The sequence below is a fragment of the Halomonas heilongjiangensis genome (assembly GCF_002879645.1).
GTDB classification, from domain to species: Bacteria; Pseudomonadota; Gammaproteobacteria; order Pseudomonadales; family Halomonadaceae; genus Halomonas; species Halomonas heilongjiangensis.
Genome location: NZ_PNRE01000008.1, coordinates 1 through 57,671 on the forward strand (window position 1 = coordinate 1; position 57,671 = coordinate 57,671).

The following is a 57,671-nucleotide window of genomic DNA, read 5'->3' on the forward strand; positions in this document are numbered from 1 at the left end:
CAGGGTCACCTCACGCAGTTGCTGGCCGCCGGGCCAGTCGAAGCGCAACAGCAGATCGAGCCAGGGCTCGCGAACGGGACGCTCGGTGGTCAGATCCAGCACCAACCGGCCCTCGCGCTGCTCGACGGCCAGCCGCACGCTGGCCGCCAGCGGGGTCCGGACCAGGCCGGCGGCCGAGAAGGCGCGATCATCGGCCACCGACACGTTGAGCAGGCCCGACGACATGCCGCCGGTATCCGACAGGGGGATGCTGGCACGCAATGGGGCATTGAGTGTCGAGCGCACGTCGGCCTCGCCCAGCCCCAGTGCCGACGCCAGGGGGCTGGCAGCAGAGAGCGAAAGCAGCATGGCGAGAGTCAGCTTGCGTTTCATGGTGTTCCCTTGCGTCTCCCGGCATCACCGTCGCTGGGTCGATGGGAAGCCGGCGAAATGATTAGTCCCGTTATGATCTTTATGTATCACAAACCTGCACCGGCGCGCCTGTCAGGGATCATGCTTGATGCCCTGCCTTTCAACGTAAGCCAGGACCAGGCGTTCTCGCGAATCCGGCGCTCGTACAAAAGAAGGGGGCGCCTCCCGAAGGAGACGCCCCCGCCCCGATGCTGTCGCCCGCGATCACTGCTCGCGCAGGATTCTCAGCATCCGCTTGAGGGGTTCGGCGGCCCCCCACAGCAGCTGGTCGCCGGCGCTGAAGGCGGAGAGGTACTCGCCGCCCATGGCCAGCTTGCGCAGCCGGCCCACCGGCACGCTCAGGGTCCCGGTGATGGCCGCCGGCGTCAGGTCGCGGATAGTCGCTTCCTTGTCGTTGGGGATCACCTTGACCCAGTCGTTGTGCTTGGCGATGCGCTCCTCGATCTCGTCGATGGGCACGTCGCGCTTGAGCTTGATGGTGAAGGCCTGGCTGTGGGAGCGCATGGCGCCGATGCGCACGCAGAGCCCATCGATGGGGATCGGGTTGTCCTGGAGGCCGAGGATCTTGTTGGTCTCCACGGTACCCTTCCACTCCTCCTTGCTCTGGCCATTGTCGCGCTTGACGTCGATCCAGGGCAGCAGGCTGCCGGCCAGCGGCGCACCGAAGTTGTCGGTGGGGAAGTCGCCCGACCGCATCGCCGCGGTGACCTTGCGATCGATGTCGAGGATCGCGCTGGAGGGGTCGGCCAGCTCGGCAGCCGCACAGTCACGCAGCGCCCCCATCTGGTTGAGCAGCTCGCGCATGTGCTTGGCGCCGGAGCCGGAGGCCGCCTGGTAGGTCATCGAGGTCATCCACTCGATCAGGTCGGCCTCGAACAGGCCGCCGAGGCCCATCAGCATCAGGCTGACGGTGCAGTTGCCGCCGACGAAGGTCTTCGCTCCCCCGGCCAACTGGGCATCGATGACGTGACGGTTGACCGGATCGAGGATGATGGTCGCCTCGTCCTCCATGCGCAGGGTGCTGGCGGCATCGATCCAGTAGCCTTTCCAGCCGCTGCCGCGGAGGTCGGCGTAGACCTCCTTGGTGTAGTCGCCGCCCTGGCAGGTGATCACCACGTCCAGGGCCTTGAGGGCCTCGAGATCGAAGGCGTCCTTCAGCGGAGGCACGTCGACACCGACGTCGGGGCCGGCCTGACCGACCTGGGAGGTGGTGAAGAAGACCGGCTCGATGCCATTGAAATCCCCGTCTTCCACCATGCGCTGCATGAGCACCGAGCCCACCATGCCGCGCCAACCGACGAAACCGACCTTCAACATGTGAAGTCCTCCCGAAATTGAATGTGGCCCATATTATACAGGAACCGGACCCGCCTCGCAGGCGGGTCCGGGAACGACAAGCAGATCAGGGCATTCCCTACAGCCCCTGGAAGGCCGCCAGCACGGCGTCGCCCATCTCCACGGTGGATACGGTGCGCCGGCCCTCGGAGGCAATATCCGCGGTTCGCAGGCCGTCGTCCAGCACCTTGCCCACCGCCGCCTCGATGCGCTCGGCGAGCGCCGGCTCGTTCAGCGAATAGCGCAGCATCATCGCCACCGAGAGGATGGTCGCCAGGGGGTTGGCGACGTTCTTGCCGGCGATGTCCGGGGCGCTGCCGTGACAGGGCTCGTACATGCCCTGACCGCTCTCGTTGAGCGAGGCCGAGGGCAGCATGCCGATGGACCCGGTCAACATCGCCGCCGCATCGGAGAGGATATCGCCGAACATGTTGCCGGTGACAATCACGTCGAACTGCTTGGGTGCCCGTACCAGCTGCATGGCGGCGTTGTCGACGTACATGTGGGAGAGCTCGACGTCGGGATACTCCGGCGCCAGGCGCTCCATCACCTCGCGCCACAGGATGGTCACCTCGAGCACGTTGGCCTTGTCCACCGAGCAGAGCTTCCCGTGGCGCTTGCGGGCCATCTCGAAGGCCACGCGACCGATACGCTCGATCTCGGACTCGGAGTAGACATAGGTGTTGAAACCCACCCGCTCGCCGTCGCGCTCCTCGATGCCACGGGGCTGGCCGAAGTAGATGCCGCCGGTGAGTTCACGCACGATCATGATGTCGAGCCCCGACACCACCTCGGGCTTGAGGCTCGACGCCTCGGCGAGCTGCGGGTAGAGGATCGCCGGGCGCAGGTTGCCGAACAGGCCGAGATGCTTGCGCAGGCCCAGCAGCCCCTTCTCGGGGCGCTTGGCGAGGTCCTCGAGCCGGTCCCACTTGGGGCCGCCCACGGCACCCAGCAGGATGGCGTCGGCGGCCCGGGCCTTCTCCAGGGTCGCGGCGGGCAGTGGCTCGCCGTGTTCGTCGTAGGCGGCACCGCCCACCAGGGCCTCCTCCACCTCGACGTCGAGGCCTCGGGCCTGGCAGGCGGCCAGCACACGGCTGGCCTGGGCGGTGATCTCGGGACCGATGCCGTCGCCCGGGAGAACGAGAATCTTGCGGCTCATGATGCCTCTCTCTGGTTGTCACGGAACAGCCAGGGGCGCGCCTGGCGGTGCTGCTGCTCGAAGGCGCGGATGGCGTCCTCGTCCTTCAGGGTCAGGCCGATGTCGTCGAGTCCCTCGAGCAGGCAGTGCTTGCGGAAGGCATCGACCTCGAACTCGAGGATCTCGCTGGACGGCGTGATGACCCGCTGGTTCTCGAGGTCCACGTCGAGCCGATACCCCTCGCTGGCCTCGGCCTCCTTGAACAGGCGATCCACCGTCTCCTCGGGGAGGGAGATCAGCAGGATGCCGTTCTTGAAGGCGTTGTTGTAGAAGATGTCGGCGAAGCTCGGGGCGATCACCACCCGGAAGCCGAAGTCCTCCAGCGCCCAGGGCGCGTGCTCCCGCGAGCTGCCGCAACCGAAGTTGCGCCGGGCCAGCAGCACGCTCGCCCCCTGATAGCGCGGCTGGTTGAGCACGAAATCGGGATTCAGCGGGCGCTTCGAGCAATCCTGGCCGGGCTGGCCCTCGTCGAGATAGCGCAGCTCGTCGAACAGGTTGACGCCGAAGCCGGTGCGCTTGATCGACTTCAGGAACTGCTTGGGAATGATCAGGTCGGTGTCGACGTTGGCGCGGTCGAGCGGCGCGACGAGGCCCTCGAGGCGTTCGAACTTCTGCATGGCTCAGGCCTCCTGAACGGACGGTTGAGAGTCGTCGATGCTGCGCACATCGACGAAGTGACCGGCGATCGCCGCCGCCGCCGCCATGGCGGGGCTGACCAGGTGGGTACGCCCACCGTAACCCTGGCGTCCCTCGAAGTTGCGGTTCGAGGTGGAGGCACAGTGCTCGCCGGCGCCGAGCTTGTCGGCGTTCATCGCCAGGCACATGGAACAGCCGGGCTCGCGCCACTCGAACCCCGCCTCGACGAAGATCCGGTCGAGCCCTTCGGCCTCGGCCTGGCGCTTCACCAGGCCGGAACCCGGCACCACCATGGCGAGCTTGATGCTGTCGGCCACCTTCTTGCCCTTGGCCACCTTGGCGGCCTCGCGCAGGTCCTCGATGCGCGAGTTGGTACAGGAGCCGATGAACACCTTGTCGAGCCGGATATCGGTGATCTTCTGCTTCGGCGCGAGCCCCATGTACTCCAGCGCCCGCACATAGCCGCGCTGCACGGTCTCGTCCGCCTGGGCCGCCGGATCGGGCACCTCGCCGGAGATGCCGGTGACCATCTCGGGGCTGGTGCCCCAGCTGACCTGCGGCTCGATCGTGGCGGCGTCGAGCGTCACCACCTTGTCGAAGGCGGCGTCGTCATCGGAGACCAGCTGGCGCCAGTCGGCCACGGCGGCGTCCCACTGCTGGTCGGTCGGGGCGAAGGGGCGTCCGCGCAGGTACTCGATGGTGGTGTCGTCGACGCCGATCAGGCCCACCCGGGCACCGGCTTCGATGGCCATGTTGCACACCGTCATGCGGCCTTCCATGGAGAGATCGCGGATGGCGCTGCCGGCGAACTCGATGGCATAGCCGGTGCCGCCGGCGGTGCCGATGCGACCGATGATCGCCAGCACGATGTCCTTGGCGGTGACGCCGGTACCGAGCTTGCCCTCCACCCGTACCTGCATATTCTTCATCTTCTGGGCCAGCAGGCACTGGGTGGCCAGCACGTGCTCGACCTCGGAGGTGCCGATACCGTGGGCGAGCGCGGCGAAGGCGCCATGGGTGGCGGTGTGGGAGTCGCCACACACCACGGTCATGCCCGGCAGCGTGGCGCCCTGCTCGGGGCCCACCACATGCACGATGCCCTGGCGCGCATCGTTGATGCGAAACTCCTCGATCCCGAAGGCCTCGCAGTTGTCGTCCAGGGTCTGCACCTGAATCAGCGAGACCGGATCCTTGATCCCGGCATTGCCTTCGGCGCGCTCGATCACGGTGGTCGGCACGTTGTGATCAGGGGTCGCCAGGTTGGCGTCGAGCCGCCACGGCTTGCGACCGGCCAGCCGCAGGCCCTCGAAGGCCTGGGGTGAGGTGACCTCGTGCAGCAACTGTCGATCGATGTAGATCAGTGCGGTACCGTCGTCGCGCTCCTTCACCAGGTGCTGCGACCACAGCTTGTCGTAGAGTGTCTGGCCTGCCATGTCGTTCTCCCGGGCTCGGGGCCCTGTTCTCATCTGGTCGGTCATCAAAATGTTGCCCGAAGTCGTGGGGCTGTCCCGGCGCTGGCGCTCCCTATGGGGTCAGACCCCAGCGGTGTCGAATCCGCTCGAAGCGTGCACTACGACAGGCTGCATGACTTGGCCGGGGTCTGACCCCATAGGGGCTGCCTCGGCGCTTGGCGCTGGGTGTTTTCCCCTGTGACCGCAGTCTTGCGCGGCTCGACCATAAAAGCAATTCATGTTATTTATTCATTGGATTCCACAAAGGAATAAGAAGCGAAGCGGTGGATACGCAAAGCCTTCAGGCCTTTCTCGCGGTGGCCGACAGCGGCAGCTTTTCCCGCGCCGCCGAACAGCTCCACCTCACCCAGCCGGCGGTGAGCAAGCGCATCGCCGTGCTCGAGGGCCAGATCGATGCCCGGCTGTTCGACCGTATCGGCCGGCGCGTCACCCTCACCGAGGCCGGCCGGCTCCTGCTGCCCCGGGCGCGGCAGATCCTGGTGATGGTGGACGACAGCCGCCGGGCGCTGGGCAACCTCGCCGGCGACGTGGGCGGCAGCCTGACGCTCGCCACCAGCCACCATATCGGCCTGCACCGCCTGCCGCCACTGCTCAAGGCCTATACCGGCCGCCACCCCGGGGTGCGCCTGGACCTGCACTTCCTGGATTCCGAACAGGCCTACCAGGGCGTGCTGGACGGCGAGCTGGAGATCGCCGTGGTGACCCTGGCCCCCCACCCCGACGAGCATCTGGAGGTGGTGCCGATCTGGATCGACCGGCTCTGCTTCGTCTGTGCCCCCGACCACCCCCTGGTCGACCATGAACGACTGACGCTCCACGAGCTCTGCGAGTTCGATGCGGTACTGCCCGGGGCGCTGACCTTCACCCGCACCCTGATCGAGGCGCGCTTCGCCGCCGCCGGCCTGACCCTGCCCGTGGCGCTCTCCACCAACTACCTCGAGACCCTGAGGATGATGAGCGCCATCGGCCTGGGCTGGAGCCTGCTGCCCGAGGGCCTGGTGACCAGCGAGCTGCGGGTGCTGGCGGTCGACCATCCGCCCATCCACCGCCCCCTGGGCTACCTGGTGCACCGGAGCCGTACCCTCTCCAACGCCGCGCGGGCCATGCTCGACGAGCTGGAGGCCGCCCGCGAACCCGCCGCCAGGGAGTGGCGGGAGACCCGATGAATTGTTTAGTCTGCTCAGAATATCCTCCAGAGCTCCCGTCACCGTGACCGACAGTGCCACCCCGCCCCCGCTCCGCCATGCCCTCGCCGGCCACCTGATCCTCGCCGGCCTGGTGCTGCAGGTGCTGCGCTTCGCCGGGGTGCCGCTCCTGCCGCACCTGGTGAGCTACGGATTCTGGCTGGCGGTACTGCTGCTGTGGCCCGAGCTGCCCCGGCGCACCCGCCGCCAGGCCGGCGCCCTGGCCGGCCTCGGGCTGGGGCTGCTGGTCGTGGCGCAGTGGCGATATGGCGCGGACGTCGCCTGGCCGCGCATGCTCGACGGCAACAGCTACGTGGTGGCGATGCTGGTGGGGGTGAGCTTCATCGGACTGATCGGCAACCGCCGCGGCGACGCCCGCCCACTGGGCCACCCGGTGACCGGCAGGCGCGGCATCGCCGGCACCTGGCTGGGGGTGCACCTGCTCGGGGCGATCCTCAACCTCTCCACCGTCTTCATGATCGGCGACCGGCTGCAGCGCAACGGCCCGCTGACCATGCCCCAGTTGCTCGCCCTCAACCGGGGACTGTCGAGCGCGGCGCTCTGGTCGCCGTTCTTCGCCTCCATGGGGGTGGTGATGACCCTGGCGCCCGAGATGCGCTTCTCGACCGTGGTCGCCATCGGACTGCCCCTGGCGCTCTGCGCCGGACTGCTCAGCCTGGCGGACCTGTCGCGCCGCTTCGATCTCACGGAAACCCCAGGCTTCTCGCTGTCGCCGCCGAGCCTGCTGATGCCCGCGTCGCTGGCCGCGCTGGTGATGCTCTTCCACTACGGGCTGACGCCGGGCCTGAGCATCGTCAGCATCATCACCTTCCTGCTGCCGGCCGTAGCGCTCGCCTCCAACCTGCCGCGGGGGCCTCGCTGGACGCTGCGACGGGTACGCCTGCACACCCTGGGCCGGCTGCCGGCGATGCGCGGCGAGATCTCGCTGTTCCTCTGTGCCGGACTGCTGACCCAGGGGCTCTCGATCTGCATCGCCGCCGCCACCGGCAGCGAGTGGACGCTCTTCGCCCGCTTCGGCCCCCTCGAGGCGGTGGCGAGCTTCCTGGCCATCGTCGCCAGCGCGGTCCTCGGCCTGCACCCCATCATCGGCGTCTCGGTACTCGCCTCGATACTGGAACTCGACGCCGGCCGTCAGACCCTGTTCGCCTTCGTGGCCCTGGCCTCCTGGGCGGTGGGTACCAGCGTGGGGCCCCTGTCGGGCATCAACCTCTCCCTGCAGGGACGCTACGGGGTCAGCGGGACGCGGATGATGCGCCAGAACCTCGGCTATGCGGCGGTGATGACCGCCCTCGTGGTCGTCGCCATCCTGGGGCTGGATGCCTGGCTGTAGGCCGGCGCGGGATCACTCCAGCGGCGCACGCGCGAAATAGCGGTGCCCGCACTGGTGGCAGGGCTCGATGCGTGCCACCCCCTCCAGGGTGACCACCGCACCACAGTGTACGCAGGCCATGCGTCCGGGGGCCGCCATCTCGCCTACGCAGTAGTCGGCGCGGGCGGCCTCCAGGTTTTCCTCGAACTGCTCGCGCTCGACGACGCTGCGGTCGGCGATGGAGAGCAGCGACTCCACCACCTTGCGCGACAGCATGGAGAGATCGATGCCGAGCCAGGTCGCCACGCTCTCGCCACCGGCCCCCAGGTAGCGGCGCATCTCCTTGAGGTCGCGCTCGACCCAGGCACGCAGCAGCGACAGCTCGTCCTTGGTGAACTCCTCCAGCTCGGCTTCGAACTCCACCGCGTCGTCGAGCTCCTGCTGCAGGTTCTCCCAGGTCAGCTCGTGGGCGCCCTCCTTGAGGCGGTCCAGCATGCGCTCGTAGCCTTCGCGCAGGCGGCGGTCGTGACGGGGATCCTTCTGCTCGCTCATGATCTGCTCCTTCCGTTCTCGAGGCGACGGGCCCGGGCATAGCCGGGCGCTGCCGTGCTGGGGTATCCTTGCCTACCATTTAGACGACATCCTGCCGGCAGTTCAATGTCTTGACGCATCCTGGCGCCGAGCCCATGACACCGGACAATGCCCATTGACCCGCGCAGCGCCCGCGAGCGGTGCGCCTGACTTGCAAGGTACCCGTAGACAGCGATGGATGCACAGTACAAGCCCTTCGAGATCGAGCGCGACGCCCAGCAGTTCTGGGACCGGAACCAGTGCTTCAAGGCGGTGGAGGATGCCCGCCGCGAGAAGTTCTACTGCCTGTCGATGTTCCCCTACCCCAGCGGCAAGCTGCACATGGGGCACGTGCGCAACTACACCATCGGTGACGTGATCTCGCGCTTCCAGCGCATGCAAGGCAGGAACGTCATGCAGCCCATGGGCTGGGATGCCTTCGGCATGCCCGCCGAGAACGCCGCGATCCAGAACCGGGTGCCGCCGGCCAAGTGGACCTACGACAACATCGACTACATGCGCCGCCAGCTGAAGGCGCTGGGCTTCGCCTACGACTGGAGCCGCGAGTTCGCGACCTGCGACAGCGACTACTACCGCTGGGAACAGTGGTTCTTCACCAAGCTGCTCGAGAAGGGCCTGGTCTACAAGAAGATGTCCACCGTCAACTGGGACCCGGTCGACCAGACCGTGCTGGCCAACGAACAGGTGATCGACGGCTGTGGCTGGCGTTCCGGGGCCCCGGTGGAGCGCAAGGAGATCCCGCTGTGGTTCCTCAAGATCACCGACTACGCCGAGGAGCTGCTGGCCGATCTCGACGAGGTGGAGTGGCCCGAGCAGGTCAAGACCATGCAGCGCAACTGGATCGGCAAGTCGCGCGGCGTCGAGCTCACGTTTGATATCAAGACCGCTGAAGCTTTTGATATCAAGACCGCTGAAGGCTCCGAGTTCAAGGGCGGCGCCGCCGAGCCGCTCTCGGTCTACACCACCCGCCCCGACACCCTGCTGGGGGTGACCTACGTGGCCGTGGCCGCCGGCCACCCGCTGGCGAAGGCGGCCGCCGAGGGCAACGCCGAGCTCGCGGCCTTCCTCGAGGAGTGCTCCCACGGCGGCACCTCGGAAGCCGAGCTCGCCACCATGGAGAAGAAGGGCATGCCCACCGGCCATGTGGCGGTGCATCCCCTCACCGGCCGCGAGGTGCCGATCTTCGTGGCCAACTTCGTGCTCATGGAGTACGGCACCGGTGCGGTGATGGCGGTGCCCGGCCATGACCAGCGCGACTGGGAATTCGCCACCCGCTACGGCCTGCCCATCGAGGCGGTGATCGCCGACGAGAGCGGCCAGGCGCCGGACCTCTCCGAGGGCGCCTACGTGGACTACGGCCCGCTGATCAACTCCGGCGAGTTCGACGGCCTCGACTTCCAGGCCGCCTTCGAGGCCATCGCCGCCAAGCTCGAGTCGCTCGGTCGTGGCGAGGTGAAGACCAACTTTCGCCTGCGCGACTGGGGCGTGGCGCGCCAGCGCTACTGGGGCGCGCCGATCCCGGTCAAGTACGGCCCGGAAGGCCAGACCGTGCCGCTCACCGACGACGAATTGCCCGTCGCGCTGCCCATGGAGGTCACCGTCGACGCCTCCGGTTCGCCGCTCAAGAAGATGCCGGAATTCTCGGAGCTTGGTGACGGCTGGGTGCGCGAGACCGATACCTTCGACACCTTCATGGAGTCCTCCTGGTACTACGCGCGCTTCTGCTGCGCCGACAACCCGGAGGCGATGCTCGACGAGCGCGCCAACTACTGGCTGCCGGTGGACCTCTACATCGGCGGCATCGAGCACGCCATCCTCCACCTGCTCTACGCGCGTTTCTTCCACAAGCTGATGCGCGATTTCGGCCTGGTCGATTCCGACGAGCCCTTCCAGCAACTGCTGACCCAGGGCATGGTGATCGCCGAGACCTTCTACCGCACCTCCGAGAACGGCGCCAAGGAGTGGTTCAACCCCGCCGACGTCGAGGTCCGGCGCGACGACAAGGGCCGCCCGATCAGCGCCGTCCTGGTCGCCGACGGCCAGCCGGTGGAGATGGGCGGCATCGAGAAGATGTCCAAGTCGAAGAACAACGGGGTCGATCCCCAGGCGATGATCGACCGCTTCGGCGCCGACACCGTGCGCCTGTTCATGATGTTCGCCGCCCCGCCCGAACAGTCGCTCGAGTGGTCCGACTCCGGCGTCGAGGGCGCCAACCGCTTCCTCAAGCGGCTGTGGCGCCTGGTCGGCGAACACCTCGACGCCGGCAACCCCGGCGCGCTCGATGTCAATGCCCTGAGCGACGTCCAGCGCGAACTGCGGCGCAAGACCCACGAGACCATCAGGAAGGCGAGCGACGACATCGGCCGGCGGACCACCTTCAATACCGCCATCGCCGCGGTGATGGAGCTCACCAACGCCCTGGCGCGCTTCGACGACACCGGCCCCCAGGGCCTGGCCGTGGCCCGCGAGGCCGTGGAGGCCTGCGTGCTGCTGCTGGCGCCGATCACCCCCCACGCCTGCCACGCCCTGTGGCGCGAGCTCGGCCATGACGAGCCGGCCATCGACGCCGCCTGGCCGGTGCTCGACGAGTCGGCCCTGGCCCGCGACAGCATCGAGCTGGTGGTGCAGGTCAACGGCAAGCTGCGCGCCCGCATCGAGGTGGCCGCGAACGCCGACAAGGCCGCCATCGAGGCCCTGGCACTGGCCGCCGAGAACGTGCAGCGCCATACCGAGGGCAAGACGATCCGCAAGGTGATCGTGGTGCCCGGCAAGCTGGTCAATATCGTCGTCGGCTGATGCCCATCACGGCAAGGAGAGCTCGCATGCAGCGCCGAACCCTTCTACACCTCGGACTGGCCGTCGGTGCCTCCCTGGCGCTGGCCGGTTGCGGCTTTCGCCTGCGCGGCCTGGGCACCCCCGAGGCTGTGCTCCCCGAGCTCGCGCTCGCCGGGCCCGAGAGCGACTTCTCGCGGCTGACCGCCGAACGCCTCGCGTCCGCCGGCACGCGGGTCCACACCGGCGCCCCCCTGGTCCTCAGCCTGGGCGACGAGGCCTTCCGTGAGCGGCGCCTGAGCGTGCTCGAGAGTGGTCCCCGCGAGGTGGAGCTGGAGCTGTCGGTGCCCTTCTCGGTGCAGCGCCGCAGCGACGGCGCCTATCTGCTCGACCAGCAACGGCTCGAGGTCAGTACCCGCGTCACGGTAAGCGACGACGATCTGCTGTCCCAGGATGACATCCGCGAGGAGACCCGCGAGCAGCTTCGCCGGGAGGCGGCCGACCGTCTCCTCGACCGGCTCCGGGCGCTGGCCGACGCATGACGGGACGGATCCAGGAGCGCTCGTGAAGATCTATGCCGACAAGCTGCCCGAGGCGCTGACGAAGAAGTTGCCACCAGTGGTGATCGTCGCCGGCGACGAACCCCTGCAGCACATGGAAGCGTGCGACACCGTTCGACAGGCGGCCCGGCAGGCGGGCATCGAGGAGCGCGAGATCCTGCCCGTGGAGGCCAACTTCGCCTGGGGACGATTGCGGGAAGCCTCCGCCAGCCTGTCGCTGTTCGCCTCGCGCAAGCTGATCGAACTTCGCCTGGCCGGCAACAACCTCGGGCAGGAGGGCAGCAAGGCGCTGAAGGAGTACGCCGACGACCTCGGACACAGCGACAACGTGTTGTTGATCGCCATGGGCAAGCTCGATTTCCGCCAGCAGAAGAGCGCCTGGTTCCAGGCCCTCGACAAGGCGGGCCTGTTCGTGCCGGTATGGCCGGTGGATGCCTCCAGGTTGGGGTTCTGGCTGCGCGACCGGGCAGAACGCCATGGGCTCACCCTCGAGCTGGATGCCGCCCGGCTGCTCGGCGAGCGTACCGAAGGCAACCTGCTGGCCGCCGACCAGGAGCTGCAGAAGCTGGCCCTGCTGGCCCCCCCCGGCGCGCGCATCACGCCCCGGGAGATCGCCGGCGGGGTGGAGGACAGCGCCCGCTACGACGTCTTCACCCTGGTCGATGCCTGCCTCAAGGGCGAGAGAGCGAGGGTCTCCCGCATCATGGCCGGCCTGCGCGGCGAGGGGGTGGAGGCCCCCATCGTGCTCTGGGCCCTGACCCGCGAGCTGCGCACCCTGCTCTCCCTGCACCAGCATCTGGACCAGGGACAGAGCTTCGAGCACGCCTGCAAGTCGCAGAAACCGGCGATCTTCGACAAGCGTCGGCCGGCCTACCAGCAGGCCTTGGGCCGGCTGCCGAGAAAGCGCCTGCACAAGCTGCTGCTGTTCGCCCAGCGCCTCGACCTCGCCATCAAGGGCGCCTCGCCACTGCCGGTCCAGGACGGCCTGCACGACCTCGCCCTGACCCTCGCCGGAGGGCGTGGGCTGCTCGCCGAACTGCCCTCCTCCTACCGTATCGCCTGACGATTGACATGGCGGCTCATGCCCGCCCGCTGCCTTCACGCTCCCCCGTTGATGCCAAGGGCATGAAACTTCAGGCCATTTTTGCCTATACTGGTAGCGCATCGCTGAAGCACGTCTCGACCGCTGCCTCGCCTGGACGCGACGCGTGGATCATCAAGGAGCCGGAAGCCAAACCCAAGAAGAAGGAACACCACGATGATGAAGAAGATCTGCCGTTTCCTCAGCCCCCTGCTCATCGCCGCCCTGGTGCTGGGCAGCCTCCCTGTCGCCGCGGCCCCTCACGCCACGCCGGGCAGTGACCTGATCACCACCGAGGCGGCCCTGAATGCCGAACGAGGCCAGACCGACCGCGAGCGAATCCACGAGATCCTCGCCCGTGACGACGTCCAGCAACAGCTCGTCGCCCAGGGCGTGGATCTCGCGGAAGTGGAAGCCCGCGTCGCCGCCCTGTCCGACGAGGAGGCCGCCCAGATGGCCGACCAGCTCGACCAGCTCCCCGCCGGCGCCAATATCGTCGGTGCGCTGGTGCTGATCTTCCTCGTGCTGCTGGTCACCGATATCCTCGGCCTGACCAACGTCTTCCCCTTCACGCGCTGACCGGGGAGCCCCATGACACTACGCCGTTCACGGCAGCACACTCATGGCACCCCATGGAACGCCCGCTCAGCGGGCGTTCTCGCGTTGTTGCTGCTGATGCTCACGCTGGCCGGCTGTGCCACCACGCCACATCTGGCCGAGTCCACCCACCAACGCCTGCCCCGCCAGGCACTGATCGAGGACGTTCCCTTCCATGCCCAGCGCGACTACCAGTGCGGTCCCGCCTCCCTGGCCATGGTCCTCAACGCCGAGGGCGTCGACGTCGAGGTCGACACCCTGATTCCCCAGGTCTTCCTGCCCGGGCGAGAGGGCAGCGTCCAGCCCGAGATGCTCGCCACCGTACGCCGTCACGGCCGCATCCCCTTCGTCATCGACAGCCGCCTCGATGCGCTGCTGACCGAGATCGATGCCGGCCATCCGGTGGTGGTGATGCAGAACCTCGCGCTGCCGACCTGGCCGATGTGGCACTATGCCGTGGCCATCGGCTACGACCTGGACGACAACGAGCTGATCCTGCACAGTGGCGAGGAGCCCGAACGGATCGAGTCCTTCCGGCGCTTCGATGCCACCTGGGCCCGCAGTGATCGCTGGGCCTTCGTCGCCCTGCCACCCGGTGCGCTCCCCGAGGGGATCGCCGAAGACCGCGCCGTGGCGGCGATCTCCGCCTACGAGCGGGTACAGGGTGCAGCGGCCACCCTGCCCGCCTGGGAGGCCCTGGTGGAGCGCTTTCCCCGGGCGGCCATGGGCCACTTCGCCCTGGGCAATGCGCGACATGCCACGGGTGATGCCCTGGGGGCCATCCAGGCCTTCGAAGGCGCCGTGTCGGTCCAGCCGGAACTCGCCGTGGCCTGGCTCAACCTGGGCCTGGTACTGCGCCATCAGGGGGATCTGCCCGCCGCACGCCGGGCCCTGGAGCGGGCCGCCGACCTGCCCGGCCACTGGCAACCCCAGGCCCGCGAGGCGCTGGCCGGCCTGCAGGAGGAGATCCGGTCATGAGTTACGATATCGTCCTCAAGCGCATCTACCGCCCCGCCGCGTCCGAGGACGGCGCCAGGGTCCTGGTCGATCGCCTCTGGCCGCGAGGCAAGCGGCGCGAGAGCCTGGCGCTGACCGACTGGTATCGTGACGCCTCCCCCTCACCGGCGCTGCGCCGCCAGTACCACCGGCAGGAGATCAGCTTCGCCGTGTTCGCCGCTCGCTATCGCGGCGAACTGCGCGACGATCCTGACAGCCTGCTGCCGTTGATGCGCCATGCCCGCCAGGGTCGGCTGACCCTGCTATCGGCTGCCCGCGAGCTCGACGACTCCCACCTGCCGCTCCTGCGCGAGGCGCTGCTCGCCGCCCTGCACGCCGAGGATACCGCAGATCGCGAACCCGCCTCGTCGCCCTGCTTCGGGCGTCGGCTGGATGAGGAAATGTAACACCCATACCACCGTGCCATCCCCCTCCTGCAAGCCCCCCGGTCAGCTGGCAAGCCCTGCCAGTTGACCGGGGGCAGCATCCGCAGGGCATTACCATCCGGACCTCCCGGAATGATTTCACTCCTGCCTTCCAGTTGCCAATCCCCGTCATGACAATGTCATGAAAACCATCTTGGTCCGCCAACCGCTCTCCCCTAAGCTCAAATACGTTTCTAGACAAAACTTCACGCAGCCTCACGAAGCACCTCTCCAGAACCGCGGTGCTTCCGAGTTTATTTGGCCCGTCGGGAGCATGGGCCGAGCACGAGAGAACGAGGGCCTCGAACGCCAGGACGAGCGGAACAACTATCGACGGGATGCTGCGCCAGCCTGAACACAGTGCTAGCGGGTAGGCCACCAAAGGACGACTCATGGAACAGCTTCTTGCCAAGGTCTTTCGCCTGCACAGGAGGGTGAAGCGGTGCATCGAGCTGCTGGTCGACACCCTACTGCTTTCGACGAGTTTCTGTCTGGCCCTGGTCCTCAAGCAAGACAGCCTGGCCGCGCTGCTGGCGCCCGAGACCTGGAGCGCCCTGCTGCTGGGGATTCCCGTCTCGCTCTTCGTGCTCGTGCAGTTGGGCTTCTACCGTACGGTGATTCGCTACAGCTACCTGAACATGGGTTCGCTCAAGGCGCTGCTGCTGGGCGTGGCCAGCTCGGTGCTGGTGTTCCATGTCGTCTCGCTGTTCACCGGCCTGAGTCTCTCGTCCACGACGCTGCTCATCTATGGCATCCTGGCGATGCTCACGGTGGGCGGGGTCCGCTACCTGTTGCGCACGCTCTATCACCTTCAGGCGACCGGCCGCAGGACCCGCGTGGCGATCTACGGCGCCGGCGCCTGCGGCTCACAATTGGCTGCCCTGCTCCGCCAGAGTGGCGAATACCTGCCGGTCGCCTTCGTGGACGACTGGCGCGGGATGCATGGCACCCAGGTGGAAGGGCTACAAGTGTACCCCTCGCAGGAGCTGCACCACCTGATCAACCATTACAGCGTCGAACGCATCCTGCTGGCCATTCCCAGCACCACTCGCGCTCGACGGCGGGAGATCCTCGAGACGCTGGCACCACTCTGCGTGCCGATCCAGACGGTGCCAGGCATGGAGGACGTGGTAAGCGGACGAGCGCTTATCCAGGACATCAGGGACGTCGCCGTCGAAGATCTGCTCGGCCGCGACCCGGTGCCGCCCATGATGGAGCTGCTGGATGCCAATATCCGCGCGAAGGTGGTCATGGTCACCGGCGCCGGAGGCTCCATTGGCTCGGAACTGTGCCGACAGATTCTGCGCCTGCGGCCCCGACGCCTGGTGCTGCTCGATAACTGCGAGTATTCCCTCTATGCCATCGAGGCGGAACTGAGGCAGATCGCCTGCCTGGAGGACCTGCCCGATATCATCGAGCCACTGTTGGGTTCGGTACAACAGCGCAGCAGGCTGGAGGGCATGATGCGTGCTTTTCAGGTACAGACGGTCTATCACGCTGCCGCCTACAAGCATGTGCCCATCGTGGAGTTCAACGTCATCGAGGGAGTGCGCAACAACGTCTTCGGCACCCTGGAAACCGCACGTGCCGCCATCTCGGCGCGGGTCGAGACCTTTGTCCTGATTTCCACCGACAAGGCGGTCCGCCCCACCAATGTCATGGGCACGACAAAGCGCCTGGCAGAGCTGATCTGCCAGGCGCTGTCGATGGAACAGAGCACGACCCGATTCTGCATGGTCCGCTTCGGCAATGTGCTCGGCTCGTCCGGCTCGGTGATCCCGCTCTTTCGCAGCCAGATTGCCAGGGGCGGGCCGATCACCGTCACCCACCGGGCGATCACCCGTTACTTCATGACCATTCCCGAAGCCGCCATGCTGGTGCTTCAGGCCGGCGCCATGGGCAAGGGAGGCGATGTCTTCGTGCTCGACATGGGCAGCCCCGTCGAGATTGCCGAGCTGGCGAGGAGAATGGTCTACCTCTCCGGTCTGGAGGTGAAGGATGACAGCCACCCCGGTGGCGACATCGAGATCCAGTACACCGGCTTGCGCCCAGGGGAAAAACTCTATGAAGAGCTACTCGTCGGCACCGATGTCACCCCCACCCGCCACCCCCGCATTCTCAGTGCTCGCGAAACCTGCTGGAAATGGATGCAGCTGGACGCCCTGCTCATCCAGCTACAGCTCTCTGTCGAGAGAGGGGATATCGAACAGATTCGTCAGCTACTGCTCGACTCCCCCACCTCCTATCAGCCGCAGGGACCGATCGTCGACCTGATATGGCAGGCGCACAGTCCTCGGGGCGGCCTGGAGACTCTCACAGCGATCACGCCCCCCTCATCGGAAAGCGAGTCTACCGCCTCGTCAGCCGCTGAACGCGACCTCGCCAACATTGCGTTGTTGAAGGGATATCAGTGACCGAAACGAGAAGCCGGAGGGCATTGCAGCCACTCGCTCAGAGACGCCAATGGCTTACGCCCCACCCTCATCTCTCCCATGGTGCACGCCTGAAGAAAAGAAGCGAAAGCGCAACCTTTGCAATAACACCTCTTAACACATGAGGAACACCACCCTTCCCATCATTGAAATTCAAGAACCGAGGAGAAATGAGAACAAGATAAGGGAGCTTCAGGATCGACCGCCACCTTGATAATGTCACGGTATTACTAACCGAGGAAAATCGACGAATGACCTCCACCTCCTGCTCTCCCGAAAAGTGATAGTACCAGGGATAAAAAAAGCTTATCGGAGGGATATCCCTGTACGACCTGAACCTTTCCTTTCTTGTCGCATCAAACTGCTCAATATAATCCCTCTCCAACGACTCCATTAGTTCCTTTCTAGCCACATAGGGGGCATGAGCCATTCTGTAAAGGGTATTGAAGCACCATTTCTCTCTAATCAAGTTTGCGGCATTCACCCCGGCCGAAACATAACTATCATGCTTATATCTATCAACATCACCCGCCTGGATTGGCTGCTTTTTCATTGCCCAGCTTTTCAACCTTCCATCTTCCATGACAAAATACCCACGGGGTGTTTTTCTACAAACAAACATATCGTCATTGAAATAAATAAAAATATCTGAAAGGCCATGGATTTTATGTAGACAGGCCTCTATTGCCCTGGAATTGAAGACAGGAAGGACCTCGTTATCTGGAAAAATATCGGCATGAGGCACCATGAAAATCCTTGGATGGGTTTCATCAAGCCATGAAGGCTTCTGGGAGTCGGTTACAATATATATATTATTCACCCACCTCATGTTCTTGTGAATAGATCTTAACGCATACTTGAGCTCATCTTTATTATCCCACCTGGACTTATCGATGGCCTTTTCGCTCAACCGCCCCGCTTCCCGCAGGGCATTGTCTTTTTTCTTTATCCATTCGGGATCGCTACCATCCACCCAAGTAAAGACAACATCTATCTTCATGTTTACATACCATCCAGTGAAGAGCGAAAAAGACGCATGTCGCAATCATGGCGCAAAACAAGAAGCCGGCTCGGGTATTTCATTGACTAAGACGTGCCCCTCCGTGTCATGATGCCTGAAGCCACCGCGCGCTCGACCGCTGCCTGCCGATCTCGGCGGCCTTGCAAGCAAGGCGCCTCTGGTACTCCCTCAGTAGCGTCGAATCGGCGGCCCCCAGGTCCCTGTAGCATTGATGGATCGCCGACAGCTCCGCCGCCAGGTCGAGCTGGTCGACAAGCCTGTCCAGCGAAGTCGCACCGCCATGGAAGGCACGTGACAGGATCACCCACTCGGAACCAAGCCGTACATGTTCGCTGATGATCCAGTCTGCGGGCACATCGCCCATGCCAATGCGTCCGACACCTCCAATGCCGAAAGGCACACCTGCGTCACGACAGAGCGCAGCCGGACCGTCCAGCAGTCGCCCCCCTAGGACCTCGAAGAGAAAGTCGAGGCCCATGTCGATACAGAGGTCATTCAAGCCGAAGTGTACCCGGTCACCGACCTGCAGGAGCGGCAGGATCACGGGTAGCCTGGCCAAGCCCGAGGCGGTTTCCACCAGCAGGGTCACCGGCACCCGGCCGGCCACCGCGGACTTGAACTCCGCCACCTCATCGCACGTGCGGAACATCGGCAGCATCAGCCGGCCAGCCCCGGCGGCTATCGCGGCCTCGACCTCCGCGGCCGTACCCTCCCAGGGAGGATTGATGCGAGCCATCAATTCGGCACGCGTCAGGACCCTGGCGATGCGCGAAATGTCATTCGTCGTGTGCTCGCTCTTTTGCGTATCCAGGTGTCCCTGTCGCTCCGACTTACCGCGAATCTCCATATCGATGAAAATGGTATCGACCCCACAGGCCTCGGCATGCCGCGCCACCTCCGGCATCGCCGTGATCATTTTGAAATGCAGGTGTTTCATTCCGAATCCCTCGCATGTCGTGTGCGTAATTCTTCACGATATTCCCGCCAATTCTTCCCACTCCCACCGTAGATTCCCTTGAAGGCGATGACGACATAAGCAGTCATCATGATCAGCCTTAGGTCGAGAAAAAAACTCGCCCTATCGACGTAATTTGCATCGAACTCAAGCTGTTCCATCCAGCCAAGGCTGCGCCGGCCCTGCACCTGTGCCAGCCCGGTGAGTCCCGGACGAACGGAAAACCTTTTCCTATATATTTCGGGAACCACCTCGACCTGCTCCCGAAGAATCGGGCGCGGACCCACGAGACTCATGTCGCCTTTCATGATGTTGAACAGCTGGGGGAGTTCATCGAGACTCATTGCCCTGAGCATCCGCCCCACACGGGTAATTCGAGGATCCTGACCCGAGCAGATCACCCCTTCGGAGAATTGATCGATCGACTCGGGATCGCGATCCAGCATGGTGCGAAACTTGAAGATCCGAAATTCTCGCAGGTCCCGTCCGACTCGCTTCTGGGCAAAAAGCACCGGCCCCGAACTATCCAGCCTGATCAGCAGGGAGATCAGCAACATCAAGGGTGCCAGGAGCACGATTGCCCCCCCCGAGACGACCACGTCAAAGCCGCGTTTCACGGTCGCCTTCATGAGATGCTCTCCAGGTATTCTTCCATGCCACCTACTCGCCCATGACCAACGACACCAGGGACCGAATCTCCATTGACGGGCAGATCCCGGGAGGTAGTCGATCGGAATAGCGCGACTCATTAACGCGCGCGGATCTCACAGTCGCTCCATGAACGCCTACCGGCGTCTTGACGAAACAGTGTCAAGTTCCATCGATCATGGTGATTGGAGATTGCGGCTCTGACATACGCAGCCCTGAGCGGGAGGCGTCTACACTTCGGGGTTGAGAGCTTCCGAAGTGGCAGGATCGACGACGGTGGAGTCGGCCGCCGTGAGTTGGCGTGCCGCCGCCATATCGTCGATATACCAACGGTGGGCCGCCAGATAATAGTTCTCGGTGATATCGGCCCTGGTCATGGGCCAGCCAAGCGTGTCGGCATGGTGATCCGCAGGGCGGATCGTGCCGGGCGGCCGGGGCGTCGCAGCGGTTGCCGGCCCGGGGGTCAGGATGCGTATGACTCGCCCGAACGGCCACGTCAGAATCGTGAAGGGCGCGCGCGCGGCAGCAATGCCGGTTCCGTCGCCGGTGACGATGAGGGCATGACCGTACAGTCCCGCCTTGATGCACCTTCCCACACTCCGAAGGCTGTCCAGCCGGTTAGCGTCGGGACGCCCGGCGAGATGCTGCGTCGCGACCCCCAGCCCTTGCAGCACCTCCTCGAGGAGGGATGTGACCTGGTCGCCCTGCACCCCGCTCACTTGGAACAGCACCGGTGCCACCGGTCGCTTCAGCAGGATCCTGCGCCGCCGTCCCATGACCATACGGCGGCGGCGGCGCACCATGAGCGGCAAGCCGCTATGGCGCAGGGAGGCCCGTGCCGCTGCCAGCACAAAGGCGAGTCGACACTGGCGTGTGATGACCCGCCCGTTCAGGATCGCCCGGACGTCCTGGGTCAGCCGCTTGCCGAATGTCAGCTCCAGGTCACTCAGCCACGCCTCCCGCGTCTCGCCAGGGGCTGCCAGCCAGTGCGCTCTCGCCTCGGCGATCCGTGCCCTGTCAGGTGCCTTGCCTCGCAGGAGCTTGCGCAGGAGGAGGTCAGACACGGCTGCCACGCCGGCAAGCACTGGGCCATCAGGGCCCTGCCGGGTGGTGATCAATGACTCACGACAGGTGAGTGCTCCGCCGACCTTGAGATCGCCGAAAGTGATGTCCACCAGCTGACCACCGAACTGCGCCGTCATCACGAGCACGACATGTCGCAGCCAGCGCGGGTCGGATTCCAGCGAAATGATGCTCACCGCCCGGGGCGACAGGGCCCTGGCGAATGCCTTGATCTCCTCGCTGTGTACCCACAGGTCCACATCCTTGACGGAGGCGGACTCCAGCCATGCTGCGAGTCCGACCTCGCCGCCTCGCAGTGCCCAGTGAATGCCGCCAGGCGCCGAGTCCCGCAACAGCTTCAGCAGGGAATGTTTCGGGTTCATGGCCCTCGTGCCCCCTCCCGGCATCTTCGTACGCTGCACCGCTTCATGCGCCTGGTGGCCACATGCGGTGCATCGCCCCCCCTCATGTCGAGCTCTGCAACGGTTCCAGGGCGTGCGCGATCGACATTTCGCACAGCATCTGCTGGTTGACGAGGTGGATGGAGAACTTCTGCTCTGCCATCTTGCGGCCGTTGTGGCCCATTTCCCTGACCAGCCCCGGGTCGTTGAGGAACGTTTCCATCCTCGCCGCGATGGACTCGGCATCCCTGGGTGGCACTAGCCATCCGTTGACGCCTTCCTGGACGGTCTCGCGACAGCCAGGGGAGTCGCAGGTGATCACGGGACGCCCGGTGCTGAGTGCTTCCAGCAGGCTGCGCGGTATTCCCTCTCGGTAGTAGGAGGGCAGTACCATCACCGAAGCGCTCTTCAGGTAGCGATGCACATCCCTCACCTTGCCCGGCAACCGGACAATGCCCTCTTCATGCCACGCCTCGATCTGCGCTGTGCTGATGGAGTTGACCAAGGCCCCATCGGCATCACCCAAGGCAACGAACTCGGCCGCCGGATACCGGCGAGACAGGCGTCTTGCCGCCTCGACAAAGTCATCGATGCCCTTCTCCTTCAAGAACCGCCCCATGAACAGGAAGGTGATCGGCTCAGTCGGTGCCTCGGCATAGGGATAGTCGTCGAGATCCACGCCCGAGCCGTTCACGACCACACTGCGGGCAAGGTGACGAAACAGGAGATTCTGCTGAAGCTCGGCGCGGTCATCGGGGTTCTGGAAGAAGAATGCCTTGCTCAAGCCGCCCGCCAGGGCATAGCAGTAAGTCACCAGCGCGCGAATGATCCGGGTTCGTCGATCGTGGGTGCCGTAGAGGTAGCCAAGCCCGGTGGCCAGGCAGTACGTCTCCCGAACCCCGGCCAGCCTCGCCGCCGGGATTCCCAGGATGATCGGCTTGACGGCATAGGCGAAGACCGCGCGGGGAGCGATCTCCCGGATCAACTTGCGCAGGTGCAGGAATCTGGACAGCTCCCCCCTCAAGCCCATGCTGTGTCGCTCGAGGTGGTAGCGCCATGTCGTGATGCCCAGCTCATGAACGTCCTGCAGAAAGTCATCGTCCGGCACCAGGGCGCCGACGCTCAGGCCTCGGTCCTGCAACGCCCGGACCAGGGAGCCACGATTGACCGCGAGTGAGCGCGTATTGGCCGCGATGAACAGGACATCGATCTCGTCGGATGGATCGTCACGATAAGACATCAATAGCCTCTCTCGGGGAAGACTTCGGTTATCAGGGGGGCACCGGACAGGTAGGCGGACATGTTGTCCCGGAGCACGGCCAGCCCTAGCTCATGGCCGGCGCCGAATCGACCCGAGACATGCGGCGTGATGAGGAGGTTCGGTACGTCCCATAATGGGGAATCGGGTGGCAATGGCTCGTCCCTGAAGGCATCCAGCGCCGCCCCGGCAAGTTGTCCGGATGCCAGCGCGTCGATCAACGCCTGGTCATCCACCATCTCGCCACGCGCGATATTGACGAAGATGGCACCAGGCCTCATGGCCTGGATGACTTCACGGCTGAAGACGCCACGGGTCGCGGTGGTCAAGGGAAGGGCGCAGAACACATAGTCGAATTCGCCGACGATCCCGGGCAGTGTCGCCAGGCCATGGATCCGGTTGAAAGGAGCACGTGGTCCGGGTGTTCTGGCAATCGCCTCGGCCTCGACGCCAACGGCCGCCAGGACCTCGCCTACGCGCCGTCCTATCCCCCCTGCACCGCAGACGAGCAGGCGTTTTCCGGCGAGCTGTCCCAACGATGAACGCGACCAGCGCTTCTGCGCCTTGCACTCGCCAAAGAAGCCAAGCCGTTTCTCGAAGTACAGCAGGACCGCCAGCAAGTATTCGGCCATCGCCTCGGCATGAATGCCTCGTACGTTGGTGATGCGAAACGGGACGGGGGCATTGCCGATGACGCCGAGTGTGCGGTCGAGACCAGCACTCATGATCTGGACCCACTTCAGCCGGGTCGGAGGGCCTTGCAGACAGGCGATGAGTGCCTCGCTCTCGTGCCCGACGATCACCTCGGGTGCATGACGGTCGAACGCTTCCCGGGTACTGCAATCAACGGTGACGAGATCAGGAACGAGATCACACAGCGTTGAGGTGATCCGCTCTTGCCAGTACGCATACTGGCCCGGATCGAATGCCAGCCCCAGTTTCATGTTTCCCCCGGTTGCGAGCGTGGCTTCACGGCGCCGTAGGCAGGCCAGCCGCCCCCTCATTCACCGCAGCTCCTGGCTTGCCCTCGTCAAGCCCCAACTCGACGGCGAGAGACGACAGCCTGTCGGGCGCCATCTCGGCGGCATCATTGCGGAAGGTCACGATACGCAGCCGCCCCTCGGCTTCAAGCGACAGGAGTTCAGCAAGGATCTCCTGAACGATGTGTGCCGACCGCTGGCTGGCTGCCTCCTGCTCGTGCCCGCTTCTGTCCATGACGCTCTGCCCATCAGTGCGCTCGGCCTGCCGCCGTCGTATCACGGCAGGCGCGGCCACGACATGTAATACGACGATCGGGCGCGACGGCATCAATGACAGCGAGAACTCGATCCATTCCCGCATCGGAAAGCCCCTGCCAGCCGGTGGCTCGGCACGAAAGCGCAGCGACCAGACCGCCTGGAAGATGCCCTGGCAGAGCAGAATCGGGGCTCTCTTGCGGTGCAAGTGCTGGATCATGGCCAGCAACTGCACCCAGTTCGCCAGCGCCCGAACCGCGCCGGCGGCACTCATCCAGGGTGTGCGCCGAACGAGTGACACCAGACCGTCGGCTCGTGACAGGAGGCTTGGCAGGTAGCGCAAGCTGAGGCACAGCTTCCTCGTCACCCTGCCAACCCTCCGGCTACCCGCCAGCGGGAAGGCTTCGGTCAGGACGGGCGCCTGCCGCAGCAACGGCGACATCACGAGCCGATGAGTGACATAGGACTTCCCCACCGCTGGGCTGCCGAAGGCCTCGATATAGGGGGCCGAGGTCGTCACAGGCCCCCCAGCCGCCCTTCGAGCGTCGTCAACACCTCCTGCAAAGTGCCATTGTTCCCGATTCGCTCGACTCGATGGGCGATGGGATGGAAGTCGATGTTCTCGCGATACCGCCGCACGATGTCCTCGGTGCTCTCCTTGCCGGCCTTGACCCGCTCGGCATTGCGCTGGATGGCTACCTGTTCATCCACGATGAGATAGAAGGCGATATCCGCTGGCTCCATGCGCCGGTAGATCGCCATCTCCCACCCGGCCAGCACCCGCAGCACGGCACCGGTCAGGCCCGGTAGATCCGTGGCGATCTTCGGCCCGTCCATCTTGCCATGCTCCAGGGTTGGCCAACGATCGGAGACCACCGTGACCCCGGAACGCGCCAGCGCACGGGCCCGGCGAGAGACCTTCAGGCGCAGCAGTGCCAGCACCAGACTCGGCAGCGCATCGCGAAGTATGCGCGCCCGGTGCCGTGGCCGGCGGTCGCCTCCGTTCGTGCCGCCACCGTCGCTGTTGCGCAGCCAACTGCGAAGGGCCTCGAGCCTCCCCCCCTGGGGCTTGCCGGCGCTGACTCGTTCAACTCGCCGCGTCGCCTCCAGCATCGACAGAAGGTTGTCCACGACGGTGGATTTCCCGGCCCCGTCGACGCCCGAGATGACCAGAACCTGTCCCTCCCGGGGCAACGCGCTATCGTCACATCTGGTATTCATGTTTCCCCCATGGAAACAGCATGAATCGGTAACGCCAGGAGTGTTCAAGACGTCCTTCATGACGGGTCACTCTCATGAGTGATCAATCTTCGAGGCATGGCTATGATCGAGATGAGCGAGGGATCCACGTCGGTCAGCCGTTGCGCTACGCCTTCTGGCATCAGCCTTGCTTGCCAGTTGCATCGATGTCCAATAGACAATGACGAGAAAGACCCAGAACAGCGTAAACCTTAGCCCTTGGTGTGTCAGAGAGTAGAGGGCTGGTGCGAGTAATATGAAAAAATGGGGAGCACGCCCCTTGATGAAGCTCAACCATAACACGGCGAGGAATAGCATGAGCCCCACCACGCCATAGGAAAACAGCATCGTGGCAAAACTCGAGTGAATTTCCTGTCGGTAGCCAAACCGGTCCCTCCCACGTTCACCTGCGCCCAGGATCACATGTTCAGGGTACTCCAGTATCCGATTGTAACCACGACTATCGCCAACATTTTCGATTTTCCTTTCGATCAGGTCCACTCTTCCGAAGAGCATGCGATGTATTTCATTGCCGAAACTGGTTGACAAGACAGCATAAAAGAAAGGAACCAGGAGCAGAGCGATGACCAGTAGTCTCGTCGTCGTCCTGGAGAACGATGTCTTCAACTTCAACAGAAGGCCCAGGGCCACCATGAAGAACGCCGCCAAGGCAGTCAGTGAAGCGGCGGACATCAAGTAAAGCGTAAGCACCCCCAGGACGATCGTATTACCGGTAGAGGCCAGCCTCTCCACCTTGGTCAGCAGTATCAGCATGCCGGCCATGAGCAGAGAAAAATACGCCAACTGGTTAGGGTTATTGAATGGCCCGATTGCTCTCCTTGAACTCAGCATCACATCGTAAGACCAGTATAACAACACGACCAGAACAGCGCACACAATAGAAGTGATAAGTACCTTCCTGTATCGCTCGCCATGCCGACCAAGGAATGTCAACAGGCAAACCGCGACCAGTATATTATAGACATAGTATATGGCCGGGAGAAAGATCCCCCCATCGTTATAATAGATAGCATTCACGATAGATACGAAGACGACCCAGGCACCCAAGCATACGAGAACGAAAGAAAAGGCATCCTTCTTGAATTGTGCAACAAGATGCCCAGGGGAGAGCAAAAGCATTGACATCACGAACATGGCCCAGGCCATGTCAGTGGGTTGAGGATTGCCACTTGAAAATATATATATAGGAGAGAGGCAAATTGCCACAAACGCGAAGAAAAGTTGCAGCCTCGACACAGGAATCGCCATGACAACCTCGAACGCACGGGTGATGAGCCATTACTCCAGATCTTGCTTCAGCATCTGCAATACTTCGAACGCCTTAATCAAGTCTTCATGGGGAATGGACAGGAAATTCTTCAACGACTTCTTGAGTTCCGTGGTGGAAATATCCTTCGTTCTCTCCAGATAGACGACCCTGCAAATATCGGAAAGGAAATCGAACTGACCTTTCCAGTCATCACCAATGGCAAAGACATCAACTCCGTACTTGTTAATATCGCTTCGCTTCTGCGCCCAGCTTTCTTCAGGAATGACAAAATCAACATTCTTTATCGACCCGACGATGGCTGCCCGCTGCTCATAAGGCATCAGGTTCCTCTTGCCCTTTTCTCGATTGAACTCATCCGTGGAAACAGCAACGATCAAGCGACCACCGAGTTCGCTCAATCTGTTGATCAGATTAAGATGCCCAATATGAAACATATCAAAGGTTCCATATGTGATGACGGTAACATCTTTCTTGCTGTCCATTAAGCACCCCCTGGCTAGATGTTCTCCTTGATGTCTCTCACGATCCTCGAGCAGGCCTCCATGGCACTGCCCCTTTCGTGAAGCGACTGAAAATATGCTGCCTTGCTGGTCGCATTCACAATCCATTGCTCGTCGAGCACGTCATCCAGGCAATCGATCTTCAGCGCGGGCTCGGACTCTCCATAGGGAGCGTAAAGTCCCGTGTCCTCGGCAATATATTCTTCGAGGTCCGGCGCGTAAAGAAATACGGGGCGCCCCAATATGCAAAAATCATATATTATGCTAGAATAATCCGTTATCAAGATATCTACATCATGCAGAGCAGAGTTGATGTCTTCCAGCTGTTTGCATGTGAGTTCAAGGAACCCCATTCCCTTCAATTGATGAGCAGCGTCACTTTCCAGATCGACAATCAAGGAGGGGTGGGGGCGCAAGATGACAAAGTATCCGTTCAGGTTAGCGTTCGAAACGAACGCCGCGAAGTCGGATCCGATTCTTAGCCTGAATTTGCTACTGGCTCGGCGTGTCGGGGCATACATGATGATCTTGTCATAGTCGTCGCCTCGCCTTAAATTAGCCTCCTTCCCGATGACTTGCCACAGAACGTTTCGGTTCTCGAGAATTCCTTTCCAGCGTGGATATCCCGAGTTTATCACGACCGTCTTCCCTCCTGCATAGGCACTCTCGAAACGCTGCTTGGACAACTCGGAAGAAACAAAAGCGATCAGGGGTGACCGCCGCTGTGGCGTTCTTTCCCTTATGTTTCTGTAGAAGAAACTCGACACTCCGCTCCGGCGGGAAGCATTGCTATCGACACCCATTCTTTTCATGGGCGTTCCATGGGTTATCTTGAAGACCTTTGCACGGTAGCTCGCATAGGGGTTGACATCATCGGCAGAATGACTGACCACTGCCACGCTGGCACGCAACGAATAGAATATTCCCTTTGGCGAAATCCAGTAATATGCCCGAAACCCATCATCATTGATTGCCTTGACGACGCTTCTCGATTTCGAAATCCATATGGGCTGGATGCCACTACCTTCCGAAGCTATCGTTTCAAACAGATATCTGGGATTGTCCGCATACTGATGGCCATGCCAGGCACCAAAGACCCATATGGATTGATTCTTTGCGACAAGATAGGACATCAGAACCAATGGAGATAAGGCCATGGTAGTCAAGGACTTGGTGAGTGAACTAAGCGGCTTCATGAGCCCACGACTCCGGTCATAGTGGTTGCTTGACCATTGCCCTGCATAAGACAAGGATATTGGTCGGCAACAAACTCATCAAGTAATGGACTGACTATTCTTGCGAGAGTACTGACGAATGGATATTGATGGCATTATCAAACTCCCAATGCGGGTGATCCCGCGGCTATAATGACTGATCTTCAGGGAAGCTAGCACCTTGCGCAAGACATAACCATCCACTTCCATCAAGCTTTCAAAGAGAAGACTTCAATCTCTTTGCGGCATTCTTGACGGAAAAATAAAAAAAAGTCCCTCCCCTGACAGCGTGAAGAACCAGCGGGGGAAAGTCATGAATACAAAAGAACAGCGGCAACCCCGTGTAGCCAAACCACCTCGACCAATACAGATTCTCTTTGTCTCGCAACTGGGGATAATCCCCTTCGAAACCCTCGGGTGCCGAGTACCAAGCAAAATTACCAACCAGTGTATCCGAGGGAGTATCGGCCTTCTGAAGAAACTCGAAATCAATTGCTTTCAAACCCTTCTCCGAGTCAAAAAGCACATTATGAGGATTGAAATCCACATATTCGTACCCGCGCGACCTGTAATGCACTATGATATTCTTCATTTTCTGAATCGCCCAGATCGGAAGATAATTGTTTTTATGAAACAGTGGGCGAAGCTTGGAGACCCTGTCAATTGAGCCGCCACAAAACTCTATAACGATATAGTTATCTCCAACCTCCAGAATACTGGAAATTTCATTCACACCTCTCCCGATGTCTCTGGCAGTGACTTCACGCTGAAGATAGCGTTCTCTACCCTCTTTGAATGTCTTGCAGATGGCTTTCATTCCGTGAAAACTGATCAACTCGACCTTGGCTCTGCGGGCATGCTTGCTGAGGTCTTCGATGACCTCGTACGGCGTGAGAAATGCTATATGCTTCCTTCTTGCTTCTTCCTGAACATAGCTAATACAATCAGGATTTATCAACTCCAAGTATTCAAGAGCCTGGGCCGCATGGTCCGTAGAGTGTATGATATTACAGCGCTCCTCGGGCGCCCTGTCATTATTGTACACTGCTCTTATTGTTCGCTTTGCCAAGGGTATCCTGTCATTATCCAGGCCAACATGTTCTTGTATCGTTTCACCACTCGGCACGATTGGTTTTACATCAATGGTCACGAAATAATAGACAGGCAGACCGCCACTTACAGCCCAGGGGCCCTTCCCCCAGTTCCCACCACGTATGTTTTCTGCAATAGTGTGAACTCGATCGGCGCAGATCTCTCCCTCCAGAATATGGTCAAACCCAATAACAAAAAGCTTTTCCTTTATTCTGGAAAGATAGTCAACGCCCTTCTCTCTGACGAGAAACACAGTCAGCCCCTTCAAATAAGCGGGCAGCTCAGTCGATGTCGACAAAAGAGCATCCCTAACCCACTGGTTTTTCTGTGATATCTTTTCCAGTGTATCAGTAGCAGGCCTCCAACCCATTTTCTCCAGGACGCCATCGATGCCTTCAAGTGTCATTTCAAAGCCATCGAACCTGAAGCTGGAGTTTTCGTACAACCTCTCGATCACTCCTGCATAATCGTGATCCCTGGGGGAAATGACTTTCTTGTTCAACTCATGGTCACTCGAAGGCAGCCCTGACATGTACCCCTTGTGATACACGGCATGATAACACATTGACAAGAAGTGCTCGTCAGGGGCAGGGGCTCTAACCAAGTCGCTCCACCATATGGCATTATTCAAGATCTGCCTGGCACTAGCCACGGGGTAGTATGCCATGCCATGTGAGCTTGTTCCCGGCAAGCCGCTGACGCTATATATGTCACAAGGGATATCTTGGCGTTTCTCATCAACACCGACATAAGATGTCATTCTTTCAGCATCTTCATCCGCGACCAGAATATCAATATCTTCCCCAGGCGACACTTCGGGAAGTTCTTCAAACCAGCGCAGCACCACATAATTCACGTCATTTTCTTTCAATACCTTCAAGAAACCAGTCACGCCAAGAGAGTGATCAATGAAACGACGATGAGTGGCGGGTCGCCCGAGAAGACTTGCAAAACGGCGCTTCAGTAACTTCTTGACTCTCATTGCATGTCTACCTCTTGTGTTCACCGGTAGATATCTGACGGCCTGAACAAGGGAAAACGGGTGTTCCGTGCTTGATACAGCATCTCTCTTGGACAGCAATCGACATCAGCTTCGCTTATTATTCTTTTCATGTTTTCGGGTATCATGCCCAATTGATTGATGATTTCCTTTCGCATTGTATGAAAAAAATCTTCCTGCCCCTTCATTTCGGCCACAGCCAGCCTCTTGTTTCTTTTCAGATGTCGCTCGAGGGCCACCTCGGGATCGACATCAAGAAAGATGACAAAGTTGGACTGCGATGCCTCCCAAACCCCATCAAAGCACGTATCATTATCATACTGCTTTATGAGCGCAAGAGTGGCCACCATCCTTTGGAACAATCCCTCGTCAAGAAAGACAAAATCGTCCTCGCTGATGTATGATGTTAAATAAATCATATCGGCCAGCACCTGTATCCGCTGATCATATATTTCCTGACTTATTTCCTTGACTTTATCCATTTGCTTCAAGAAAGCAGCATGGGCGGCAAGGTTATAATGGCCGCTGACCATCTCCTTGAAAATGCTCTGCCTTATCGCCCTCTCCATCCTTGCATAATCACATAATCCATATCTATTTTTCATCTTGAAAAACAAGTTTACAAGCCTTATCAAGCGCGAACTCTTCCCCTTGCCTCTTGCCCCATGATCAATCAGAAAATCGATACTCCTGGCATGCAAGTCTTCCCTGATCACCAGGTGATCGGCTTCCTCCATATTCTTTTTTGCCATGCGCGCCAATGTGGTTTTTCCAGCTCCCGGCAGGCCTACCAATTCAACTATCATAATCTGGCATCCTCGATTGGCACCTAATATAGTGAAGCAGCTCGCGAGATGAATCCCCAAGGATCGCGCCTGCGGGCAGCGGCGGATATCGCCCGGCAAAGCCATCGGCATCCTTCATCAAACTCTGCTCGGCTTTTCAATCCTCAACTCCAATTTCGAAAACAGATAGATTGCATAAACCTTTAGATAATAATAAACCAGGAAGGCAACCGCTATCTCTCGAGCGTTCAAGCTCTTGTTTTCCATCAATTCCGGCAGGGTTTTCACCGGTGGAAACAACCCTCTCCATAGTCGGCTCTTGTCGAATCCATTAATGCTATGCATCCCCCCTGTCACTCTTTTCTTCTTGCCTACCAGCTCGTCAACCGTGCATCTTGCGGGATGGTAGACGGCGCAGTCTTCTCCAAAGGCGATTGTTTTTCCCATTGCTGTAGCGCGTCGATTCCATTCAATGTCTCCCCCGGACATCAAGTGATCATCAAAATGACCGACCTCGTCCATGACAACTCGCCATGTAAATAAATTCGCCGTCACCGAAACCCCCTTGGCAGCATTTTTTTTCTGGCGAAAAGCAAATGCCTTTTCATAAACCTCGGCCCATGACAGCCTGTCACCCTTGAAAAAAAGCTCGACGCGTCCCGCCACACGATCTACGCCTCTCTTTAAATGATTCGTCCCATTCAACAACCAGTCCGAGCCAGGGATGCAGTCTGAATCCGTAAAAGCTAATATCGTCCCTTGCGCAACCTTCAAAGCCGCGTTTCTAGCCGCATAGGATCCTGGGTTGCTCTCGTCTATCATCAGGAAGCCTTTCGGCAAGAAAAAGTCCTCGGGGGGAGTGTCCAGCGGATCATTGTTGACGACAATGACTTCATAGCTTGGCGTAGACGCATCCTGTTTTTCAATGGCCTCTAGACATGTCTTTAGCCTCGCCCAGTCACGAAAAGTCGGTATGATGACTGATATCTCAACTTTTTTCTTTTCCATTAATTCCACCTGTACGCCAGGAAGAAAAACTCGTTGCTCCCGACCAAGGATACATGGTGCTCTCGTTCGGGATGCCGGGCGATGGCCAGCAACAGAAGAAAGAAAATACTTCGTCAGGAAGTGACGAGATCGACGACATGGATGACTGGACTTTCATTTATTCGACATCCGAGGCAATCACCGTGGTCAATCACTGCAGCTGGTGGCACGAAAACCATTATCTTTTCTGAGCCTTCCCCCCTCCCATGATCAGGGCTGTCTTGCTCTTGTGCCGGCCGCTCTTTTCCGAAAACAAGAAGAACACAGGCACGGCCAGAGCCGCATAACATGCAATAGACATCAAGGCTCTCCACTCCCAACCGAGTCCATTGAGCTCCAACCACCACGGCAACAACATTGCACACGATCCCGCTGAGGCCGGAAGCAATGCAAACATGATGTCATGCTCCCTTACACTTATTTCACGGCGCATCGCAGCATGGTGGGCAATCCTCGATGCCGTGTAATGCAGTACGACGCCCCAGGCCGCCCCCTGAAGGCCGAACCACAGCGTTCCCAGCCATATGGCCGGCAAGGCAACAAAAGTCGTATTGAGAAAGGAGATTCTAAAGGCTACCTGCGGTTTCCCGAGCCCCTTCAGCACCTCAGCCGGCGCCCCCGACATCGAAAAGATCATGCTGGCTAGGGCCAGAATCTGTACTGGGGCGATCGCCTCGCTCCATGTTTCGGTGAATAGTGAAGGAATCAGCAGGTCGGCGTAGAGAATCAACAGCATCGCGAAAGGAAAGGTGGCCAGCGTAGTATAACGGACCACAGCCATATAATAGGGCTTGATGGCACTGGGATCATCCTGCAAGCGACTGTACACTGGAAACAGCACCTTGTTAACAACGGCATAGATCTGTAGCCTCATGACTTCTGTGAGAGTAAAGGCCAGTGTGTAAAAGCCAAGGGCCGATGCGCCCAGTAGCTTGCCTACAAGAATCACGTCCATATGTTTACGAAGGAAGAATAGCGTGCTGTTCGCTAGCGTGTAGACGCTGAACCCTCTCACGTCGTACAGGACAGCAAGGTTGAAACGCCATCTCGGTCGCCACGCGGCAAATCGCCACAGCAGCATGAGGGTCACAAGGCTGGCGACCAGCGTCTTTGCGACCAGGCTCCATACCCCGGCACCTGCCAGAGCGAGGCCGATGGCCGCGATGGAGGCCGTCATCACTCCGACCATTTCAGCCAGTACCAGCAACCGGAACTGCATTACACGCGTCAGTCGTACCTGTGGGATCGTGGATAATGCCTTTGCCCAGATGCTGAAACTCAAGGCCATCGCGATGGGAGCCAGGAGGGGCTCTTGGTAGAACCAGACCAGAAACGGAACGCCAACCACCCACATGAAGGCGACCATCAAGCCGCCGGTAATGGTCAGGAACCAGAAGGCGCTGTCGTAACGCAGCAGGGATCCTTTGTCACGTTTGCGCTGGATCAGTGCTTTCTGGATGCCGAGATCGGCGAATATAGAGAGAAACCCGGACCCCACCAGCACCATCGAAACGAGCCCGAACTGCTCGGGAAGCAGCAGCCGAGCCAGGACGAGCTTGACGAACAGGCTCAATCCCTTGTTGACGACCAGGTTGACTCCCGTCCACACCATCCCCTTCGATATTCTTTTTCGCATGAGTTGTCTTGTCCGGAATCGCCATGAACACCACGCAGGTTTTCGATCGGTGCGGCACTCGCATGGTCGCTTTCGACGCTAGCCGCTTCCTTCAGGGCGAGACCGAGGGCCTAGCGATACTGGTAGAAGTAATATCCGCCATACTGCCCGGCAGCCGAGGAGGCCCTGCGCTCCATGGCATTGAGAATCACTCCCTGGACTTCCAGTCCATTGCTTTCCAGGCGACGCTTGGCGGCCAGGATCTCGTTTACCGAGTTGGTTTCGAAGCGCGCCACGAGCAGGGTGGTGTCACAATGGTTACCGACCACGCTGGCGTCTGTCACGGCCAGCACCGGCGGGGTATCGATGATGACCAGGTCGAATCGCTCCCCGAGTTGCTGCATGGTCTCGGCGAAGCGCGGATGCATCAGCAGTTCCGAGGGGTTCGGCGGCGCAGTGCCCCGCGTGATCAGCCAGTAGTCGTCGATGCCGGTGGGTTGGATGATGTCATCCAGCGAGACCTGCCCCGCGAGATAATCGGCGAGCCCATCCGCGCTCTGCTTGCCGAACGCATGGTGAATCTGCCCCTTGCGCAGATCCGCATCGATGAGCAGCACTCTCATGCCAGCCTTGGCAGCCACGGCACTGAGGTTGATGCATACGAAGCTCTTGCCAACACCGGGACTGGGGCCGGTGATCATCAGTCGGTTGTTGCGGCCCTCGAGCATGACGAAATGCAAGCTTGTGCGCAGGCCTCGAATCGCCTCCACTGCCACATCGGTTGGATCCCGGTCGGCCAGTACGCCGGCCATGATCTCTTTGGGCGAATGACTGCCCCGTTTCTTGACCCGCCGCTCCAGGCTCTGCTGATGGTTCGAGAACGGGATGGCGGCATACACCGGGAGACCCGCCGCCTCGATCTGGTCGGGGCTCTCCACTCCCTGGCGAAGCAGGGAACGCAGCATCACGCTGCCGATGGCGATCATCAACCCCAACAGGGTAGCCAGGATGACGATCAGTCGTTTTCTCGGGGCAATCAAGCCGCTGAGCTGTGCCCGGTCGATGATTCTCACGTTGCCGATGGTGCCCGCCTTGGCGACCTCGAGCTCCTGTACCTTGTTGAGGACGTTGACGTAGATCGCCTGTGTTACCTCCACGTCACGCGTCATGCGCACCACCTCCTGTTGAGCGGCGGGTAGTTCGTTCACCCGGGCGTTCAACTCGGCGCGCTCGCCCTCCAGATGTCGCTTCTGTCTGAGCAAGGTCTGATAGCTGGGATGGCTGGAGGTATAGCGCTGTGCCAGCTCCGCTTCCTGGAATTCCAGCTCGTTGAGGCGGCCTTCGATATCGATATAGCGCTGGATGGCGGCCTGAGCCTCACTGGAGAGATCCACGCTATCGAGTTCCGCTCGATAGCCGTTCAGTTTCTGCTCGGCCTGGGTGAGTTGGCTGCGCAGTTCGGGGACCTGCTCTCCCAGAAAGGCCAGGCTCTGTTCGGCCTGGGCCGACTGCCGCTCGACATTCTGTGTCAGAAAGGTCTCGGCAACGGCATCCAACGAGCGCAATATCTCCTCTGGATCGGGGCCGGTCATGGTAAGACGCAGCATCCCGGTCGATGAGCTTCGCCCACCCACTTCGGCGACCTCCAGCCGGCCTCCGATGGAACCTATGGCCGAGGCGCGATGGCGCCGGTTCAGAGTGAACTGCACGCCCGGGGGGGCATCGAAGGCATCGATGCGCAGCAAGAGCTGGTTATCGAGGAAGGTGCTGACCTCTCTCAGGGCGCCGCTCCCGACGGGTTGACCATTGATCAGCACCTGGTACCGAGTGCCGATATCGCGTTCCACGGTGATATCCTGACCGTGCCACTGCTCGGCCAACTCGAAGCGCCCCACCTCGATGCTCTCCCCGCCCCATACATAGGGCAATCGCTTCATGAAATCCGGCTGTGGAATACCGCTTCTCAGTACATAGTCGCCGATATACGGAATGGCGAGAGGAAATTCCGGCCGCTTGATTCCGCGACGCACTATGTACTCACCGATGATCGGAACCGTGACAGGCTGTATGGTCGTATCCTGCCCCAGTCGATCGACGACCTGCCCCAGCACCATGCGCGACAGTAGAATCTGCACTTCAGCCGAGGTGTTCGTTTCATTGCTTTCACCAAGGACGTTTCTCAGATCACCCAGTGGACTCACGGTAGACCTTCGCTCGACCTGTACTAGCGCATCGCCTTGGTAAATGGGAGTCGCCATCATTCCATAGGTGATACCACATAGCGTGAAGAACAACGTTACGGATACAATCAGCCACTTGTGATCAATCAGGATGCCGAAGATTCGACCAAGATCGATCACCTCTTCCCTTGAGTCACGCTGAATTGAATTGGACATGGTCATTACCACTTTTCGCTAGGGACAAGGCCTTTCACATCGAAAAGCCCTGGTATTGGGCGTGACCCGGTTCATGAACAAGCCGGGAGGGTGCGAAGCCAGCTCGTCATCGACGCCACCGGCCCGGGCCAGGGCCTCGGTCAGAGGATGCGCTCATTGCCAGCGCAGGGCAGCCGGGGGCTGGGTAGCTGTCCCGCCGCGGCGGGGGATAGGCGGAAGCATCACTGGTCCTTCCAGCCATCATGGTTGAACGGCATGTCATGCCGTGTGACGGCCAGGTTCCCCCAATTTTCTCATCATATGGAACCAGTTTATTTCGTATATCCCGAGATTAACCGCACCTTTCGTCATGTCGTATGCATTAGATAGGTCATATAGTGCAGTCCTGGACACGCTACAGATAGGTCATATAGTGCAGTCCTGGACACGCTACCGCCCGGGAGTCTTCACGTGGCATTCTCCGAAGCCGTCATGCGCAGATATATGATATGGACCAGCGGGCCATTTTTTCCATGAAAGTGGCACATGAAACGAAACATCGACCTTTAGCTACATAAGATTACATAGAGTGAGGAGGAACTGCATTCCTTATTTTCCTCATACTTTTTCTTCACATATCTCATTATTAAACTCGAGAAACTGACACTAGTTGAGTAATCCCCACACGGGGCAGCGAGACACACAGCAGCCCTCGCCTTTCCGCCAAGGGTGCGACGACTCCCCCTGCCCGCCTGGATACCAGCGCAGTCGTGAACCAGGACAGCTGGACAGCAATGTCCGACGCACCAGCGGCACGATTTTCCCCGGGCTTCGATGGATAAATCAGGTTAGCATGGCGAGTGTCTCATTCCCCTTCATGATAATTTTGAGACTATAGATGGCATGAACTTCAGCAACTCAACGGCTTGAGTCTTTGTGCTGGAAAAACTATCTTCAAGAATGACAACCTGAACTCACGCGATACCTGCCCACCCTCCCAGGCGAGGACTGCCGCAATGGATAACACTAGTACACACCGTGAAGAGAAGCGTACGTGGATATCCCCCGAGCTTACGAAAATCAGCATCGAGGAAACCTTGGGTGGTGTAATGTCAAACCCCTCTGAAGTGCGGTCGGGCAACCCGAATGCGCCGGGAGATCCCAACTTCGGCATGAGCTGAGCCGCTTGTCCGGCACAGCATCACGTGTCGGCGGGGAAGCACCGGGCGAAACCTCGGACAGCCACCCGGAGCGACTGCGTCGCGCAGCGTGTCCCGGGTGGCTTTTTTGCTGTCCTCTCGTTTATGTTCCCTTACCGATAATGGTGCGCCTGGCGACTGAAAAGTTCGCAGTAGATGCCCTGTTGACCGATCAGCTCGTCATGAGACCCGGTTTCTTTAATCACCCCCTTGTCCAGGACGTATATGACATCCGCCAGGCGCACCGTCGACAGGCGATGGCTGATGATCAGCGCGGCTCGGTGGTCGATGCGCTCACGAAAGTTCTCGAACAGCTCGAACTCTGCTCCAGGGTCCAGTGCACTGGTCGGTTCGTCGAGGATGATAACGCTCGAGTGGTGCATGAAGGCCCTGGCGAGGGCTATCTTCTGCCACTGTCCGATGCTGATCTCCTGGCCCTCGTCGAAGATGCGCGTCAGGCGCGTATCGTAGCCCTGCGCAAGCTCCCGGATGAAGGCATCGGCACCGGCACGCACCGCGGCCTCCTCGACGCGAGACGTCTCGGCAGGCTGTCGAATGTCTCCGAAGCGAATGTTGTCGCGTACCGATGCCGCGTAGTGCGCGTAATCCTGGAAGATCACGCTGAACAGGCGGCGATACTCCACCAGGCCATAATCGCGAATGTCGCTGCCATCCAGGGTGATACGCCCTCTCACGGGGTCATAGAGCCGGCATAGCAACTTGACCAATGAGGTCTTGCCGGAGCCATTGGCACCCACCAGGGCGACGATCTGACCGGGACGGATGGCCAGGTCGATCTCCTTCAGCACCGGGATGTCGCTTCCCGGGTAGCAGAACGTCACCCCTTCCAGGCGAATCCCCTCCCGCAGCGGCTCGGGTATCGGAACGGGATGCTCGGGTTGACTGATCACCGGGCGGATATCGAGAAACTCGAACAGCAGCCCGAGGAACAAGTGGTCCTCGTGGAGCCGGGCCAGTTGCTGCACCAGCTCCTGGCCCATGGACTGGGCGCGCTGAAAGATCAGCAGGAACAGTACCAGGTCGCCAACGCTGTTGTGCCCCTCGGCGGTCTGCCACGCCAGGAAGGCCAGGGCACCGAAGAAGGCCAGGGTCGCGATGCTCGCGACAGCGAGTTCGACCCGTGTCCGTCGCCGGGTGATACGCAGGCGCTCGCGACGGATCACCCCCCGCAGTTCGGTGTACTGCTCCCGAAGGTAGTCGCCCAACTGGTTGAGGCGCAGCTCCTTGGCATTGACATCGGAGGTCATCAACCAGTCGAGATAGCCGGCACGACGCTCCATCTGGGTACGACGACGCTGCCAGGTGTAGAGTTGCCGGGTAAAGCGAATTCGCACCAGCAGTGCCGGCAAGATCGCGACCAGCAGCACCGGCAGCAACAACCAGTCGATGGTCACGATCAGGCCGGTGATGGCGGCCAACATCACGCAGTTCTTGATCAGCATCATCAGGTTTCCGACCACCTGCACCGGACGTTGATTGCCGGCCTCGCGTGCCCGCTGCAGGGTATCGAAGTAGCGTGGGCTCTCGTAGAAGGCGAGGTCGGCTCGCACGGCCCGGACATGGATCTCGTGATCGATATGCTCGGCCATCAGCAGCCCCTGGGCCTCTCTCGCCAGGCTCGCCATGCTCCGCGCCGACAGATACGCGAGGGTGCAGCCGCCCGTCAGGGCCACGGACCATAACACCGTCCGCGTCGCACTCGGCGACGGTTCGCTGCCCAGCATCATGGTGACCACATCGACCAACTGCTTGAGCAGATAGAGCACGGCCAGCCCGAAGAGTATCTCCAGGGCCATCAGCACCGTGCCTGCCAGCGTCCAGTAACGACTGCTCTGCCACAGCATCGGCAAGATGCGACGCAGTGAGAGGAAGGGAGCGAACACCCCGTCGAGCCGGCTCATGGACTGCAACGGCTCCAACCGTTCATGGCCGCCGCCGGCCGGTGGTGATGCGTGAGTATGTCTTCCGGATGGGTCGGCTCAAGCGATAGACCCACTGCCAGCGACGGGGCAGTGGCCACCGGTGGTAATCGGCATAGGTCGGGAGAAGGAATTTCAGGATGCCCTGCATGCGTCCATGCAGCCTGTGTCGCCGGGAGGCCTGCCAGGCAAACGCGAAGTCCTTCGACATCCTCGTCTTCCGCAGCGCCATTTCTTCCTCCCAGCCGCCCTGGAGCGCCGTCAGGCAGGCCCCGAGCAAGTCCCGGCCATTCCGGGAAATGGTGGCTTCATCCCATGGGCCGGGAGTCGAGAGCACCCGATACAGTTCCAGGCTGGCCTCCAGCGTGGTGCCGAGCCGGCGCCGCATCGCACAGGCCTTGACCGCCTCCGGGTCGAAGCTCGCATGCCGCTGGATGGCATCGATGTCCATCAACCAGTGCAAGTGCGACCAATGGTGGCGAGTGTGATGAAGGCACGCATAGACGAACAGCTCCGCGGTGGGCATGACGGCCATCGGGGTACCGTCCAGCGTGTGCTGCTCGGCATCGTCCAGCAGCGCCCCTGTGGCATAGAGCATCCGGGAACCATCGATCTGCTGGTGGATCTCGATCGGCGCCCCCTGGGGGGACAGCAGCGACACGACCCGGTGCACATTCGCCGCAAAGGCCAAGCCACCGGGATCCCGGCCCAGCCCCTTCGGCATATAGGGGGTATAGCCCCTGTCCACTGCAGCCTGGAGAAGGCCGACCAGTTGCTCGGGTGACACCAGCACATCGATATCCCGACAGAATCGTAACCCCGGATCGTCATAGTAGCGCGCCGCCAGGCTAGGCCCCTTGAAGAACAGATGCGGGATGCCGAGGGGAACCAGCAGTTCGTCGCGCAATTGCCGCTGCGCGGCGGACATGAACAGGTTGTGCTGGATGACGGCGAGACAATCGCGCTTCATGTCACGCCACTGGTCCTGGGAGAGCCCTTCCGCCTCGAGCAGCCGCAGGTGTCGATACACCACCGGCAGGATGAAGCGCTGCCTCGCCTCATGGGTCACCCGCGCCCAGTCCGTGATCCGCTGGCAAAGCGCACGTGCTGCCTGGGACTGAGCATCGTCGAGTTCCAGGCGGGCCAGCAACAGCAACAGCTGCAGCACCGGATCGAGTGGCGGATGAAGGCGCGGTGGAGACATGGCAAGCCTGCCCTGGTCGAAGACCCGATCTCGGAACGCTGTTTTCGACATGCCGGGAACTGAACGCAACCGGCGCCCCACTTTGTAACTTTATGTTAGCATAATTACGGAAAGCAGCCACGTCGAACCATGTTTCGGCTTACACTGGTACAGGGCAGCCGGGGCTGCCGTGGGAGCCGGGCACCTGCACCATGCCCGGAGAGTCTGCACTGTGCGGGCCACGGATCGATGCAGCGCCCGCGCGCTCGGAACCGACGCCGTGAAGAGTCTACGCAAGTTCCTCCAGCTCGCTCCCGCCCGCCGAGGGCTCCTCGTGGAAGCGGCCGTGGGGCTGCCACTGGCCTGGCTACTGGTCAGGCTCATGCCGTTCCGGTTCTGGTCCACCTGGCTGGGTGAAGCCGCGCCGGGCGAGGCCGACCCTCCCGCCACGCCCGAGACACAGGCCGCGTATGACGTCGGCTGGGCGGTGAGGACCACCAACCGCACTGTCGGTGGACGCTATACCTGCCTGATGCAGGCCATGGCCGCGCAGTGGATGCTCAGCCGGCGACACGTCCCGACCAGTCTGGTGCTGGGCACTCTGACCGAGCGTGGTGAGGACAACCAGTTGGTGATCAAGGCACATGCCTGGCTGAAGGTGAATGGTCGGACCGTGCTCGGAGACACCGGCGAGCGTTTCACCGCGGTATCGAGCTATGTCCGGCGCCACCCTCAGCCGGTAGAGGATTGAGTCGACATGAGTGCCATCGTCGGCCGTCTCCACTTATCCGAAGCGCCCGTTGATCCACGCATCATCGCCGCCTCGCTCGATGCCCTCGCCGACTATGGCCCGGCAGGCGCGACCCACTGGACCGAGGGCCCCGTCGGCCTGGGTTACCGGCATCTCGAGACCACCCCCGAGTCTCGCCATGAGGCGCAGCCCCTGGCCCAGGACGGCCTGGTGATCGTCTCCGATGCGATCATCGACAACCGGGACACGCTCTGTGATCAGCTTGGTATCGCCAGGTGTGCGCGCTCGTCCACGCCGGACAGCCGGATCGTCCTGGCGGCATTCCAACGGTGGGGGCACGAGTGCTTGTCACGCCTGGCAGGCGACTTCGCCTTCGTGATCTGGGATGCCCGGACCCGAACTCTGTTCGGGGCCCGGGACCACATCGGCGCCCGCCCCCTCTACTTCTGCCACAGCCAAGGCCGGTTTCTCTTTGCCACCGATGTCCGCGGGCTGCTCGCCCATCGTGACCTGGCCTTCGCCATCGACGAACAGCGCGTGGCCTCCTTCCTGATCTGGCCCCTCAATCCCCAGGAGACGTCCTTCTTCGCGAATATCCATCCAGTGATGCCAGGCCACTGGTTCGCGGTGAACCGTAACGGCCTGGAGCAGCGCCCTTACTGGCGACCTAGAGAAGCACCCGATATTCGATACACCAGACGGCAGGAGTACCATGAGCACTTCCGTGAACTTCTCGACACCGCCGTGGCCGCTCGGCTGAGGACACGCTTCCCCGTCGGCGCCCATATCAGCGGTGGACTCGACTCCACCGGCGTGACGATCCTGGCGAGCCGCCTGCTGCAGGCCCAGGGCCGGACACTCGACATGAGCTATACCTGGGCACCGCCGGTGAGCGACCGCTATCCGCTCTCCGAGAACTCCCGGGATGAGCGTCGGATCATCCGCGGGGTCTGCGAACGGGAGCAGATCGCCTGCCACCATGCCATCGCGACGGGGGCCGACTACTGTGTGTTCCTGGCGCGAGACATGGCCGTGGAAGGGCACTGCGACCTGTTCGAGGAGCTCCCGGTCATGACGGCAGCGGCTCGGCGAGGCACCCGGATACTCTTGTCCGGCTGGGGGGGCGATGAAGTCTCGACCTTCGGTACGCGAGGCTACCCGGCTTACCTGCTCAAGAGAGGCCACTGGCTGCGCCTGGTCGCCATGGCGCGCAAGCGCGCCGGTGGCCTGCGCCACTTGCGGCGCCTGGCCCGTTTCCTGTGGTTAGAGGCCTGGCTTCCGCTGATGCCGAACGCCATCTATGCGCACTGGTCGCCCTACGTCCGTACCGATCGACTCTCACTGCTCGCGCGGCGGGAGTTTCTCGAACGCTTCAACCGGGTGCGGTACGAGCGTGGACCGGCCTGGCGCGAGTATGCCGACCCGAGGGACGTCCAGATCGCCTTGCTCGAGAACGGGCATCTGGCGAGCCGCATGTCCAGTTGGTCGAGCTGGTCCGCGCCCCATGGTCTTATCTATCGGTATCCACTCACCGACCGAAGGCTACTGGACTTCACCCTGGGACTACCGCGCGAGCTGCTGTGGCAGAAGGGGGTGACACGCGGCGTCTATCGCCATGCACTGCAGGACGTACTCCCCCCGCAACTCGGCAAGGCGGATCCGGTCAACGAGCGAAAACGGCTGGATCAATTGGTGGCATGCCGACGGTTGCTGGCGTTGCAAGCCCGACATGGCGTGTTCCGGCGCCCCTGTCCCTGGTTGGATACGCATGCCCTCAACGAGCGGCTGCTGGAGAGACCGCACCACAGCGATGGCGAGAACCCGCTGAGTTTCGTCCCCCTGGAATCCGCACTGCGGGTCTGGCACCTGTGGCAGCGTTACGGCGATTCCTCCGGAAAAATGTCCAAACCTGGCTAGACTGCTTTTCAGGGTGCCGTGATCGCGTCGCCGTGATTCATGAGGGTTTCCCCCGTCACGCCACACAGGGCTACCGATATGGACATGCAGACACGGGTATCACGCAAGCCGGAGCCCCTTGCATCACGGGTTGACGACGACCTGGTGATCTTCAGCGCGCGTAACGGGATGTACTACGGGACCCAGAGCGTCGGTCACCACATCTGGTCGCTGCTCGAGCACGAGATCAGCGTCCACGACCTCTGCAGCCGCCTGCAGCAGGCGTTCGAGGTGGATCGTGATACCTGCGAGCAGGAGGTCCTCGCATTCCTCGGGCAACTCGATCGAGAGGGGCTGATCGATACTCGATGACGCCCTCAGTCGGCGCCTCCACCGCGTGCGGCGCTGGCCTCGATCTGCTCGAACAGAGGCGCGAGGTTCGCCTCCATCCTTGCCAGTGACCAGGGGCGGCGGAAGCGGTACACGGCGATCTTCATCGTCAATGACGTCGCCATGCCAAGCAGTGCCTCGGGCGTAGTGAACGACCGGCCGAGTTCCGGCCGATAGAGCGCCGACATGACCACCCTGAAGGCATCGGCACCCGTGACCCTGGCGAGGCTCGGCCTTTCACCCTCCTCGGCTCGCTCCAGCGACACCAGAGCCTGCAAGGGCAGTGGCCGCTCCTGAAAGCCGCGGTGACCATTGAGGTGGTATTTGTCGGCACGCATCAGGTCACGCACCAGACCTTGTCGATCGATACCCAGCGCCGCCAGGGCATCCTGCCATAGTTTGAGCCGAGGAGGACCGGGATAGAGGTGGGGCAACGCCTCCTCGGGCTTGACGACGGCCACGTCGTCACTGATCAACGGCCACCCTCGGTGGTAGTGCAGCCATGCCCCCAGCGTCGACTTGCCGGCACCGGAGTCGCCGGTGAAGGCCCAGACCCCAGCGGGCGTGTTCAGCGCGCTCACATGCAGCGGCAGCCAGTGACGCTGATGTAGCAGCAGACCGAACGCCACGCCCAGCAGATAGAGCCGCACGTCGCCGTCGTCGCCCGCCCCGCCCTGCGCTCGCGGCACGCGCCGGTCGACCAGGATACGCTGCCCCTGCTCGACCCGGTAGCGAGCGATGCCCTGGACCAGGATCTGGCAGCACGTCTCGCCCAACTCCAGCCACGGCCAGCCAGCGCTCTCGGGTGAGAGGTTGCCCAGCGTCCCGGGGGTGAGGATACGGATGTCGCTGGCACCGGCATCCACCGCGGGTGTGAGCTCCGGCAGGGGGATCTGCGAGGCCACCGTCAGGCCGTAGGCACGGTAGAGATGGCAAGTGGTGGCAGCCTTGAGGCGACCGCGCCTCTCCGGGGCCGGATACTGGCTCCCGGCAGGCCCGGGATGCTCGGGAGGGGTCATGGTCGGCATACTCCGGTTCGCGTCTGTGGCTAACCGGTTGTCGGACAGCCCGTCAGAACCGCCACGACTGGCGCCGTGGACTTCACCTGAGTGTAGCCCCATCGACGGGGGTTGTTGCACCAGGGCGAACCATGACGCATGACGGCGCCCCAGGGGCGCCGTCATGCGTCAGGCCATGAAGGGAACGGGCACGTGCTAGAACACCCGGTTGAGCCCGTTCTGGGCCGCCACCCGATAGGCCTCGGCCATGGTCGGATAGTTGAAGGTGGTGTTGACGAAGTACTTGAGGGAGTTGGCCTCGCCCTTCTGCTGCATGATCGCCTGGCCGATGTGGACGATTTCCGAGGCCTGGTCACCGAAGCAGTGGATGCCGTAGATCTCCAGGCTGTCCTGGTCGAAGAGGATCTTGAGCATGCCCACGGTGTCGCCGGTGATCTGGGCCCGCGCGGTATCCTTGAAGAAGGCCTGGGCCACCTCGTAGGGCACCTTCGCCTCGGTGAGTTCGCGCTCGTTGCGGCCGAAGGAGCTGATCTCGGGAATGGTGTAGATCCCGGTGGGCACCTCGGTGACGTAGCGGAAGTCGTCCTCCACCATCTCGCTGGACGCGTTGAGCCCCTGGTCGTAGGCGGCGCTGGCCAGGCTCGGCCAGCCGATCACGTCGCCGGCGGCGTAGATATGCGCGATGGCGGTACGGTAGTGCTCGTCGACCGAGAGCTGGCCACGGCCATTGGCCTCCAGGCCGATGTTCTCCAGGCCCAGTTGGTCGGTGTTGCCGGTACGACCGTTGGCCCACAGGAAGGCATCGGCACGCAGCCGCTTGCCCGACTTGAGGTGCACGGTGACACCGGACTCGTCGCCCTCGACCCGCTGGTACTCCTCGTTGTGGCGGATCAGCACCCCGTGCTTGCGCAGGTGGTAGGAGAGTGCATCGGAGATCTCGTCGTCGAGGAAGGAGAGCAGGCTGTCGCGGTTGTTGATCAGGTCGACCTTGACCCCGAGCCCGGAGAAGATCGAGGCGTACTCGCAGCCGATCACCCCGGCGCCGAAGATGACCAGGGTGCGCGGCGTATGATTCAGGCTGAGAATGGTGTCGGAGCAGTAGATGCGCGGATGACGGAAGTCGATGTCGGCCGGCCGGTAGGGGCGCGAGCCGGTGGCGATGATGACCTTCCTGGCGACCAGCTCCTCCATGCCCTCGTGGTCGTCGCGCACCAGCAGGGTGTGCGCGTCCTTGAAGCGGGCGACGCCGCAGAACAGGTCGATACGGTTGCGCGCATAGAAGTTGGTGCGCATCGCCACCTGCTGGTCGATGGTGACGCGGGACCGCTCCATCACGCGGGGAAAGGAGAACCAGCGCGGCTCGCCGATGTCGCGGAACATGCGGTTGGTGTTGAACTGCATGATCTGCTTGACCTGGTGGCGCAACGCCTTCGACGGGATGGTGCCCCAGTGGGTGCAGTTGCCGCCCACGGTCGGTTGCTTCTCGACCACCGCCACACGCTTGCCGTGCTTGGCGGCATTGATCGCGGCGCTTTCCCCTGCAGGCCCGGTCCCGATCACCACCACGTCATAGTTATGGACTGCCATGGATTGTTGCGTCTCCTTGTTCCCTTGAAAGCCGTAAGCCGTAAGCCGTAAGCCGTAAGCCGCGATGCTGCCACCGAGCTAGCCAGCGGTAGTGGTTTTGCTTATCGCTTACAGCTTCAAGCTTACAGCTCCGGGCGAAGCCCGGTCAGCGCTTGGTCGCGTCGTAGCCGAGGTCGGCACCACGGCTCTCGTCGCTGCGGCGACGGGCGCTGCCCTGGCGCTTGCGGTTCTCTTCCTCGCACACCTCGTCCTTGCCGCCGCAGACCTCGCAGCCCTCCTTGAGGCCGAGCTGGTTGAGGCCGCCACAGGAGCCGGCGATCGGCTTTCGGCCGAGGATCACCCCGACCGCCATGGCCGCCATGATCAGCAGCATGAAGCCCAGAACGATAAGCCAGATGGTCATGTGTGCTCTCCCTTCGGCGATTCCTCGAGGTACGCCTCGAGCGCCGAACCATGATGAATTTCAATACCTTGTGATGTTAAGACAACGATACGAACCGGACGATCCGCGGCCTGCGCCACGGCATCGGGCCCGGCCGCCATCAATTCTCGGGCCTGGTGGTCGGCCTCGACGGCCGTGGGTGCCACCACGCTGACCGTGAGGAGTCGACTGGCCGAGGGCTGCTCTTCCGGTTCGCCCCCCACGATGGCCTGCTCCTGCTGGAGCACAGCGGTCTTGGCATCGAGATGGACCAGGGCAGCATCGCCCAGCCTGAGCCCCGGCGCCCCCTCGCCCGGGAGTCCGGGCCGGTCCAGCGCCAGTCGCCAGGGGCGTCCGCCCGCCTGACCACGGGTCCGCACCACTCCGCCCAGTTCCAGCATGGCATGCTCGATGCCATGGCTCTCGAGCAGCGCATCGAGCCGGTCGACCGCCAACGCCCGGGTCATCTGCAGCAGCACATCCGCCAGGGGCTCGTCGGCGGCCTCAGTTCCCGGGGAAAGCGCCCCGAGGGCCTGGCGCAGCGGCACCAGCCACAGGGCCAGATCCTGTTCCAGGCTGACCAGTTCACCTTGGATGCCGGCCTTCAGGAGCTCGCGGGCGCCGTCGTCCAGGTCGGCATACAGGGTGATGTGATAGCCGGTCTCGAGAGCCGTGCCCTCGAACTGGTGAAGCGGTGACTGGCTGCGGCACCCGACTAGCAGCGTCACCGGCAGCCACACCAGGGCGAACAGAAAGAGGGCCGGCCGCAAGGCCGGCCCCGTGTATCGCCTCGCGGCGACGGAGATCATCCGCCGAAGTCGTCCAGCAGGATGTTCTCGGGCTCGACGCCCAGGTCGAGCAGCATCTTGATCACCGAGGCGTTCATCATGGGCGGCCCACACATGTAGTACTCGCAGTCCTCGGGGGCCGGGTGGTCCTTGAGGTAGTTCTCGTAGAGGACGTTGTGGATGAAGCCGGTCGGGCCCTCCCAGTTGTCCTCGGGCTGCGGATCGGAGAGCGCCAGGTGCCACTCGAAGTTGTCGAACTCTTCCGCCAGCTGGTCGTACTCGTCGTTGTAGAAGGTCTCGCGCCAGGAGCGCGCACCGTACCAGAACGAGATCTTGCGCTTGGACTTCAGGCGCTTGAGCTGGTCGAAGATATGGCTGCGCATCGGCGCCATGCCGGCACCACCGCCGACGAAGACCATCTCGGCGTCGGTGTCCTTGGCGAAGAACTCGCCGAAGGGCCCCATCACGGTGACCTTGTCACCCGGCTTCAGGCCGAAGACGTAGGTCGACATCAGCCCCGGCGGGTGATTGGTGTTGGGTGGCGGGGTGGCGATGCGGATATTGAACTTGAGGATGCCCTTCTCTTCCGGGTAGTTCGCCATGGAGTAGGCGCGGATGACCTCCTCGTTGTTCCTGTGGGAGATCTTGAACAGATCGAACTTCTCCCAGTCGCCCCGGTACTCCTCCTCGATGTCGAAGTCGGAGAACTTGACGTCGTAGGGCGGGGCCACCAGCTGCACGTAGCCGCCGGCACGGAAGGCCACTTCCTCGCCCTCGGGCAGCTTGAGGTTGAGCTCCTTGATGAAGGTGGCGACGTTGGGATTGGCGATGACCTCGCACTCCCACTGCTTGACGCCGAAGACCTCCTCGGGCACCTCGATCTTCATGTCCTGCTTCACCGGGACCTGGCAGGAGAGGCGCCAGCCGTCCTTCTTCTCGCGCAGGGTGAAGTGGGACTCCTCGGTGGGCAGGATGGCACCACCCCCCTCTTCCACCCGGCACTTGCACTGGGCGCAGGAGCCACCGCCACCGCAGGCGGAGGAGAGGAAGATGCCGTTGGCGGCCAGGGTGTTGAGCAGCTTGCCCCCGGCCTGGGTGGTCAGGGTGTGCTCGGGGTCGCCGTTGACCTCGATGGTCACGTCCCCGGTACTGACGAGCCTGCTGCGTGCCGCCAGGATCACCAGTACCAGGCCGATGACGACCACGGTGAACATGACCACACCGAGCAAGATGACTGTTGTATCAACCATGTCGGTTTCCTATTGCTTGACGTTGCCTGGCTCCCGGCGACGAAGCACGCCGCCGGGAGAACACGACCTGCCTCAGAGCTGGATGCCGGAGAAGGACATGAAGCCCAGCGACATCAGCCCCACGGTGATGAAGGTGATGCCCAGCCCCTGCAGGGAACCGGGAACGTCGCTGTACTTGAGCTTCTCGCGGATGCCGGCAAGCGCCGTGATGGCCAGTGCCCAGCCGACCCCGGAGCCGAAGCCATAGACCACGGACTCACCAAAGTTGTAGTTGCGCTCGACCATGAACAGCACACCACCGAGGATGGCGCAGTTCACGGTGATCAGCGGCAGGAACACGCCCAGGGCGTTGTAGAGCACCGGCACATACTTGTCGAGGAACATCTCGAGGATCTGCACCAGAGCGGCGATCACGCCGATGTAGCTGAGCAGGCCCAGGAACGAGAGGTCGATGTTCTCGGCACCGCTGATGCCGGTCCAGGTCAGGGCGCCTTCGGACAGCAGGAAGGTCAAGACCAGGTTGTTGACCGGTACGGCGATGGTCAGCACCACGATGACCGCGATGCCGAGGCCAAAGGCCGCCGAGACCTTCTTGGACACCGCCAGGAAGGTACACATGCCCAGGAAGAACGCCAGGGCCAGGTTCTCGACGAAGACCGAGGCAACGAACAGGCTGATGTAGTGTTCCATGTCAGACGGCCTCCTTCGGCTGGGTGTTGTGCTTCATCTTGAACTCGTTCTCCTCGATCTGCTCGGGGTTCAGCGAGCGCAGTACCCAGATGATCAGGCCGATGATGAAGAACGCCGAGGGCGGCAGCAGCAGCAGGCCGTTGGGCACGTACCAGCCACCGTCCTGGATCGGATGCAGCACGGTGAAGCCGAACACGCTGCCGGAGCCGAACAGCTCGCGGAAGAAGCCCACGGTCATCAGGATGAAGCCGTAGCCGAGACCGTTGCCGATGCCGTCCAGGAAGGACAGGCCCGGGGTGTTGGTCATGGCGAAGCCTTCGGCGCGCCCCATGACGATGCAGTTGGTGATGATCAGGCCGACGAACACCGAGAGCTGCTTGGACATCTCGTAGGCATACGCCTTGAGGATCTGATCCACCACGATCACCAGCGAGGCGATGATGGTCATCTGCACGATGATGCGGATCGACGACGGAATGTGATGCCGGATCAGCGACACGAACAGGTTCGAGAAGGCCGTGACGAAGATCACCGCCATCGTCATGACCAGCGACACGCTCATGCTGGTGGTCACCGCCAGCGCGGAGCAGATGCCGAGCACCTGCAGCGCGATGGGGTTGTTCTTGAACACGGGCGTCGTCAGGACGCCCTTCGGGGTAGCGGCTGACATGATCAGGCTCCTTCAGCTTCGAGTTCGACATCGGCATCCTGAGCATCCTGCTGCTCGATACCGCTGCGGAATTTCGCCAGGTACTCGCCGAAGCCTTCGGGGCTCAGCCAGAACTGCAGCATGTTGGTCACGCCGTTGCTGGTCAGGGTGGCGCCGGAGAGACCATCGACCTCATGCTCGCCACTGCCGCTGCCCTTGGCCACGCGAATGGCCGGCACCGGGCTGCCCTCCTCGTCGAAGATCTGCTTGCCTTCCCACTGGGCCTGCCAGCGCGGGTTGTTGACCTCGGCGCCCAGCCCCGGGGTCTCGGCGTGCTCGTAGTAGGTGATGCCAACGATGGTGTTGCCGTCGCCTTCCACGGCCATGAAGCCTCGCATCAGGCCCCACAGCCCCTGGCCACGGATCGGCAGGATGATCTGCTCGGGATCCTCCTCGTCACCGACCAGATAGACGGTGGTAAAGTGCTCGACTCGGGTCAGGCCGGCGGGATCACGCTCGCCGGACAGCACCCGCGAGGCCGCCGGGTCGCGACGCGCCTCGAAGCCGTCGTAGGTGGCCGGATCAAACTCGTCGGTGTACTCGCCGGTGCGCATGTCCACCACCCGCGGGATGACGGCCGACTCGAACACCGCATTCACGTCCATTCCGGGCTCGTAGAGGTTGGCCACGCTGAGGATGTTGGTCTTGCGGTCGAGTTCCTGGTTGAGCTGCTGCAGGGGGCGCAGGGCCACCGCGGCCGTCGAGACGATGACCGAACACACGATACAGAGTGCGAACGCCACCCCCAGGATCTTCTTGATGGAGTTGTTGCTCTGTGCCATCAGGCGGTCTCCTCGGCCGGCACACCGGTGCGCTGCAGGCGGCGCTTGATGTTGGCCTGTACAAAGAAGTGATCGATGAGCGGGGCGAACAGGTTGGCGAACAGGATCGCCAGCATGATCCCTTCGGGGAATGCCGGGTTGACCACGCGGATCAGCACGGTCATCACGCCGATCACCACCCCGAAGATCAGGCGACCCGGGTTGGTCATGGAGGCCGACACCGGGTCGGTGGCCATGAACACCATGCCGAAGGCGAAACCGCCGATCACCAGGTGCCAGTACCAGGGCATGGCGAACATCGGATTGCTGTCGGAGCCGATCAGGTTGAACAGCGCACTGGTCGCCACCATGCCGAGGAAGGTCCCCAGCATGATTCGCCACGAGGCGATCTTCGTCCACAGCAGCACCGCCGCGCCGATGAAGATGGCCAGCGTCGACACCTCGCCTACCGAGCCGGGGATGAAGCCGAGGAAGGCATCCCACCAGCTGTACTGGCTGGAGAGTGCCGCCATGCCTTCCTGGAAGCCGATGGAGAGGGGTGTCGCGCCGGTGAAGCCGTCGGCCGCCACCCACACCGCGTCACCGGAGATCTGCGCCGGGTAGGCGAAGTAGAGGAAGGCGCGGCCGGTCAGCGCCGGGTTGAGGAAGTTCTTGCCGGTACCGCCGAAGATCTCCTTGCCGATCACCACGCCGAAGGTGATGCCGAGCGCCACCTGCCACAGCGGGATGGTGGCCGGCAGGATCAGGGCATAGAGCACCGAGGTGACGAAGAAGCCCTCGTTGACCTCGTGGCCGCGCTTGACGGCGAACAGCACCTCCCAGAAGCCCCCCACCACGAAGGTCACCAGGTAGATGGGCAGGAAGTAGGTCGCGCCGAGCACGAAGTTGGCCCACAGGCTGCCGGGGTTGTGGCCGCTGGCGAGAATCATCATGATCGCCTCGCGCCAGCCGTCCATGGAGGCGTAGCCGTCGGCGATGGCCAGGTTGGACTGCCAGCCGGCGGCCCACATGCCGAACAGCATGGCCGGGAAGGTGCACAGCCACACGGTGATCATGATGCGCTTGAGGTCGATGCCATCACGCACGTGGGCGGTGGTCTTGGCCACGCTGGGCGGCGCATAGAAGATGGTGTCTACCGCCTCGAACAGCGGGTAGAACTTCTCGTACTTGCCACCCTTGTGGAAGTGCGGCTCGAGATTGTCGAGTGTCTGTCGGATCGCCATCATCAGGCCTCTTTCTCGATCATGGTGAGGTTGTCGCGCAGGATGGGACCGTACTCATACTTGCCGGGACACACATAGGTGCACAGGGCCAGGTCCTCTTCATCCAGCTCCAGACACCCGAGCTGCATGGCAGTCTCGATGTCACCGACGATCAGCGAGCGCAGCAGCTGCGTGGGCAGGATGTCCAGCGGCATCACTTCCTCGTAGACCCCCACCGGCACCATGGCCCGCTCGGAACCGTTGGTCGAGGTGGTCGGCGCATAGTTCCTGAGCCCGGTGAACTTCGACAGATAGATCCCCAGGACCGAGTGGCGGTTGGCGCCGGGCGACATCCAGCCCATGAAGACGCGCTTGTTGCCCTCTTCCAGCAGGCTGAGCTGGTTGTGGAAGCGGCCGAGGTAGCGCAGGCTCCCCTCGCAGGTGAACCCCGAGAAGACCGACCCGGAGATGACGCGGGTGCCATCGGGGTCGACCACCTCACCGGCCAGCAGCTCGTCGGTGCTGGCGCCGATACGGGTACGCAGTAGGCGCGGCTTCTCGGCACGCGGGCCACCCACGGCGACGACCCGGTTCACGTCGAGCTTGCCTTCGGCGAACAGCTTGCCGAAGGCGATCACGTCCTGGTAGCCGATGTGCCAGACACGCTTGTGCAGGCCGACCGGCGACAGGTGGTGGATATGGGTACCGACCAGGCCGGCCGGGTGCACGCCGCCGAAGGTCTCGACCTGCACGCCCTGGACGTCGCCGCCGGGAAGGCGCACGTCGGGCGCAGTACACAGGAAGACCTTGCCTTGGGTTAGCTTAGACAGAACCTTGAGCCCATCCTCGAAGGCTTCGGCCTGCTCGGCGATGATGTCGGCCGGATCGCCGCACAGCGGATGGGTGTCGATGGCGGTGACGAAGATGTCTGTCGGCGTCCCGTCGACGGCCGGCGTCCGTGAATAGGGACGGGTGCGCAGCGCGGTCCACAGGCCGGACTCGACCAACTGCTCGACCACGACCTGGCGCTCCAGGCTCTCGAGCTTGTCACGGCCGTGGGCGGTGAACTCGACCGCCTCCTCGTTCTCGTCGACCTTGATCACCACCGACAGCAGCTTGCGCTTCTCGCCACGGTTGATGGCCACGATCTCGCCGGCGGCAGGCGCCGTGAAGCGCACGCCATCGATCTTCTTGTCGGTGAAGAGCAGCTGGCCCAGCTTGACTCTCTCCCCCTCCCGGACCTCCATGGTCGGCTTCATGCCGACGTAGTCGGTACCCAGGATCGCCACGTGACGCACCGGGCGCGCATCCTCGATGCGCTGCTCGGGCGTCCCCGTGATGGGGAGATCCAGGCCTTTCTTGACTTCGATCATAGTCTCGCCCAGTTGATGGATCGGATATACGAAGGAAAGGGGTGCGAATGGATTCGAATTCTTGTGGTGTCAGTACGTTACCAGTCAGGCCCGAGGCAAGCTCGGACCACCCCGAAAAATCCCCGGTATTATAAAGACAAGCCTGGGTGATGACCACCTGCCTGAAGGTCGCAGACGATGGCCCGAGGCAAGGGAAAAATTGTCGCAGGCAGTGGAATCTGCGTTGAAAACGCCGCCGGAGCGGCGGGTCGATGGAGAGGGGGGGCGACCAATGCCTCGCGCCACCCCTCGCTCGAGGGGCGGCGCGGTCCTGACTTACGGCTGGGAGCGGGGCAGCTTGAGGAAATGCACGTTGGAGACGTGCTGCAGGATGCGCACGACCTGGCAGCTGTAGCCGAACTCGTTGTCGTACCAGACGTAGAGCACGGCGTGCTTGCCGTTGGCGATGGTGGCCTTGGCATCGACGATGCCGGCATGGCGGTTGCCGACGAAGTCGGACGACACCACCTCGGGCGAGTCGACGTAGTCGATCTGCTTCTGGTAGGACGAGTCGATCGACATGCGGCGCAGGTAGTCGTTGAGCGCCTCGGCGTCGGTCTCCTTCTCCAGGGTCAGGTTGAGGATCGCCATGGAGACGTTGGGCGTCGGCACGCGGATGGCGTTGCCGGTCAGCTTGCCGGTGAGCTCCGGCAGCGCCTTGGCCACCGCCTTGGCGGCGCCGGTCTCGGTGAGCACCATGTTGAGCGGTGCGCTGCGGCCGCGGCGATCGCCCTTGTGGTAGTTGTCGATCAGGTTCTGGTCGTTGGTGTAGGCGTGGACCGTCTCCACGTGGCCGTTGGCGATGCCGTACTCGTCGTTGAGCACCTTGAGCACCGGCACGATGGCGTTGGTGGTACAGGACGCCGCCGACAGGATGCGGTCCTCCGGGGTGATGTCGCCATCGTTGATGCCGAAGACGATGTTCTTGACATCGCCCTTGCCCGGGGCGGTCAGCAGCGCCTTGGAGACACCCTTGCACTGCAGGTGCTGACCGAGGCCCGCCTCGTCGCGCCAGATACCGGTGTTGTCCACCACCACGGCGTTGTCGATGCCGTAGGCGGTGTAGTCCACCTCGGCCGGCGAGTCGGCGTAGATCACCTGGATGACGTTGCCGTTGGCGGTGATGGTGCGTGCCTCGGCGTCGACCTGGATGGTGCCGTCGAAGGGCCCGTGCACGGAGTCGCGGCGCAGCAGGCTGGCCCGCTTCTCGAGGTCCTGGGCGATGTCGCCACGGCCACGCACCACGATGGCCCGCAGGCGCAGCAGGTTGCCGCCCCCGGCCTTCTCGACCAGCACCCGGGCCAGGATGCGCCCGATGCGGCCGAAGCCGTAGAGCACCACGTCCTTGGGCTCGCCGTTACCGCGGCTCGGGTCGTGGGCATCGACGATCTCGGCGAGCTCCTCGCGCAGGAAGGCCAGGGCGTCACCACCGCCGCGCCTCTTGAACGCCACGCCGAGCTTGCCCACGTCGACGTGGGCCGGGCCGAGGTTGAGCTGGGTCATCGCCTGGACCAGCGGGAAGGTGTCCTGCACGGAGAGTTCGGTCCCCTCGATCTTCCTGACGAAGCGATGGTCCTTCAGGATACGGATCACGCTGCGGTTGAACAGTGAGCGCCCGTAGAGGGTCGTGACCACGTTGTTGTGACGGTAGAGGCTGCCGATCAACGGGATCATCTGCTCGGCGATCGCCTGGTTGTCATGCCATTCCTGGAAGACGGTATCGAGGGGTTGCTGACTCACGGGAAGCCTCTCTGATGGTGTAAGGGGTCGCCACCATTATCGGGGGCCCGTCCTGCGGGGGCAATCGCAGTATGGTCGCAGCCCCTGTAGGGGGATTACAGGAACGGTCGCTTGACTACAAGCGCGTCATGGGGCTGGTATGATGGCCCGGAACCCGGCCGACACCCATCGCGCGCGGGTTCTCGCCTCACCGTCACCCAGCCGAAGAGACCATGCCGAACTTCTCGCCGCTCGACCCGCCAAGGCCCCAGGGCCTGCGTGACACCCTCTACTGGCAGACGCCACCGGGCAGCGCCAGCGCCCTCGCGCTGGCGCGGCTGGCCGGCGACGCGCCGCTGCTGGTGATCACCGCCGACACCGCCCAGGCCCAGCGCCTGGAGAACGACCTGTGCTTCTACTCCCAACTGCCCGTGCTGCCCTTTCCCGACTGGGAGACCCTGCCCTACGACAGCTTCTCTCCCCACCAGGACATCGTCTCGGCACGGCTGCGCACCCTGCGCCTGCTGCAGGACGGCGAGCACGGCATCGTGCTGGTGCCGATCAATACCCTGATGCAGCGGTTGCCGCCGGTGGAATACATCGCCGGGCGCGTGCTGACCCTGGAAGTCGGCATGCGCCTCGACCGCGAGGGGTTTCGCGAGAGCCTGTCCCGGGCCGGCTACCGGGCGGTGGAGACCGTCTTCGAGCCCGGTGAATACGCCCTGCGCGGTGCCCTGATCGACCTCTTCCCCATGGGGGCCGAGGCGCCGCTGCGCATCGACCTGTTCGACGACGAGGTCGACACCCTGCGGCGCTTCGACCCCGATAGCCAGCGCAGCCAGGACAAGGTCGAGCGCGTCGAACTGCTGCCAGCCCACGAGTACTCGCTGTCGCGCTCGGCCATCGCCTGTTTCCGCGAGGGCTTCGAGACCCTGTTCGACGTCGACCCGCGCCAGTGCCCGCTCTACGTCGATGCCCTCAAGGGCATCCCCTCCCCCGGCCTGGAGCAGTACCTGCCGCTGTTCTTCGAACAGACGGCGACGCTGTTCGAGCACCTGGCCGAGGGGACCCGGGTGGCCCTGCTGCCCGGCGTCCTCGAGGCCGCCGAGCACCATTGGGCGTCCATCGAGAGCCGTTTCGAGAACCTCGGCGTCGATCCCACCCGGCCACTGCTGCCGCCCCATCGCGCCTTCGTGCCGGTGGCCGAGGTGTTCGGTGCCATCAAGCGTCACCCGCGGGTGGCGCTGACCGACGACATCGATCATCGCCATGCCCACCCGGTGGCGGCCGTGGCGCCTCCCGACGTGGCGGTGAATGCCCGGGCCAGGCAGCCGCTCGCCGCCCTGGAAGGCTTCCTCGCCGCGCACACCGCCAGTCGGGTGCTGTTCGTGGCCGAATCGCGCGGGCGACGCGAGGCGATGGAGGAGACCCTGGCGCCGCTGCACCTGGACCTGCCCCATGTGGAGGACTTCGACGCCTTCCTCACGGGCGAGACGCCGCTGGCGATCACCGAGGGCGAGATCGACGCCGGCCTGTGGCTGACCGACCCGGATCTCGCCGTGATCAGCGAGACCGAGCTGTTCGGCGAGGTGGTGCGCCAGAGCCGCCGGCGCGAGAAGGCCACCGACGACGGCGAACTGGCGATCCGGCACCTCTCCGAGCTGCGCCCGGCTGCCCCGGTGGTGCACCAGGCCCATGGCGTGGGGCGCTACCTCGGGCTCGAGACCATCGAGGCCGGCGGCCAGGCCGCCGAGTTCGTCGCCCTGGAGTACGCCGACGGCGCCCGCCTCTATGTTCCCGTCGACAGCCTGCACCTGATCTCCCGCTACGCCGGGGTCGACGACGAGCTCGCCCCACTGCATCGGCTCGGGTCCGAGCAGTGGGACAAGGCACGCCGCCGCGCCGCCGAGAAGATCCGCGATACCGCCGCCGAACTGCTCGACATCTACGCCCGCCGCGAGGCCCGGGAGGGCTTCGCCTGCGCGCCACCCGACGCCGACTATGCCCGCTTCGCGGCCAACTTCCCCTTCGAGGAGACCCCTGACCAGCGCGCCGCCATCGCCGCGGTGATCGCGGACATGACCGCGCCTCGCCCCATGGATCGCGTGGTATGCGGCGACGTCGGCTTCGGCAAGACCGAGGTCGCCATGCGTGCCGCCTTCCTCGCCGTGCACTCCGGCCGCCAGGTGGTGGTGCTGGTGCCCACCACCCTGCTCGCCCGCCAGCACTTCGAGAACTTCCGCGACCGCTTCGCCGATACCGCCGTGCAGATAGAGCTCATCTCGCGCTTCACCGCCGGCAAGGGCCAGGCCGAGTCGCTCAGGCGGATCGAGGGGGGCCAGGCGGACATCGTCATCGGCACCCACAAGCTGCTGTCGAAGAGCATGAAACTGCCCAACATGGGGCTGCTGGTCATCGACGAGGAGCACCGCTTCGGGGTGGCCCAGAAGGAGCGTCTCAAGAGCCTGCGCGCCGAGGTCGACATCCTCACCATGACCGCCACGCCGATTCCGAGGACCCTGAACATGGCCATGAGCGGCATTCGCGACCTCTCGATCATCGCCACACCACCGGCCCGGCGCCTGTCGGTGAAGACCTTCGTCCAGCAGCGCGACGAGGCGGTGATCAAGGAGGCGATCCTGCGCGAGATCCTGCGCGGCGGCCAGGTCTACTTCCTGCACAACGAGGTCAAGACCATCGAGACCGCCGCCGAGAGGATCCGCGAGCTGGTGCCCGAGGCCCGCGTCGGGGTGGCCCATGGCCAGTTGCCGGAACGCTCGCTGGAACGGGTGATGTCGGACTTCTACCACAAGCGTTTCAACGTGCTGATCTGCTCCACCATCATCGAGACCGGCATCGACGTGCCCAGCGCCAACACCATCGTCATCGAGCGCGCCGACAAGTTCGGCCTGGCCCAGCTGCACCAGCTGCGTGGCCGGGTCGGACGCAGCCACCATCAGGCCTACGCCTACCTG

48 protein-coding genes (1 of these 48 running past the window's edge) are annotated in these 57,671 nt (G+C 62.5%); 13 read left to right on the top strand and 35 right to left on the bottom strand.

Annotated features, from left to right (window positions below; genetic code table 11):
- From C1H66_RS00970 to leuC, 5 genes are all read right to left on the bottom strand, one after another.
- The coding region (locus tag C1H66_RS00970) for a type IV pilus assembly protein FimV (RefSeq protein WP_423133057.1) at positions 1-372 on the bottom strand (372 nt) is incomplete at its 3' end.
- A 243-nt stretch (positions 373-615) separates the two neighbouring features.
- A complete protein-coding gene (gene asd / locus C1H66_RS00975) occupies positions 616-1,728 on the bottom strand; it encodes an aspartate-semialdehyde dehydrogenase (RefSeq protein ID WP_102626056.1) in 1,113 nt (370 codons plus the stop codon).
- Between the two features lie 97 nt (positions 1,729-1,825).
- Positions 1,826-2,905: a 3-isopropylmalate dehydrogenase gene (gene leuB, locus C1H66_RS00980; RefSeq protein WP_102626057.1), complete on the bottom strand. Its 1,080-nt coding sequence runs from the start codon at positions 2,903-2,905 to the stop codon at positions 1,826-1,828.
- Positions 2,902-3,561, bottom strand: a complete 660-nt coding sequence (gene leuD / locus C1H66_RS00985) for a 3-isopropylmalate dehydratase small subunit (protein WP_102626058.1) — start codon at positions 3,559-3,561, stop codon at positions 2,902-2,904. The genes leuB and leuD overlap by 4 nt, the downstream gene beginning before the upstream one ends.
- Before the next feature lie 3 nt (positions 3,562-3,564).
- Positions 3,565-5,013: a 3-isopropylmalate dehydratase large subunit gene (gene leuC, locus C1H66_RS00990; protein WP_102626059.1), complete on the bottom strand. Its 1,449-nt coding sequence runs from the start codon at positions 5,011-5,013 to the stop codon at positions 3,565-3,567.
- Positions 5,014-5,315: 302 nt separating this feature from the next.
- Between leuC and C1H66_RS00995 the strand changes: the two genes are divergently transcribed.
- Together C1H66_RS00995 and C1H66_RS01000 are read left to right on the top strand one after the other, a co-directional pair.
- Entirely contained in the window at positions 5,316-6,218 is a 903-nt protein-coding gene (locus tag C1H66_RS00995) for a LysR family transcriptional regulator (RefSeq protein ID WP_102626060.1), read from the top strand.
- Between the two features lie 43 nt (positions 6,219-6,261).
- Positions 6,262-7,587, top strand: coding sequence for a hypothetical protein (locus C1H66_RS01000; protein ID WP_102626061.1), 1,326 nt, complete (start codon positions 6,262-6,264; stop codon positions 7,585-7,587).
- A gap of 12 nt (positions 7,588-7,599) precedes the next feature.
- Here C1H66_RS01000 and C1H66_RS01005 read toward each other — a convergent pair whose 3' ends face one another.
- A complete protein-coding gene (locus tag C1H66_RS01005; protein ID WP_102626062.1) occupies positions 7,600-8,118 on the bottom strand; it encodes a zinc ribbon-containing protein in 519 nt (172 codons plus the stop codon).
- A gap of 213 nt (positions 8,119-8,331) precedes the next feature.
- On the opposite strand from C1H66_RS01005, the gene leuS reads away from it, so the two are divergent.
- The 7 genes from leuS (at position 8,332) to C1H66_RS01040 (ending at position 17,002) form a co-directional block, all read left to right on the top strand.
- Positions 8,332-10,953: a leucine--tRNA ligase gene (gene leuS, locus C1H66_RS01010; protein ID WP_102626063.1), complete on the top strand. Its 2,622-nt coding sequence runs from the start codon at positions 8,332-8,334 to the stop codon at positions 10,951-10,953.
- Between the two features lie 26 nt (positions 10,954-10,979).
- Positions 10,980-11,471, top strand: coding sequence for an LPS-assembly lipoprotein LptE (locus C1H66_RS01015; protein ID WP_102626064.1), 492 nt, complete (start codon positions 10,980-10,982; stop codon positions 11,469-11,471).
- 22 nt (positions 11,472-11,493) lie between these two features.
- On the top strand, positions 11,494-12,552 hold the full coding sequence (holA, locus tag C1H66_RS01020) for a DNA polymerase III subunit delta (RefSeq protein ID WP_102626065.1): 1,059 nt from the start codon (positions 11,494-11,496) through the stop codon (positions 12,550-12,552).
- A gap of 198 nt (positions 12,553-12,750) precedes the next feature.
- A complete protein-coding gene (locus C1H66_RS01025) occupies positions 12,751-13,149 on the top strand; it encodes a PA2779 family protein (protein ID WP_102626107.1) in 399 nt (132 codons plus the stop codon).
- Between the two features lie 12 nt (positions 13,150-13,161).
- The gene (locus C1H66_RS01030) at positions 13,162-14,145 is read left to right on the top strand and encodes a PA2778 family cysteine peptidase (RefSeq protein WP_102626066.1); all 984 of its coding nucleotides are present in this window, start codon (positions 13,162-13,164) and stop codon (positions 14,143-14,145) included.
- Positions 14,142-14,570 (top strand): DUF488 domain-containing protein, encoded by a 429-nt coding sequence (locus tag C1H66_RS01035; RefSeq protein WP_102626067.1) that lies wholly within the window; start codon positions 14,142-14,144, stop codon positions 14,568-14,570. Before C1H66_RS01030 ends, C1H66_RS01035 begins: the two co-directional genes overlap by 4 nt.
- A 410-nt stretch (positions 14,571-14,980) precedes the next feature.
- Positions 14,981-17,002, top strand: a complete 2,022-nt coding sequence (locus C1H66_RS01040; RefSeq protein ID WP_102626068.1) for a polysaccharide biosynthesis protein — start codon at positions 14,981-14,983, stop codon at positions 17,000-17,002.
- Between the two features lie 67 nt (positions 17,003-17,069).
- Here C1H66_RS01040 and C1H66_RS01045 read toward each other — a convergent pair whose 3' ends face one another.
- From C1H66_RS01045 to C1H66_RS01130, 18 genes are all read right to left on the bottom strand, one after another.
- Positions 17,070-18,020 carry a Stealth CR1 domain-containing protein gene (locus C1H66_RS01045; RefSeq protein ID WP_102626069.1) on the bottom strand — a complete coding sequence of 317 codons (951 nt, stop codon included), beginning with the start codon at positions 18,018-18,020 and terminating at the stop codon, positions 17,070-17,072.
- A 106-nt stretch (positions 18,021-18,126) separates the two neighbouring features.
- The gene (locus tag C1H66_RS01050; protein WP_102626070.1) at positions 18,127-18,978 is read right to left on the bottom strand and encodes an aldolase/citrate lyase family protein; all 852 of its coding nucleotides are present in this window, start codon (positions 18,976-18,978) and stop codon (positions 18,127-18,129) included.
- Complete coding sequence (locus tag C1H66_RS01055; RefSeq protein ID WP_102626071.1) at positions 18,975-19,625, bottom strand: sugar transferase; 651 nt, start codon at positions 19,623-19,625, stop codon at positions 18,975-18,977. The genes C1H66_RS01050 and C1H66_RS01055 overlap by 4 nt, the downstream gene beginning before the upstream one ends.
- A 249-nt stretch (positions 19,626-19,874) precedes the next feature.
- Entirely contained in the window at positions 19,875-21,089 is a 1,215-nt protein-coding gene (locus C1H66_RS01060; protein ID WP_102626072.1) for a hypothetical protein, read from the bottom strand.
- Positions 21,090-21,171: 82 nt separating this feature from the next.
- A complete protein-coding gene (locus tag C1H66_RS01065; protein ID WP_102626073.1) occupies positions 21,172-22,347 on the bottom strand; it encodes a glycosyltransferase family 4 protein in 1,176 nt (391 codons plus the stop codon).
- A complete protein-coding gene (locus tag C1H66_RS01070; RefSeq protein WP_170064057.1) occupies positions 22,347-23,309 on the bottom strand; it encodes a D-2-hydroxyacid dehydrogenase in 963 nt (320 codons plus the stop codon). The genes C1H66_RS01065 and C1H66_RS01070 overlap by 1 nt, the downstream gene beginning before the upstream one ends.
- A 25-nt stretch (positions 23,310-23,334) precedes the next feature.
- Complete coding sequence (locus tag C1H66_RS01075; protein WP_102626075.1) at positions 23,335-24,120, bottom strand: hypothetical protein; 786 nt, start codon at positions 24,118-24,120, stop codon at positions 23,335-23,337.
- Positions 24,117-24,821, bottom strand: coding sequence for a nucleoside/nucleotide kinase family protein (locus C1H66_RS01080; protein ID WP_146010653.1), 705 nt, complete (start codon positions 24,819-24,821; stop codon positions 24,117-24,119). The genes C1H66_RS01075 and C1H66_RS01080 overlap by 4 nt, the downstream gene beginning before the upstream one ends.
- A gap of 72 nt (positions 24,822-24,893) precedes the next feature.
- Positions 24,894-26,108, bottom strand: a complete 1,215-nt coding sequence (locus C1H66_RS01085; RefSeq protein WP_102626077.1) for a hypothetical protein — start codon at positions 26,106-26,108, stop codon at positions 24,894-24,896.
- Positions 26,109-26,138: 30 nt separating this feature from the next.
- The gene (locus C1H66_RS01090) at positions 26,139-26,612 is read right to left on the bottom strand and encodes an adenylyltransferase/cytidyltransferase family protein (RefSeq protein ID WP_102626078.1); all 474 of its coding nucleotides are present in this window, start codon (positions 26,610-26,612) and stop codon (positions 26,139-26,141) included.
- Between the two features lie 14 nt (positions 26,613-26,626).
- Complete coding sequence (locus tag C1H66_RS01095) at positions 26,627-27,826, bottom strand: CDP-glycerol glycerophosphotransferase family protein (protein ID WP_102626079.1); 1,200 nt, start codon at positions 27,824-27,826, stop codon at positions 26,627-26,629.
- Positions 27,827-28,061: 235 nt separating this feature from the next.
- The gene (locus C1H66_RS22420) at positions 28,062-29,918 is read right to left on the bottom strand and encodes a protein kinase family protein (RefSeq protein ID WP_146010654.1); all 1,857 of its coding nucleotides are present in this window, start codon (positions 29,916-29,918) and stop codon (positions 28,062-28,064) included.
- Between the two features lie 20 nt (positions 29,919-29,938).
- Positions 29,939-30,742: an AAA family ATPase gene (locus tag C1H66_RS01105; RefSeq protein WP_170064058.1), complete on the bottom strand. Its 804-nt coding sequence runs from the start codon at positions 30,740-30,742 to the stop codon at positions 29,939-29,941.
- A 117-nt stretch (positions 30,743-30,859) separates the two neighbouring features.
- Positions 30,860-31,729 (bottom strand): glycosyltransferase family 2 protein, encoded by an 870-nt coding sequence (locus C1H66_RS01110; RefSeq protein ID WP_102626082.1) that lies wholly within the window; start codon positions 31,727-31,729, stop codon positions 30,860-30,862.
- A 217-nt stretch (positions 31,730-31,946) separates the two neighbouring features.
- Positions 31,947-33,404: a lipopolysaccharide biosynthesis protein gene (locus tag C1H66_RS01115; protein ID WP_102626083.1), complete on the bottom strand. Its 1,458-nt coding sequence runs from the start codon at positions 33,402-33,404 to the stop codon at positions 31,947-31,949.
- Positions 33,405-33,514: 110 nt separating this feature from the next.
- Positions 33,515-35,779, bottom strand: a complete 2,265-nt coding sequence (locus C1H66_RS01120) for a polysaccharide biosynthesis tyrosine autokinase (protein ID WP_240618177.1) — start codon at positions 35,777-35,779, stop codon at positions 33,515-33,517.
- A 1,291-nt stretch (positions 35,780-37,070) separates the two neighbouring features.
- Complete coding sequence (locus tag C1H66_RS01125) at positions 37,071-38,879, bottom strand: ABC transporter ATP-binding protein (RefSeq protein ID WP_102626085.1); 1,809 nt, start codon at positions 38,877-38,879, stop codon at positions 37,071-37,073.
- Positions 38,880-38,901: 22 nt separating this feature from the next.
- Positions 38,902-40,182 carry a nucleotidyltransferase family protein gene (locus C1H66_RS01130; RefSeq protein ID WP_146010655.1) on the bottom strand — a complete coding sequence of 427 codons (1,281 nt, stop codon included), beginning with the start codon at positions 40,180-40,182 and terminating at the stop codon, positions 38,902-38,904.
- A 178-nt stretch (positions 40,183-40,360) separates the two neighbouring features.
- Here C1H66_RS01130 and C1H66_RS22425 point away from each other — a divergent pair, with 178 nt between their 5' ends.
- The 3 genes from C1H66_RS22425 to C1H66_RS01145 all read left to right on the top strand — a co-directional run bounded on the left by C1H66_RS22425 (position 40,361) and on the right by C1H66_RS01145 (position 43,099).
- Entirely contained in the window at positions 40,361-40,831 is a 471-nt protein-coding gene (locus tag C1H66_RS22425) for a lasso peptide biosynthesis B2 protein (RefSeq protein WP_170064059.1), read from the top strand.
- A 6-nt stretch (positions 40,832-40,837) separates the two neighbouring features.
- Complete coding sequence (locus C1H66_RS01140; protein WP_102626088.1) at positions 40,838-42,748, top strand: asparagine synthase-related protein; 1,911 nt, start codon at positions 40,838-40,840, stop codon at positions 42,746-42,748.
- 84 nt (positions 42,749-42,832) lie between these two features.
- Positions 42,833-43,099 (top strand): PqqD family peptide modification chaperone, encoded by a 267-nt coding sequence (locus tag C1H66_RS01145; protein ID WP_170064060.1) that lies wholly within the window; start codon positions 42,833-42,835, stop codon positions 43,097-43,099.
- A 5-nt stretch (positions 43,100-43,104) separates the two neighbouring features.
- Here the strand turns inward: C1H66_RS01145 and C1H66_RS01150 are convergent, their stop codons facing one another.
- From C1H66_RS01150 to C1H66_RS01200, 11 genes are all read right to left on the bottom strand, one after another.
- Positions 43,105-44,136 (bottom strand): phosphoenolpyruvate carboxykinase (ATP), encoded by a 1,032-nt coding sequence (locus C1H66_RS01150; protein ID WP_146010656.1) that lies wholly within the window; start codon positions 44,134-44,136, stop codon positions 43,105-43,107.
- 195 nt (positions 44,137-44,331) lie between these two features.
- Positions 44,332-45,723, bottom strand: a complete 1,392-nt coding sequence (gene sthA, locus C1H66_RS01155) for a Si-specific NAD(P)(+) transhydrogenase (RefSeq protein ID WP_102626091.1) — start codon at positions 45,721-45,723, stop codon at positions 44,332-44,334.
- Between the two features lie 145 nt (positions 45,724-45,868).
- Entirely contained in the window at positions 45,869-46,126 is a 258-nt protein-coding gene (gene nqrM / locus C1H66_RS01160; RefSeq protein ID WP_102626092.1) for a (Na+)-NQR maturation NqrM, read from the bottom strand.
- Complete coding sequence (locus tag C1H66_RS01165; RefSeq protein ID WP_170064061.1) at positions 46,123-46,914, bottom strand: FAD:protein FMN transferase; 792 nt, start codon at positions 46,912-46,914, stop codon at positions 46,123-46,125. Before C1H66_RS01165 ends, nqrM begins: the two co-directional genes overlap by 4 nt.
- Positions 46,915-46,949: 35 nt before the next feature.
- Positions 46,950-48,182 carry an NADH:ubiquinone reductase (Na(+)-transporting) subunit F gene (gene nqrF / locus C1H66_RS01170; RefSeq protein ID WP_102626094.1) on the bottom strand — a complete coding sequence of 411 codons (1,233 nt, stop codon included), beginning with the start codon at positions 48,180-48,182 and terminating at the stop codon, positions 46,950-46,952.
- A gap of 72 nt (positions 48,183-48,254) precedes the next feature.
- Positions 48,255-48,872 (bottom strand): NADH:ubiquinone reductase (Na(+)-transporting) subunit E, encoded by a 618-nt coding sequence (nqrE, locus tag C1H66_RS01175; protein WP_102626095.1) that lies wholly within the window; start codon positions 48,870-48,872, stop codon positions 48,255-48,257.
- Position 48,873: 1 nt separating this feature from the next.
- Entirely contained in the window at positions 48,874-49,542 is a 669-nt protein-coding gene (locus C1H66_RS01180) for an NADH:ubiquinone reductase (Na(+)-transporting) subunit D (protein ID WP_102626096.1), read from the bottom strand.
- Between the two features lie 2 nt (positions 49,543-49,544).
- Positions 49,545-50,363: a Na(+)-translocating NADH-quinone reductase subunit C gene (locus tag C1H66_RS01185; protein ID WP_102626097.1), complete on the bottom strand. Its 819-nt coding sequence runs from the start codon at positions 50,361-50,363 to the stop codon at positions 49,545-49,547.
- Positions 50,363-51,589 carry an NADH:ubiquinone reductase (Na(+)-transporting) subunit B gene (locus C1H66_RS01190; RefSeq protein WP_102626098.1) on the bottom strand — a complete coding sequence of 409 codons (1,227 nt, stop codon included), beginning with the start codon at positions 51,587-51,589 and terminating at the stop codon, positions 50,363-50,365. Before C1H66_RS01190 ends, C1H66_RS01185 begins: the two co-directional genes overlap by 1 nt.
- Positions 51,589-52,938 (bottom strand): Na(+)-translocating NADH-quinone reductase subunit A, encoded by a 1,350-nt coding sequence (locus C1H66_RS01195; RefSeq protein ID WP_102626099.1) that lies wholly within the window; start codon positions 52,936-52,938, stop codon positions 51,589-51,591. The genes C1H66_RS01190 and C1H66_RS01195 overlap by 1 nt, the downstream gene beginning before the upstream one ends.
- 315 nt (positions 52,939-53,253) lie before the next feature.
- Complete coding sequence (locus C1H66_RS01200; RefSeq protein ID WP_102626100.1) at positions 53,254-54,717, bottom strand: glyceraldehyde-3-phosphate dehydrogenase; 1,464 nt, start codon at positions 54,715-54,717, stop codon at positions 53,254-53,256.
- A 212-nt stretch (positions 54,718-54,929) separates the two neighbouring features.
- Between C1H66_RS01200 and mfd the strand changes: the two genes are divergently transcribed.
- A protein-coding gene (mfd, locus tag C1H66_RS01205) for a transcription-repair coupling factor (protein WP_102626101.1) crosses the window boundary here: on the top strand, positions 54,930-57,671 show its 5' portion. Its footprint extends 708 nt past the window's final position; only the first 2,742 of its 3,450 coding nucleotides appear in the window; its start codon is at positions 54,930-54,932; its stop codon lies off the right edge, out of view.

Bases quoted from the DNA above. Each gene is read 5' to 3' on its own strand.
- asd (WP_102626056.1), bottom strand. From the start codon at position 1,728: ATGTTGAAGGTCGGTTTCGTCGGTTGGCGCGGCATGGTGGGCTCGGTG.
- leuB (WP_102626057.1), bottom strand. From the start codon at position 2,905: ATGAGCCGCAAGATTCTCGTTCTCCCGGGCGACGGCATCGGTCCCGAG.
- leuD (WP_102626058.1), bottom strand. From the start codon at position 3,561: ATGCAGAAGTTCGAACGCCTCGAGGGCCTCGTCGCGCCGCTCGACCGC.
- leuC (WP_102626059.1), bottom strand. From the start codon at position 5,013: ATGGCAGGCCAGACACTCTACGACAAGCTGTGGTCGCAGCACCTGGTG.
- C1H66_RS01005 (WP_102626062.1), bottom strand. From the start codon at position 8,118: ATGAGCGAGCAGAAGGATCCCCGTCACGACCGCCGCCTGCGCGAAGGC.
- leuS (WP_102626063.1), top strand. From the start codon at position 8,332: ATGGATGCACAGTACAAGCCCTTCGAGATCGAGCGCGACGCCCAGCAG.
- C1H66_RS01015 (WP_102626064.1), top strand. From the start codon at position 10,980: ATGCAGCGCCGAACCCTTCTACACCTCGGACTGGCCGTCGGTGCCTCC.
- C1H66_RS01025 (WP_102626107.1), top strand. From the start codon at position 12,751: ATGAAGAAGATCTGCCGTTTCCTCAGCCCCCTGCTCATCGCCGCCCTG.
- C1H66_RS01030 (WP_102626066.1), top strand. From the start codon at position 13,162: ATGACACTACGCCGTTCACGGCAGCACACTCATGGCACCCCATGGAAC.
- C1H66_RS01035 (WP_102626067.1), top strand. From the start codon at position 14,142: ATGAGTTACGATATCGTCCTCAAGCGCATCTACCGCCCCGCCGCGTCC.
- C1H66_RS01040 (WP_102626068.1), top strand. From the start codon at position 14,981: ATGGAACAGCTTCTTGCCAAGGTCTTTCGCCTGCACAGGAGGGTGAAG.
- C1H66_RS01045 (WP_102626069.1), bottom strand. From the start codon at position 18,020: ATGAAGATAGATGTTGTCTTTACTTGGGTGGATGGTAGCGATCCCGAA.
- C1H66_RS01050 (WP_102626070.1), bottom strand. From the start codon at position 18,978: ATGAAACACCTGCATTTCAAAATGATCACGGCGATGCCGGAGGTGGCG.
- C1H66_RS01055 (WP_102626071.1), bottom strand. From the start codon at position 19,625: ATGAAGGCGACCGTGAAACGCGGCTTTGACGTGGTCGTCTCGGGGGGG.
- C1H66_RS01060 (WP_102626072.1), bottom strand. From the start codon at position 21,089: ATGAACCCGAAACATTCCCTGCTGAAGCTGTTGCGGGACTCGGCGCCT.
- C1H66_RS01065 (WP_102626073.1), bottom strand. From the start codon at position 22,347: ATGTCTTATCGTGACGATCCATCCGACGAGATCGATGTCCTGTTCATC.
- C1H66_RS01070 (WP_170064057.1), bottom strand. From the start codon at position 23,309: ATGAAACTGGGGCTGGCATTCGATCCGGGCCAGTATGCGTACTGGCAA.
- C1H66_RS01080 (WP_146010653.1), bottom strand. From the start codon at position 24,821: ATGAATACCAGATGTGACGATAGCGCGTTGCCCCGGGAGGGACAGGTT.
- C1H66_RS01085 (WP_102626077.1), bottom strand. From the start codon at position 26,108: ATGGCGATTCCTGTGTCGAGGCTGCAACTTTTCTTCGCGTTTGTGGCA.
- C1H66_RS01090 (WP_102626078.1), bottom strand. From the start codon at position 26,612: ATGGACAGCAAGAAAGATGTTACCGTCATCACATATGGAACCTTTGAT.
- C1H66_RS01095 (WP_102626079.1), bottom strand. From the start codon at position 27,826: ATGAAGCCGCTTAGTTCACTCACCAAGTCCTTGACTACCATGGCCTTA.
- C1H66_RS22420 (WP_146010654.1), bottom strand. From the start codon at position 29,918: ATGAGAGTCAAGAAGTTACTGAAGCGCCGTTTTGCAAGTCTTCTCGGG.
- C1H66_RS01105 (WP_170064058.1), bottom strand. From the start codon at position 30,742: ATGATAGTTGAATTGGTAGGCCTGCCGGGAGCTGGAAAAACCACATTG.
- C1H66_RS01110 (WP_102626082.1), bottom strand. From the start codon at position 31,729: ATGGAAAAGAAAAAAGTTGAGATATCAGTCATCATACCGACTTTTCGT.
- C1H66_RS01115 (WP_102626083.1), bottom strand. From the start codon at position 33,404: ATGCGAAAAAGAATATCGAAGGGGATGGTGTGGACGGGAGTCAACCTG.
- C1H66_RS01120 (WP_240618177.1), bottom strand. From the start codon at position 35,779: ATGTCCAATTCAATTCAGCGTGACTCAAGGGAAGAGGTGATCGATCTT.
- C1H66_RS01125 (WP_102626085.1), bottom strand. From the start codon at position 38,879: ATGAGCCGGCTCGACGGGGTGTTCGCTCCCTTCCTCTCACTGCGTCGC.
- C1H66_RS01140 (WP_102626088.1), top strand. From the start codon at position 40,838: ATGAGTGCCATCGTCGGCCGTCTCCACTTATCCGAAGCGCCCGTTGAT.
- C1H66_RS01145 (WP_170064060.1), top strand. From the start codon at position 42,833: ATGCAGACACGGGTATCACGCAAGCCGGAGCCCCTTGCATCACGGGTT.
- C1H66_RS01150 (WP_146010656.1), bottom strand. From the start codon at position 44,136: ATGACCCCTCCCGAGCATCCCGGGCCTGCCGGGAGCCAGTATCCGGCC.
- sthA (WP_102626091.1), bottom strand. From the start codon at position 45,723: ATGGCAGTCCATAACTATGACGTGGTGGTGATCGGGACCGGGCCTGCA.
- nqrM (WP_102626092.1), bottom strand. From the start codon at position 46,126: ATGACCATCTGGCTTATCGTTCTGGGCTTCATGCTGCTGATCATGGCG.
- nqrF (WP_102626094.1), bottom strand. From the start codon at position 48,182: ATGGTTGATACAACAGTCATCTTGCTCGGTGTGGTCATGTTCACCGTG.
- nqrE (WP_102626095.1), bottom strand. From the start codon at position 48,872: ATGGAACACTACATCAGCCTGTTCGTTGCCTCGGTCTTCGTCGAGAAC.
- C1H66_RS01180 (WP_102626096.1), bottom strand. From the start codon at position 49,542: ATGTCAGCCGCTACCCCGAAGGGCGTCCTGACGACGCCCGTGTTCAAG.
- C1H66_RS01185 (WP_102626097.1), bottom strand. From the start codon at position 50,363: ATGGCACAGAGCAACAACTCCATCAAGAAGATCCTGGGGGTGGCGTTC.
- C1H66_RS01190 (WP_102626098.1), bottom strand. From the start codon at position 51,589: ATGATGGCGATCCGACAGACACTCGACAATCTCGAGCCGCACTTCCAC.
- C1H66_RS01195 (WP_102626099.1), bottom strand. From the start codon at position 52,938: ATGATCGAAGTCAAGAAAGGCCTGGATCTCCCCATCACGGGGACGCCC.